The organism is Micromonospora humidisoli (assembly GCF_016900955.1).
GTDB lineage: Bacteria > Actinomycetota > Actinomycetes > Mycobacteriales > Micromonosporaceae > Micromonospora > Micromonospora wenchangensis.
Window position 1 is genome coordinate 228,763 of sequence record NZ_JAFEUO010000005.1, and the last position, 57,671, is coordinate 286,433.

A 57,671-nucleotide genomic window follows, 5' to 3' on the forward strand; every position below is an offset into this window, starting at 1 on the left:
TCCTGTCCGCGGTGGGCTCCGGCGCACCCGCCGACGAGATCCGCAGGGGTGTGCTCGCGGTGCCGGTCACCGACGACTCCGCGCTGACCGCGAGCGTCGCCCGGCTGGCCGCCGCCGGCATCGCGGTCACCGAACTCTCGCTGCACCTGCCCAGCCTCGACGAGGTCTTCTTCACCCTCACCGGCCGTACCGCGGCCGACGACGACACCACCCGTACGGAGGTCGCCGCATGAGCACCCTGACCGGCACCCCGCCGCGCACCGGGCCGACGCTGTCCACCGTCGTGGCGCACCCCCGGCCGCTGCGCCTGCTGCGGCACTCGCTGGCGTTGGCCAAACGCAGCCTGATCAAGACCTGGCGCACCCCGGAGGCGTTGATCGACGTCACCCTGCAACCGGTGCTGTTCCTGGTCATCTTCGTGTACGTCTTCGGCGGCGCGGTCGCCGGCTCCACCCACGACTACCTCCAGTACCTGCTGCCGGGCATCCTGGCGCAGACCATCGCCACCGGGTGCATCGCGATCGGCGTCAACCTCAACACCGACATCGCCAAGGGCATCTTCGACCGGTTCCGGTCGCTGCCCGTCCCCCGGTCCGCACCGCTGGTCGGCGCGGTGTTCGGCGACGTGGTGCGGTACGTGATCGTGACCGTCTCGACCCTGGGGATCGGCTACCTGCTCGGCTTCCGGGTCGAGTCCGGCCCGGTGCGGGCCCTCGCCGGGTGCCTGCTCGCGGTGCTGTTCGCGCTCTGCCTGAGCTGGCTGCCGGTCTACGTCGGGATGAAGGTCCGCACGCCGGGCGCGGTGCAGGGGGTGATGTTCGCGCTGATCATGCCGTTGAGCTTCGCGTCCAACGTGTTCGTCGACGCCGGCACCCTGCCCGGCTGGATGCAGGCGGTGGTGACGGTCAACCCGCTGACCCACCTGGTGACGGCGATGCGCGGACTGTTCCTCGGCACCCCGGTCGGCAACCACGTGTGGTGGACGCTGCTGTGGTGCGCCGGCTTCGTGGCGGTGTTCATGCCACTGGCGCTGCGCGCGTACCGTCGGCGGGTCTGATCCGGCCGAGCAGGTCGTCCATCAGCTCGTCGATGCGGGCGGCGGCCGCGGGGGCCGGCCGCGCCCGCCACCCGGCCAGCAACGGCTCCCGCCGCGCCTCGTCACCGAGGGCGGCGGTGAGCCGTTCCCCGATGCCCGACGGGAAGAACGCCGCCGAGTTGCTGCCCAGCCGGGTGCCGAGCGCGAACAGCTCCCGGGCGGTCCCGACGTCGTCGCGCCAGGCGGCGAGTTCGGCACCGCCCAACGCCCAGGTCCCGATCACCGGCAGGTCCCGCGACGACAGCGCCTCCGCGCCGGCGGTGGCCAGCAGCTCGGTGGCGCGCAGCTCGACGTCGCGCCGGGCGGCCGGCCACACCTCGGCGATCCGCAGGCGCAGCACCGCCACCGCGACCCGCAGCACCACCCGGGGCTGCGGCGGCGGGCCGGTCCAGCCGGCCAGCGAGCGGACCACCGCGTCGGCGTGGTCGAGCGCCTCGGCGTGCCGCCCGCGCTGCCAGGCGAGGCGGGCCAACCCCAGGCCCGCCTGCGCGGTCTCCACCTCCTCCCCCCGGCCGGGGGTCGCCGTCTCGACCAACCGCCGCTCGGCCGCCGGGTCACCGCGCAGCGCGAGCTGCACATCCAGCACCACCCGGGCGGCGCGGACGTCCTGGGTGGCGCCGATCAGTTCCATGTGGTGCACGCCGCGCGCCAGCCACTCGGTGGACCCGCCGTCGGTGGGGGTCAGGCCGTGCCCGACGACCTGCGCCGCCATCGCCATCCCCCAGTGGTCGCCGGCCGTCTCGAACCGGCGGTACGCCTGCTCGGCGTCGGCCACCGAGGCCGTCGGCAGACCCCCGCTGTCCCCGATCGCCGCGCGGGCGAACAGGCCGAAGCCCTGCACGTACGGGTCGGGATGCTCGATCAGGGTGGTGGTGCCCGGCAGCGCCTGCTCCGGGTCGAGCTGGTCGAACGCCGGCAGCACCGAGGCGAGCACCGCGTGCCGGGAGGAGACCTCCCGGGGCCGCTCGGCCAGCAGCCGGCGCAGCGCCCGGCGGGCGAGCACGGCGAGCCGCAGCGGGCCGGTGATGCCGGCGTTGACCACCACCAGCAGGCACATCCAGGCCAGCCGGTCGGCGTCGGGCAACGACCGGCCGCTGGCCCGGCCGGAGACGATCGCCGAGCCGCGTCGCCGCTCGGGGGCGTCGAGGTGCAGCAGGCCCCGGGACCAGCCGGAGACCTCCAGGTGCAGGCCCCGCACCGCCCACAGGTGGAACAGCGGGGTGGCGATGTCCACCACCGCCGGTTCGTCGTCGTGCCCGGCCGCCCACCGCAGGCCGGCGACGAGATTGTCCTGCTCGGCGGCGCACCGGTCGAACGCGTCGAGCTGGTCGGTACCGATGAACCGGTCGAGCAGCCCGACCGCCTGCCGCCGGGCCCAGCCGACCAGGCCGGCCATGGCCGGGGCACGGTCACCGGCGGCGTCGAGCCGGGCCTCGCCGTACTCGCGGACGGTCTCCAGCATCCGGTAGCGGGGTGGGCCGTCGCTCTCGACGAGGGTCAGCAGGGACTGTTCGACCAGCCGCGCCAGCCCACGCCGGACGTCGGGGAGGCCGGCGACGGCGGCGGCGAGGTCGGCGGTGAACGGGGCGGGAACCACCGCGACCCGCTGGAGCAGGTCCCGGTCGGCGGGGGCGAGCAGTTCCCGGCTCCAGTCGACCATCGCCCACAGGCTCGCGTGCCGCTCCGGCAGGCCGCGCAGCGCGGCGTCGAGCAGCGCGAACCGGTCGGTCAGCCCGGCGAGCACGTCGTCGATCGGCATGTGCCGCAGCCGGGCGGCGGCCAGTTCGAGGGCCAGCGGCAGGTTGTCCAGCCGGTGGCACAGCGCCAACGCCCGGTCGGTGTCCCAGGTGGGCACCGCACCCCCGGCGCGGGCCCGGGACTCGACAAGCGCCACCGCGTCGGCGTCGGGCAGCACGGTCAACCGGTGGACCCGCTCCCCGGCCAGGCCCAGCGGCGCCCGGCTGGTCGCCAGCACGGCCACCTCCGGTGGGCTCACCGCGAGCAGGTCCGCGACGACCGCCGCCACCGGGTCCAGCAGGTGTTCACAGTTGTCCAGCACCACCAGGCCGTCGAGATCCGGCGCCAGGGCACGCAGCCGCTCCTGCGGGGTGAGCACCCGGCGGTCGAGGCCCAGGGTGCCGCCGGCCGTCGTGGTGTCCGCCCCGCCAAGGGTCGCCAGGACGGCGGGCAGCACCTCCTCGGCGGCCCGCAGGCCGGCCAGTTCGATCACCCGGGCCGGTCGTCCGGTCGCCACCGCCCGGCGTACCACCTCGGCGGCGAGCCGGGTCTTGCCCGCGCCGCCGGTGGCCACGACGGTCACCAGGGCCGCCTCGGTGAGCGCCGCCTGCACCGCCTCGACGTCGTGCTCCCGGCCGACGAGCGCGGTCACCGACCGCCGCCATGCCGCCGGCAGGGCCGTCCGGGCCGGCGACGCCGGGGCGGCCGGGGGGCTCAGTTCACCCCGCAGCAACGCCAGGTGGACCTCGCTGATCACCGGCGACGGGTCGGTGCCGTAGCGGTCGGCCAGCTCGGTGCGCAACCGCGCGAGCACCTCCAGGGCCTCGGCGTCGCGCCTCTGGGCGGCGAGCATCCGGACCAGCAGGGCGGCCGACGGCTCGTCCGGCGGGATCCGCGCCACCAGCCGCCGCAGGTCGCCGTCGTCGTACGGGCCGGGGCCGGTCAGCGCCGCCTCGGCGCGTAACGCGACCACGTCGGCGAACAGCCGGCTGGTCTCCCCGGTGTCCCACTGCGGCACCTCGGGGAACAGCGCCCGGGCCGCCTCGGCGGCGTCCCGGGCGGCCGGGCCGGCACCGTCGCGCAGAGCGGCCCGGCCCCGCTCCAGCAACGACCGGGCCGCGACCGCGTCGACGGTGACCTGCTCGGCGGGCAATCGGTAGCCACCCGGCACGGCGAGCACCGGGAGCCCGAGCCGGCGGACCCGGGAGACCAGGGCCTGCACCGCGCCGGTCGCGTCGTCCGGCGGCGTGCCGTCCCACACCGCGTCCACCAGCAGCGGGGTGGAGACCGCCCGGCCCCGCGCGTCGACCAGCGTGCGGATCACGGCGGCGAGCCGTTCGCCCCGGATCGGCCGGCCGTCGACAGTGAGCGGGCCGAGGATGCTGATCTGCACGGGTCCAGCATCCCTCACCGGGATGCCGCTGCGTCGTCGTCCCCGGGCCAGCGGTGGGCCGACCGCGCCCGGACGACCCCGACCAGCACCGCCAGCAGCAGGCCGGCGACGATCACCCCGACCCCCAGCAGCAGTGACCGGGTCCCGCCGACGGCCGCCCGGGGACCGGCGGCGGGGGCCGCGCCCGGGGACACCGCCGTCGGGGACGCGCTGGACGCTGCCGGTGCCCGGTCGGATGCCGTCGGGGCGGGCGGGGACGACGCGGCCGGTGTGCGGGCCGCCGGGCGGGCGTAGCGCAGCACCGTCGGCCGGGTGCCGGGCGGCTGGCCGGCGGTCTCGGAGACGGTGAGCAGGAAGCGGCCGTCGCGGCTGTAGCTGACCGACTCGCCCTGCGGCTCGTCGGGCAGCGCCACGATCCGGGGCGTGCCGCCGGTCAGCGCGGCCACCACGTCGCCGTCGGTGACCTCGTACTCGAAGGCGTCGGCGTAGCTGCGCAGCACCACCGCACGGCCGTCCGGGGCTACGGCCCCGCCGGTGACCAGCCGGCGGCCGAAGAACGAGTACGGGTTCGGGGTGGTGGTGAGCGGCAACCGGACCTGCCCGGCCAGCGTCAACGGCACGGTCGCGCCGGCCCGCAGCGGCCCGGCCGGCAGGTAGACGCCGGCGCTGCCGCCCTGTTTGGTCACCACCACCGGGCGGCCGGCCCCGTCGAGCAGCAGCGCCTCCGCGTCGTGTGCCCCGTCGGGGTAGGTCAGGCGGTGCAGCACCGGTCGACGGGCTCCGGGCGGCAGTGTCCACAGCGCCACCGTCGACCGGGTCCGGTCGTTGTCGCCGATGTCGGCGACCCAGACCGTGCCGTCCGGGCCGACCGCCAGGTCCTCGGTGTCGCGGGGCCGCGACGGGTAGGCCACCGTCCGCACGACCGCGCACCGGGTGTCGAGGAAGAAGATGCGGCGGTGGGACGCCTCGTCGGCACCGTCGTTGACCATCACGAACCCGGAGTCGGTGGCCACCATGCCGGAGATCTCGGTCAGCCGCCCGTCGCGGATCCGGCACACCGTGGGCGGCGTCGCCGCGCGGGCCGGGCCGGGGACGGCCACCGTCGCCGTGCCGACCACGAGCAGCGCGGTGAGCAGCGCCGACCCACGGGTGGCCGTCCGCCACGCCATCGACCCTCCCCCGCCGTGGCCGGCGACGCCCGCCGCCGACGATCCGAACACAGGAGCTTGCCGGTCGTCGTACGCCGCGTCAACGCCGCCACCGGGCCGGGCACTGAGGTGTACGCCACCGCGCGGTGGCCCCGGACGGGCCGGTGCGGCCGGCGGCCGGTGACTAGCCTGGGTCGGTGCCTCCACGCCTGCCCCATCCGGACCCGGGCACCCCGGACACGGCGGGGCCGCTGCGGTACATCTGGTGGCTGGTCCGCTGCCAGCCGTGGCGGGTGCTGCGCGGCTCGCTGTTCGGCACGGCCTGGATGGTGGGGCTGTCGGTGCGGCCGTTCCTGGTCGCCCGCGCCGTCGACGACGGGCTGCGCACCGGCGACCTACGGGCGTTGCTCGGCTGGGTCGCCGCGATCGTGGCCGCCGGGGCGGTGTTGGCCTGGCTGGGCATCATGCGGCACCGGACGATGACGTTCATCCGCGAGGACGCCAGCGCCCGCTCGGCGGCCGTGCTGCTGCGGCAGCTCGCCCGGGTCGGCGCGGTTCTCCCCCGCCGGCTCGCCGCCGGTGACGTCGCCACCGTCGGCGGGTACGACATCGTGCGCACCTCGCAGGTGCTCACCCTGACCGGCCCGGGGGTGGGGGCGGTGCTGGCGTACGCGGTGGCGGCCGTGGTCCTCTGGTCGATCGACCCGGTGCTGGCGCTGGTGACGCTGCTCGGGGTGCCGGTGGTCGCGTTGGTCGTCGGCCCGCTGCTGCGCCGCCTGGAGCGGGCCGAGGCGGTCTACCGGCAGCAGCAGGGCGAGCTGACCACCCGGGCCGACGACATCGTCGCCGGCCTGCGGGTGCTCGCCGGGGTCGGCGGCCGGCACCTGTTCGCCCGCCGGTACGCCGCCCGGTCGCAACGGCTGCGGGCCGAGGGTTACCGGGTCGGCGCGGTGCTCAGCTGGGTCGACGCGCTGACCACGGTCATCCCGGGCGTGTTCCTCGCCGTGGTGGTGTGGTTGGCCGCCCGCACCGCCGTGGCGGGCGGGATCACCGTCGGGCAACTGGTGGCCGTCTACGGCTACGTGGCCGTGCTCATCGTGCCGGTCTGGTTCCTGCTGGAGGGCAGTTACCAGCTGATCCAGGGCCGGGTCGCGGCCCGGCGGATCGTCGACCTGCTCCGGCTCGACCCCGACCCGGTGGGCGGCCCGCCGACATGTCCCGCCCCGGCCGGCCCGGCCCCGCTGCATGACCCGGACAGCGGGCTGACCGTCCCGGTGGGCCGGCTGGTCGGCGTCGCCGCCGACGACCCGGCCGACGCGGTGGCCCTGGCCGACCGGCTGGGCCGGTACGTCACCGGCGCGGTCACCTGGGGCGGAGTTGCGCTGACGGCCGTCGACCTCGACGAGGTGCGCTCCCGCATCCTCGTCGCCGACCACGACGGATACCTCTTCGCCGGGACGCTGCGGCAGGTCCTCGTCGGCCCGCACGACACCGTCGACGACGCCCGGATCGACGCGGCGTTGCACGTGGCGTCGGCCCGCGACATCGTCGAGGGGCTGCCCGACGGCCTCGACGCCCCGGTCGGCGAACGGGCCCGTACCCTCTCCGGCGGTCAGCGGCAGCGGGTCCGGCTGGCCCGTGCCCTGCTCGCCGACCCGGAGGTGCTGATCCTGGTCGACCCGACGTCGGCGGTGGACGCGCACACCGAGGCCCGGGTGGCGCAGCGCCTGCGGCAGGCCCGTACGGGACGCACGACGGTGTTGCTGAGCACCTCACCGGTGCTGCTCGGGCACGCCGACACGGTCGTCCACCTGCGCGCCGGCCGGGTCACCGGCACCGGGACGCACGCCGCGCTGCTGGCCGCCGACCCGGACTACCGGCGGCTGGTCTCCCGCACCAGCGGCACCGACGACACGCCTGCGGGGCGGACCGGCCGATGACGAAGCTGCCGGTCGCGGGCCCGACGGTGGTCCGGCGGGCCGCCCGTGACATGCTCGCGGGCGACCGGTGGGCGGTCGTCGGGGTGCTGGCGTTGCACAGCGCCGCCGCCCTCGCCGGGCTGGCCGCGCCGTGGCTGATCGGGCGGATCGTCGACCAGGTCACGGCCGGAGCCGGGGCGGGCGCGGTGGACCGGTCGGCGCTGGCCATCGGCGGTTGCGTGCTGGCGCAGGGGCTGCTCGCCCGCTACGCCCAGTACGCCGGGCACCGGTTCGGTGAGCGGGCGGTCGCCCGGCTCCGCGAGGACTTCGTGACCCGGCTGCTGGGCCTGCCCGTCTCGGTGGTCGAGCACGCCGGCACCGGTGACCTGGCCACCCGCAGCTCGGTGGACGTGTCCACGGTGGGCACCATGCTGCGCGACGTGGTGCCGGTGGTGGTCATCGCGGGGACCCAGTTGACGCTGCTGTTCGGCGCGGTGTTCCTGCTGGACCCGCTGCTCGGCCTGGTCGCGCTCGCCGGGCTCCCGTCGATCGCGATGGTGGTGCGCTGGTACCTGCGCCGGGCCGCCCCGGCCTACCTGGCCGAGGGGGCGGCGACGGCGGAGCTGACCGAGGCGCTCACCACGACCGCCGAGGGCGCGCGGACCATCGAGGCGCTGCGGTTGGGCGGCGACCGGGTCGCCCACGGCACCGCCCGGATCGGCGCGGTGTGGACCACCCGGCGGGCCACCCTCGCCCTGCGGTCGGTGTTCTTCCCGGTGGTGGAGGGCAGCTATCCGATCCCGATCGCCGCCGTGCTGATCACCGGGGGTGTGCTGCTGTCGCGGGGGCGGGTCAGTCTGGGTGAGGTGGTCGCCGCCGCGCTCTACCTGCAACAGGCGGTCGACCCGCTGGACCGGCTGTTGCTGTGGGTGGAGCAGGCGCAGCGCGGCATCGCCTCGTACGCCCGGGTGCTCGGGGTGGGGCAGGTGCCGCCGGAACCCCGGGGCCGGGCGGCTCTGCCCACCGGGCGCGTGGTGCAGGTGCGCGGGGCGACGTTCCGGTACGCGGACGGCCCGCAGGTGCTGCACGGCATCGACCTGACGGTCGCGGCGGGGGAACGGCTGGCCGTGGTCGGCCCCTCCGGGGCGGGCAAGTCCACCCTGGCCCGGTTGCTCGCCGGCATCGACGTGCCCGCCCGGGGGATGGTGAGCCTCGGCGGGGTCGCGGTCACCGACCTCGACCCGGCCGAACGCCGCCGCCGGATCGCCCTGGTCACCCAGGAACACCACGTCTTCCTCGGTACGCTGCGGGACAACCTGGCGTTCGCCGCGCCGGGCGGCACCGACGCGCAGTTACGGGCGGCCCTGGCCGCGGTGGGGGCCGACTGGTACGCCGACCTGCCGGACGGTCTCGACACTCCGCTCGGGGCCGGGGTGCGCGACCTGGGCCCGGCCGAGGCCCAGCAGGTGGCGCTGGCCCGGCTCGTGCTGGCCGACCCGGACATCCTGATCCTCGACGAGGCGACCGCCGCGTTGGACCCGACGACCGCCAGGCGCACCGAACGGGCGCTCGGTGCGGTGCTGGCCGGCCGTACGGTGATCGCCATCGCGCACCGGCTCAACACCGCGCACGACGCCGACCGGGTTGCGGTGCTGGAGGACGGCCGGATCACCGAGATCGGCCGGCACGACGACCTGGTCGCCGCCGACGGCGTCTACGCCTCCCTCTGGCGTTCCTGGCACGGCCACTGACCGGCCACCACCAGTTCGAAAGTTTTCCCTGCCCATGTAGCCCATGGGCAGGGGTTCGACGCCCAGGACCACTTGAAGTTTCCGAAACATTTCCGTAAAGTCATCAAGGTCGATGTGGTGGACGGTGGCCCCCGTCGTCGGCAGGCAGGTCCGGGCGGCAACGCCCGTCCCCCGCCCGGACCCCTGCCGCCACCCGGTGGCCGCGCGCCGTAAAACCGTTGTCGCCCACCGGCGGAGGTCGCTACGGTGCCGGGATGCTCCCGCGACACCTGACGTTGACCCTGGACGCGCGGCACCCCACCCGACTGGCCCGGTTCTGGGCCGACCTGCTCGGCCAGGACACCGTCGCAGACGGCACCGACGGGGTACGCCTGCCCGGCACCGACACCCGACCCGACCTGCGGTTCGTGCCGGGCCAGCCGCACCGCACCGGACCCCACCGGATGCACCTGCACCTGACCAGCGACAGCCCCGACGACCAGCGGCTACAGGTCGCACGGGCGATCGCCCTCGGCGGCAGCCACCTCGACGTCGGGCAGCGCCCCGAGGAGACGCACGTCGTGCTGGCCGACCCCGAGGGCAACGAGTTCTGCGTCATCGGGCCGGGCAACACCTTCCTCGCCGGATGCGGCCGGCTCGGGGAGGTCGCCTGCGACGGCACCCGCGAGGTCGGCCTCTTCTGGAGCCGGGCGCTGGGCTGGCCGCTGGTGTGGGACCAGGACCAGGAGACCGCCGTCCAGGCACCGCACGGCGGCACGAAGGTCGCCTGGGGCGGGCCGCCCGTCGCCCCGCAGCGGGGCCGCAATCCGCAACGGTTCGACCTCGCCGCCGCCGGCACCGACCCCCGCACGGAGGTCGACCGGTTGGTCGCCCTCGGAGCCACCCGGCTCGACGCCACCGCCGACGGGGTCGTCCTGCTGGCCGACCCGGACGGCAACGCGTTCGGGGTGACCGTGGGCTGACCCCCACCCCTCGGGGCGGGTCCGCCCGCCTACCGGGGCGTGGCCGCCTCCCGCAGCCCGTCGTACAGGGCGCGCGCCACGGCGGCCGGGACGTAGCCGGCGCGGGCGCTGTCCACGTACACCACCCGGTAGCCGTCGGCGGTGTGCAGCGTGCCGCCGCCGTCGAGCAGCCGCCGCTGGTTCGCCGCGGACAGGTTCTGCCCCGGGTTGGCCACCAGCCACCGCCGCGCCGGATCGGCCCGGAACGCCTCACGCAGGCCCGGCAGCAGCGACAGGTAGCTATCGCCGCCCGGCGGCTCGGGCGCGGTCACCGGATAGATGGTGACCACGTTCTTGCCGGCCGCCGCCCGGACCAGCGGGGAGTTGGTGACCAGCCCGGCGTACGCCGCCCGGGACATCATCACCTTCAGCATCACCAGCGCGAACCCGGCCTGCCGGGTGCCCAGGTAGCTCTTGACCGTCTCGTTGTCGGGAATCAGCCGCCCGAACGGCTCCCGGGCGCCGGCCAGCGGCACCGTGTCCAGGGTCTCGTCGTTGCCGACCAGCGGGTCCAGCAGGTACCCCTCGCCGCCCGGGTCGGCCGGCAACGCCGCCCGCAGATCGGGGTGCCCGTTGGTCCCGGCCCAGGCGAGGAAGGCCACCAACTCGGTGCGCATCGCCACCCGCGCCCGGGCCACCGTCGCCTCGTCGGTGGTCGTGGTGTTCGTCGGGGTGAACCGGAAGGCGCTCGGGTAGCCGGCCAGCCGGTCGACCAGGACGTCGGCGGCCGGCAGACCACCCGTCGGCGACGAGCCGGGCGTGGGCGTCGACGGCCCGGCGGCCGACTGTCGGGGGTCGCCGGGCCCGGCACAGCCGACCAGCATTCCGCCCAGGGTGAGCCCCGCCAACCCCAGCAGCCGGCGGCGGCTCGGCCCGGTCACGACCCGTCCCCGAGCTGGCGGCGCAGCAGGGCGGCGTACGCGGCCTCGGCGATCAGCTGGCAGCGCCGGCGGGACACCCCGAGGGCGGATCCGGCGGTGAGGATCGCGTCGCGGACCGCCTCGGCCTGGGCCAGCACCTCCGGGGAGACCACCACGTCGGTACGGCGGGAGCGCGGTCGCCACCGTCGCCACAGGCGTCGCCAGCCCCGCTCGGCGGCGGGGGCCAGCACCTGGGTCAGCGCCGCCGCCAGCACCGGGTAGACCACCGTCACGAGCAGGCCGTCATCCAGCCCGACGCCGATCCGTCCACCGTGCCACCGCCCGCCCCGCCCCGGTGTCCCCAGCTCACCGGCGAGCCAGGCGGCGGTCACCTCGGGCAGCAGCGCCGACTCCTGCGGCGCGGCGGCCAGCACCACCTCCCGCGCGAGGTCGCTGAGCAGCATCGGCCCCGGCCGGGCCGTCAGATCCGTCATGGTGCACCGCCGATCGGTCGCAGGGTCGGTAGGTCGATGGTGGAGGGTCGCCGCCAGCGGGTCGGGTACCGGCGGGTCACGGTCAGGAATCGAGGGCGTGCACGACCAGACGGGCACCGACCACCGCCAGGTCGTCCAGGAGCAGTCGCTCCTTCGGCTCCAACTGGTCGCGGAACGGGATACCGAGGGCGATCTCGGCGGACAGCACGGTGCGCCCCACCGCGACGACGACCCGCGTCCCACCGGCGACGGCGGGCAACCCGCCCACCGTCGACGAGTCGGTGATCCTGACCCGCAGGCTGTCGTACGGCAGGTCGGCGCGGGGCATGGCCACCGTCCACCGGTGCGCGACGCCACCGTCGGCCAGCGCCGACGGGTACGACCAGCGGGGGCAGGCGGTGACGGCCTGCCGGGCCGCCGCGAGCACCCGGGCCGCCGCGTCGGCCGACGGGTACGACGTCAGCCGCAGCTGGAAGGTCGCGCCCAGCGGTGGCAACGTGGTGGCCGGCACCGCCAGCACGACCCTGCCCTCGGCCGACGCCGGCCGGGCCCGCTCGGCGCGGGCGTCGGCGGCGAACCGGTCGGCGCAGGCCGACGGCCGCACCCCCGCCGGGTCGGTCACCCCGAACGGGCTGAGCCCCGGCGCGGGAGTCCAGTCCGCCGGCAGGCTGCGTCGCGCCTCGGCCAGGGCGGCGTCGACCGCGGCCCGGTCCAGCGGCCGGCCCGGGTCCCGGGCTGCCGGTCGAGGACGTCCGTCGTCCGGCGCGGCGGGTTCCACCCGGGCCGACCGCAGCAGATCCCAGTCGCCGGCCCGCCCGGTCACCGGCGCGGTCCAACCCGCCGCCACCCCACCGGCCACCGCCACGGCCACCAGCGCCGCGAGCACCGGCGGCGGCCAGGACGCCCAGGGACCGTGGCGGCGCGCCGGCCGGCGGCGGCGGGCCCACGCCCGGCACCCGGTCCACAGCTCACGCAGGAGCAGCACCGGGGGCGACGTGACCACCAGCGCGGCGAGCAGCAGCCACGCCGGCCGTTCGAGGAAGGCGAGCAGGTGCGCCGGCGCCGGGCCGACGCCGGCGACGACGTCCCGGGCGAACTGGACGGACCCGGCGGCGACGGTGACCCCGACCCCGGCCGTCCAGGCCACGGCGATGCCCCGGACCCCCCGGGCGAGCAGCACCACCGACGCGACCCACCAGCCGGCCGACGCGCACAGCCACCAGCGGAGGAACAGCAGGAAGAAGGCGTCCCCACCGGCGGTCCGGCCGGCGACCAGCTCGGTCGCGGCGAGGCCGGCGACGACCGCCGTACCGCCGGTCAGCAGGATCAGCGCGATCAGCCGCCGGGGGCCGGCGGCGACCGGCGCGGGCGGCGCGCCCGGCGGGGAGGCCGCCGGGCGCGGTGGCCGGCGGGCACGGGTCGGCCGACGTACCAGCAGCAGGGCGGCCAGCGGCACCGCCGGTAGGGCCACCCGGGCGGCGAAACCGGGGGTGCTCCACAGGGCCCGGTCGATCGGCCCGCTGTGCCAGGCCCAGTGGCCGAACACCAGCAGGGTGGCGGTGGTCAGGACCGCCGTCAGCAGGGCCGCCACCGCGAGCACCGTGACCACCAGGGTCACCCTCCGGCGGATCCCCGACGGCACCCGCGCCACCGCCTCGGCGAACCCGACGGCCACCGTGCCGACCCCGACCAGCACCGGCAGCAGCGCGGCGAACGCACCGAGGTGGAAGCCGGCGAGGAACACCCCGTACACCGGGCTGGTCGCCCCGAAGCCGGGCAGGAGGTATCCGCCGGCCAGCCCGAGCCCGGAGCCGAGCATCCGGGACCACCGCCGACGTACCGACGCGGGGCGGCGGGACCACAGCGGCACCACGACCACGGCCCAGCACAGGGCCGCGACGGCCATCGCGACGTCACCGGCGTCGCCCGGCGCAACCGCGCCGACCCCGTGCGTCAGCGGCCGCAGCAGCGACTGGAAGCCGAACATCGCCACCAGGCCGGCCACCACCGCGACGGTGAAGCCGTCCTCCCAGCGCGGTTCCCGGTCGAGCGCCCGGACCCGCTGCGCGCCCGTCGGATGGCGGGCCAGCCAGCGGCCCGGCCACCACCACCGCGCCCGACGGGGCGGGTCGTCGTCACCACCGGCGGCGGCCAGGGCGTCGCGCAGGTCGGCGTGATCGACCGCGAACCGGTCGGCGGCGTGCTCACGGCGGCGCAGCACCGCCGCCCGCGACAGCAGCGTCCCGGCCGCGAACAGCGCGGTGACCGGCAGGGTCAGCACGTAGTACCGGGTCGCCGGCCCCGGATCGACCAGCACCGGCGTCACCACCAGCACCAGGACCGGCAGGATGAGCCCACCGGTCCACCGGGTCGCCGACGCCCACGCCACATCCCGGGCCCGCACGTGCGCCAACTCGTGCAGCAGCACCAGGTCGAGCAGGTCCGGGCGGCCGTACGCGTGGGCCACCGGCACCACCACCAGCGGCCGGCCGAACGGCACCGCCGTGGTGTACGCCTGCCGGACGCCGACCGGCGCGACGACGAGCCGGGGCCGACGCCGGTCGAGCCCGAGCGTGTCGCACCAGTGCTCGAAGCGTTCCCGCACCACCGCGACACCCCGTTCACCGGCCGGGCGACGGCGGACCCGACGCCACACGGCGTGGCGCGCGGACAGGCCGTCGAGCAGCACGGCCACCCCGGCGAGCCCGAGCACCCCCACCGCCCCGCCGAGCTGGGCCAACCCCCGGACCAGCTCGAAACCCGCGGCGCACCGGTCGTACCGCGCGCCCCGACCGAGTAACCGGGCGGCCTCCCCGCCGTCCGGCGGGAGGTCGTCGAGTGCCGCGCACGCCTGGACCTCGCCCCAGCGGCCCAGGTCGTGCACGACGAAGACGGCGTCGCCGGCCGCCACCCCCACCCCGGCCAGGCAGAGCAACATCAGCAGGTGCAGCCAGCGCAGCCGGGTGGGCCGGCGGCGACGCGGCAGGCCGGCCGGCGGCGGACCCGGCACCGCCGCGGCACCGGACGGGGTACCCGCCGGTGGGGCGGCATCGGCGCGGACGGCGGGTGGGGCGGCATCGGCCGGGGCTTGCGCATCGGTCGGGAGTGGACGGTGGTCGGTGCTGCCCATGCGTCACCCGCTTCCCGCTCGGCGGCGGCAGGGCGAGCGTAGGGTGCCGGTCACCGGAGGGCTGTCGGATCTCCGATCGTCGCCTGACGCACCACCCGAACCGGCGGGGTCGCGGCAGCCGGGTGTCGCCGTCGGGTGGTCGTACGGAGCGCGGCCGGCAGCCGGGCGGGGTCAGTCGGCGAAGGTCACCGTGGTCAGCTCGGCCAGGCCGGAGATGGTCAGGACGCTGGCCAGCAACGGGTTCGCCACCACCCGCAACCGGTCGACGTGGGCGAACAACGCGGCGAGCGCGGCGCTGTCGAGGTACTCCACCCCGGTCAGGTCCACGGTCAGCAGGTGCCCGTCGACCAGCGCGTCGGCGATCGCCGCCCGGAACCGGTCGGCGTTGCTCATGTCGATCTCACCGGCGACGGTCACCAGCGGGGCGCCGTCGGGCTGCCGGCCGGTGGCCAGGTCCAGGGGCGTGTTCATACGGGAATCCTCGTGTGCAGCTCGACGGTGGTGCCGGCGTCGGTGGTCCGGATGTGCACGTGCGACATCAACGCGCGCATCAGGTTGATGCCGCGTCCCCGGTCGTGGTCAATCTCGGGCACCTTCCACCGTCCGGAGTCGACCACCGTGACGAACAGGTCGGTGCCCGCGGCCACCGCGAGCAGCCGGATCAGCCCGGGACGGGCGTCGCGGTGACCATGCTCGACCGCGTTGGCGCAGGCCTCACCGGTGGCCACCAGCACATCCTGGGCCAGGTGCGGGTCGGCACCGGTGCGGCGCAACCACTGGCGCAGGGTGGAACGCACCGGGGCCATCTGCGACCGGTCGGCGGGGAACGACAGCTCCAACGGTGCCGGGTGACGGTAGAGCAGCAGGGCGATGTCGTCGTACCCGCCCTGCGGGGTCATCCGTTGCATCACCCGGTCGGCGAGCTGCTCCACCCCGGCGGTGTGGTCCTCCCGGACGGCGGAGGCGGCCAGCGCGATGCCGGTGTCGAGCGACTGGCGGCGGCGTTCCACCAGGCCGTCGGTGTAGAGCAGCAGCACGGCCCGGGGCGGCACGACGGCTGCCGCGTCGGGGCGGCCACCGCGCGACGGGATGCCCAGCGGGCTGCCCCGGCCGGCGGCCAGCAACTCGGTGTGGCCGTCGGGGTGGGTGAGGATCGCCGGTGGATGCCCGGCGCTGCTGTAGGTCAGCTTCCCGCTCTCCGGGTCGAGGATGCCGCAGAACACGGTGGTGCAGGCCGCACCGGGCAGCATCCGGGCGAACCGGTCCAGGGCGGTGAGCACCTGCGCCGGGCCGGACGCCTCCAGCAGCAGCGCCCGGCAGGCGCTGCGCAGTTGGCCCATCACGGCGGCGGCGGGCAGGCCCCGGCCGACGCAGTCGCCGACGACGATGCCGATCCGGCCGTCGGGCAGGTCCACCGCGTCGTACCAGTCGCCGCCGACCTCCAGGGGGCGGGTCGCCGGCTCGTAGCGGACGGCGAACCCGGCGGGCAGTTCGGCCGGGCCGAGGATGGAGCGTTGCAGGGCGACCGCCACCTCCCGTTGCTGGTCGGCGGCGTGGGCCCGGTGCAACGCCTGCCCGAGCGCCCCGCACAGCAGCAACAGGAGCATCTGGTCCTCGGTGCCGAAGCCGCGTGCCGGGTCGAGTTCGAGCCAGATCACCAGCGGACCCTGCGGCGAGTCGACAGTGGTGCCGACGCCTGCGGGCCGGGCCCCGGTGGCGGCGTCGATGGTGATCCGCAGAGGCGGCTGCGCCCGCAGCGCGGTGACCGTCTCGCGGACCGGGTCGGGCAGTTGCCCCCAGTCGGTGCCGGGGGTGGCGGTCACCGCCGGTGTGCCGTCGGGTGCCCAGAGGGTGGCGACCGTCCGGTGGGCCTGCCAGAGCTGCCGTAGCTCCTCGACGCCGGCGCGCAACGCCTCGCTGGTGCTGGCGGCCCGGGACAGCCGCTGGTTGAGGGTGCTCAGGGCGGTTTCCCGCTGCACCGCGTACCGTTCGGCGGTGACGTCGCGGATGGTGCCGACGACCATCCGCCGGCCCTGGTCGTCGGTGACCGCGTTGAAGGCGACCGCCGTCCAGAGGCGGTGCCCGTCGCGGTGCCGCAGCGGCACCACGAACGATCCGTGGGCGACGGTCATCGCCTGGGCGAACGCGTCGGCCACCAGCCGGTTGGCCGAGGCGTCGGCGACGTCGTCGGGCCACCACGGATAGCGGGGTCGGTAGGGCAGGCCCTCGGGGCCGTAGCCGAACAGCTCGGCGAAGGCGGTGTTCATCTCGACCAGCGCGCCGTCGGCGTCCAGGACGAAGAACCCCTCCTGCAACGAGTTGATCATCGCGGTCCGCCAGTTGGCGTGGTGGTTACGCAACCGGGCCAGGTCGACGTTGGCCCGGACCCGGGCCAGCAGTTCCTCGGCGGAGAACGGCTTGACCAGGTAGTCGTCGGCTCCGGCCTCCAACCCCTCGACGGCGGCCTCTCCGCCGGCGCGGGCCGACAGCAGCAGCACCGGCACCCCCATGGTGCGGGGTTCGGCGCGCAGCGCGGCGACCAGTTCGAGCCCGTCCAGGCCGGGCATCATCACGTCGCTGACGATCAGGTCGGGCGGTGCGGTGCGGGCCTGGGCCAACGCGGCGAGCCCGTCGCCGACGGCGGTGACGTCGTAGCGGGACCGCAGCAGCCGGTGCAGGTACTCGCGCATGTCGGCGTTGTCGTCGGCGATCAGCACCCGGGGTCGGTCCGCGCCCGGCAGGTCGACCGGCGACGGCTGCGGCGTCGGCCGGTCGTCGGTGCCGGCGGCCGGCAGCCAGCGCAGCGCCTCGGCGACGAACGGTTCGGCGCTGTCCGACGGCACCGGCGCGCCGACGCCGGTGACGACGTGTTCGGCGGGCAGGTGGGCGACACCGTACGGCAGCCGTACGGTGAAGGTGGTGCCGACGTCCGGGGTGCTGTCCACGGTGATCGTGCCGCCGTGCAGGCCGACCAGTTCCCGGACCAGGGCCAGGCCGATGCCGCTGCCCTCGTGGGACCGGGAGCGGGCCTGCGGCACCCGGTGGAAGCGCTCGAACAGCCGGGGGATCTCGTCGGCCGGCACCCCGATGCCGGTGTCGGCGACCTGCACCGTCGGGGTGCCGTCGCGGTCGGCCACGGTGACCCGGATGCCGCCGTGGAAGGTGAACTTGAGGGCATTGCTGAGCAGGTTGAGCACCACCTTCTCCCACATCGCCCGGTCGACGTGCACCGGCCCGGACAGCGACGGGCAGTCCACGTCGAGGGTGAGGCCGGCGCGTTCGACGGCCGCCCGGAACACGCTGGCCAGCTCGGCGGTGAACCGGGACAGGTCGACGGGCTCGTAGCTGGCCTGCATCCGGCCGGCCTCGATGCGGGAGAAGTCGAGCAGCGCGGTGACCAGCTTGCCCAGCCGCAACGCGTTGCGGTGCATGACGTCCAGTTCGTCGCGGACCTGCGCGTCCCCGTCGCCCAGCCGGGCCCGCAGCTCCTGCAACGGGCCGCTGATCAGCGTCAGCGGGGTGCGGAACTCGTGGCTGATGTTGGAGAAGAACGCCGTCTTGGCCCGGTCCAGCTCGACGAGTTCCTCGGCCCGCTGCTGCTGCACCTCGTAGGCGACCGCGCCGTTGATCAGGGCGGCGCTCTGCTGGGCCACCAGGTCGAAGAAGGTGCGGTAGCCGTCGTCGAGCGCCCGGCCGGCGCTGGCGGCCAGCACGACGACGCCGATGTCCTCGGCGCCGGTCTCGCCGTGCAGCGGCAGCACCATCGCCTCGGTCGGTGCGGTCTGCCAGCCGCCGGCCGGCAGTTCGCCGGCCCGGTCGAGCAGGTCGGTGACGTGCGCCGGGCGACCGTCGGTGAGCACCTGCGCCACCGGCCACACCGCAGCGGTGGCCCCGCCCGCCCGGTCGACCTCGCCGGCGCGGGTGCTGGCGGTCAGCCGTAGCCCGCCGTCGCGCCCCCGCAGGTAGACCGCCGCGTACGGCACGTCGGCCCCGGCCCGGCCGAGCGACCCGGCGACCAGCTCGCACGCCTCATCGACGGTGCGGGCGGTGCCGGCCTGGGCCCCGAGGTCCTGCAACGCGGCGAGCCGCCGCTGGCCGATGACCCGTTCGGTGGTGTCGCTGACGGCGGTGAACACGCCGCGCACCACACCGTCGTCGTCGTGCAGCGGGCTGTAGGAGTACGTCCAGTAGGTCTCCTCCCAATAGCCGTGCCGGTTCATCGGCAGCAGCAGGTCCTCCGACCAGGTCGCCTCGCCGGTCTGCACCACGCCGTGCAGCATCGGCCCGATGATGTGCCAGATCTCGCCCCACACCTGGTCGCCGGGCTTGCCGAGGGCGGGGTGTTTGCTGCCGAGCAGCGGGCCGTAGGCGTCGTTGTAGAGGAAGCGCAACTCCGGGCCCCACCAGACGATCATGGGGAACCGGGAGGTCAGGCAGATCCGGGTGGCGGTGCGCAGGCTCGCCGGCCAGTCGTCGACCGCGCCCAGCGAGGTGGCGGGCCAGTCGAAGGCGCGCATCCGGGCCGCCATCTCGCTGGCACCGGTGAACACGGAACGCCCCGCCTCAGCCTCGGCCATCGCCGCCCCGCCCTCCCGCACGTCTCGCGCAGGGACGACCGCGTGTCCGCGGTTCGTCGCCGGCCACCGGCAGAGTCTCCTGCCGTTGCGGCACAGCATGCCGTATGCGTCGCCGCAGCAGAAATCGGACGGGACGCGAAGGTCCGGCGTCTCCCGGTCCGACCCACCGCACCGGACAAGTCGGTTTCGGGAAAGTTTCGGTTTGTCGACGGCCCACTGTCACTCGGGCCGGCACCAGGGTAGGTGCTCCCCGACCGGCCGGCTCCGGGCGGTCGCATCGCCGCGACGACCAGGGCGTCACCCGACCTCCGAAACTTTCGGGCTATGCTGCCGACGGGCGTACGACTGCGGAGGAGATGGGCATGGCGGAGGACCGGGCGACGCTGTCGGAGATCGCGACCGCCGCGGGGGTGTCCGTGCCCACCGTCTCGAAGGTGCTCAACGGTCGACCCGACGTCGCCCCGGCGACCCGACGTCGGATCCAGGACCTGCTCGACCGGCGGTCGTACACCGCCCGCCGGGCGCCCGCGGTGCCCGGCGCGGCCGGCCTCATCGACCTGGTCTTCCGGGATCTCGGCAGCCCCTGGGCGATGCAGATCCTCGACGGTGTCGAGGATCTGGCCTACCGGGCGGGCGTCGGCGTGGTCGTCTCCGCCGTGCACGGGCGCAGCCGCAGCCGCCCCGACCGGCGGTGGATCGAGCAGCTCTCCAAGCGCCGCTGCGACGGGGTGCTGCTCGTGCTCTCCGACCTGTCCCCCAGCCAGCAGGGCCAGCTCGAAGAACTGGGCATCCCGGTGGTCATCATCGACCCGGCCGGCCAGCCCGGCGCGGGCATTCCGTCGGTGGGGGCGACGAACTGGTCCGGCGGGGTGGCCGCCGCCGAACACCTGCTCGACCTGGGTCACCACCGGATCGCGGTGATCGGCGGCCCGCCGACGGTGCCGTGCAGCCGGGCCCGGGTCGACGGGTACCGGGCCGCGATGAACGCGGCCAACCGCAAGATCCCCGCCGGGTACGTCAGGCACGGCGACTTCACCTCCCCGTCGGGCTACCGGGAGATGAACGCCCTGCTGGACCTCGCCCAGCCGCCCACCGCCGTGTTCGCCTGCGCCGACGAGATGGCGCTGGGGGCCTACGAGGCACTCTACGAGCGCGGCGCGCGGGTCCCCGACGACATCAGCATCGTCGGCTTCGACGACCTCGACTCGGCCCGCTGGGCGGCCCCGCCGCTGACCACCGTGCGTCAGCCGCTGGCCGAGATGGCCGGCATGGCGACCCGGATGCTGCTCTCCCTGGTCGCCGGGGAGGGGCTGGACAGCCACCGGATCGAGCTGGCCACCCCGCTGATCGTGCGGCACAGCACCCGCCGGCTGGCCTGACCGGCGGCCCCCCTCCCCGCCGCCCGGCACCTCCCCCGCCGACGCGGGAGCGGGGGCCGTGCGGGAGCGGGGTCAACGGGGCAGGGAGCGGGCCAGTCGGAAACCGACGTCGTCGATCCGCAACGTCGGGTGGCTGCGGCGGCGTACCGAGGCCCGGCAGCTCCAGTGCTCGTCGAACCAGCCGCCCCCGCGCAACACCCGGTAGCCGCCGTACACCTCGGCGTCGTAGACGTCCCAGCACCACTCCCAGACGTTGCCGAGCGTGTCGTACAAGCCCCACGGGTTGGGCGCGCGGTCGCCCACCGGGTGCGACCGCTCACCGGAGTTGCCCCGGTACCAGGCGATCTCGTCGAGCGGGCCGTAGCGCGGCCCGGTGGTGCCGGCCCGGCAGGCGTACTCCCACTCGGCCTCGGTCGGCAGCCGGTAGCCGTCGGCGGTGGAGTCCCAGTCGGCTCCCTCGCCGTCGTCGTGCAGCCGGTAGGCGGGCGTCAGCCCCTCCCGAAGGGAGAGCGCGACGCAGAACCGCACGGCGTCCGCCCAGGACACCCCCTCCACGGGCAGCCGGTCGCCCGCGACGGTGCCCGGCCGTTCCCCGGTCACCCGGGCGTACCAGCCCTGGGTGACCGGGACGACGCCGACCCGGTACGCCGGCACCTCGACCGACCAGCGGCGCTCGGTGCGGCGGTCGGACAGGGTCACCTGCCCCGCCGCGACGGTCACCATCGCGGTCAGCGCGTCGTCGTCCACGGCAGCCGAGCCTACCGAGGACCCGGCCGGGCCGGCCGGCTCGGGCCGCTGCCCCACCGAAGACCGGCACCGGGTGTCAGGCGCGGTCCACCGAAGACCGGCACCGGGTGTCAGGCGCGGTCCACCGACGGCCGTTGCCGGGTGACGGCGTCGGTCAGCCGACGGCCGCCGCCGCGGCGCGACCGGCGGTGCGGCCGGAGAAGAGGCAGCCGCCGAGGAAGGTGCCCTCCAGGGCGCTGTAGCCGTGCATGCCCCCGCCCCCGAAGCCGGCGACCTCGCCGGCCGCGTACACCCCGGCCAGTGGTTCGCCGTCGGGGCGCAGCACCCGGGCCGACAGGTCGGTGTGCAGGCCGCCGAGGCTCTTACGGGTCAACACGTGCAGTTGCACCGCGATCAGTGGTCCGGCCGCCGGGTCGAGCAGCCGGTGCGGGGTGGCGACCCGGATCAGCCGGTCACCCCGGTAGCGGCGGGCCCCCCGGATCGCGGCGAGCTGGGCGTCCTTGCCGAACGGGTGGGCGATCTCCCGGTCCCGGGCCTCGACCAGTGCGGTCAGCGCGGTGGTGTCGAGCTGCGGCCCGCCGGTCTCGGCGGCCAGCTTGTTCATCCCGGCCACCAGCTCGGGCAGGGTGTCGGCGACGACGAAGTCGGCCCCGTGCCGCTTGAACGCCTCGACCGGGCCGGGTGCCCCTGGTCGGACCCGTTGCAGCACCTGCCGGACGCTGCGGTCGGTGAGGTCGGGGTTCTGCTCGGAGCCCGACAGCGCGAACTCCTTCTCGATGATCTTCTGGGTGAGCAGGAACCAGCTGTAGTCGTGCCCGGTGGCACGCAGGTGCCGCAGGGTGGCCAGGGTGTCGAAGCCGGGGAACAGCGGCGCCGGCAGCCGCGCCCCGGTGGCGTCGAGCCAGAGCGAGGACGGGCCGGGCAGGATGCGGATGCCGTGCTGGGGCCAGATCGGGTCCCAGTTGCGCAGCCCCTCGGTGTAGTGCCACATCCGGTCCGGGTTGATCACCTGCCCGCCGGCGATCTCGGTGATGGCGAGCATCCGGCCGTCGACGTGGGCGGGGACGCCGGTGACCATCCGGGTGGGCGGGGTGCCGAGCCGGGCCGGCCAGGCCCGCCGGACGAGGTCGTGGTTGCCGCCGATGCCGCCGGAGGTGATGATCACGGCCTGGGCGTCGTGCTGGAAGTCGCCGACGACCTCCCGGGAGCTGCTGCGTCCCCGGGGCGCGTCGTCGGGGGCGAGCAGCGCGCCGCGTACCCCGGTGACGGCGCCCCCGGTGGTGACGAGCTCGTCGACCCGGTGCCGGAACAGCAGCGTCACCCGGCCCTGTTCGACGGCCTGCCGGACCCGCCTGGCGAACGGCTCGACGACGCCGGGGCCGGTGCCCCAGGTGACGTGGAACCGGGGCACCGAGTTGCCGTGCCCGTGGGCCGCTCCCCCGCCCCGCTCGGCCCAGCTCACCACCGGGAAGACCCGGTGCCCCATCGACCGCAGCCAGGCCCGCTTCTCCCCGGCGGCGAAGTGCACGTACGCCTGCGCCCACTGGCGCGGCCAGTGGTCCTCGGGCCGGTCGAAGGCGGCGCTGCCGGTCCAGTCCTGCCAGGCCAGCTCGACCGAGTCGCGGATGCCCATCCGCCGCTGCTCGGGCGAGTCGACGAAGAACAGCCCGCCGAACGACCAGAACGCCTGCCCGCCGAGGTTGTGCTCCGACTCCTGGTCCACCAGCAGCACCCGGCGGCCCGCGTCGGCGGCCTCGGCGGCGGCGACCAGGCCGGCCAGGCCGGCGCCGATCACGATGACATCCGTCTCCATGCGCCGACCCTAGGTAGCGCGGTGCCAAAATGATCCGTGCCGGGGCGCAGTATTCACCGCCGGAATTATCACCCCGATGACAAAGGATGGCCGATCGTGTCGGACGCCCTGCTCGACATCGAGCCCGGTCTCGCCGGTCTCGCGCCGTCGGTCGGCGACCACCTGCGGGGGTTGCGCGGGCCGCTGCACGAGCGGATCCTCGGCACCGTCCGGGCCGCGATGGCCGCCCAGGGCCGGTCGCTGACCGGTGGGCAGGGGCAGGGCCTGGCGCTGGGCGTGCAGACCGCCGTCGACACCTTCGTCGACGCGGTCGCCGACCCGGCCCGGGAGCTGACCGGGACCCGGGAGGTGTTCCATGCCCTGGGCCGCACCGAGTACCGCGAGGGGCACCGGGTGGACGCGCTGCGGACCGTGCTCACCCTCGGGGCCCGCGACATCTGGGCCTTCCTGGTGGAACACGCCACCGCGCCGGGCGGACCCGGCAGGCAGGCCACCGCGCCGGCCGGCCCGGCGCCGGCCGACCTGTACGTGATCGCCGGGGCGCTGTTCGGCTACGTCGACGCGCTGGCCGGGGCCGCCGCCGAGGGGTTCCTCGCCGAGCAGCGCGACACCGCCCAGGACTGGGCCACCACCCGACGCCGGCTGGTCACCCTCCTCGTGCAGCCCGACCCGCCGACCGGGGCGGTGCTGCACGCCGCCGCCGACGCGGCCCGCTGGCCGTTGCCGGCGACCGTGGCCGTGTTCAGCGTCGACGGCACCGACGCCGAGCACGTGGCCCGGGGCATCGGCGCGGGCGCGCTGGCCGCCGTCGTCGGCGACGCCATCCGGGTGGTGCTGCCCGACCCCGGTACGCCGGGACGCCTGGACCGGGCCCGGCAGGCGCTGGTCGGGCGGCGGGCCGCGCTCGGGCCGACGGTACGGCGGCAGCGGGCGCGGCTGTCGTACCGGCTTTCCCGCCGGGCACTGACCCTGCACCAGCACGGCGCGCTCGGCCCGGACCCGGTGGTGTCCTGCGACGACCATCTGCTCACCCTGCTCACCGCGTGGGAACCCGGCCTGGCCGGGCACCTCGCCGGCACGGTGCTGGCCCCGCTGGCCGGGTTGCGGCCGACCACCCGCCGGGCGCTGGCCGAGACGCTGCGCGGCTGGCTGCGCCGGCAGGGGCAGGTGGTGGCGGTCGCCGCGGACCTGCACACCCACCCGCAGACGGTCCGCTACCGGATGCGGCAGCTGCGCGGCCTGTTCGGCCCGGCCCTCGACGACCCGGACGCCCGTCTCCTGCTGACCCTCGCCCTGCACCTGCACCCGACGGGTGAGCCGGATCGTTCCGGTGACGGTTGAACCATGTGATCACGAAATACGAACTACTGTGCGTGCGTACCACCCGTTCCGCCGTCCTGCTGGGGTTCCTCCTCGCGCTGCTGTCCGTACCGCTGACCCCGGCGACCCCGGCCGCCGCGCACGCCGCGCTGGTCGCGACGAGCCCGGTCCGCGACGCGGTGATCGGCACCCCGCCCGGGGAGGTGGTGCTGGTCTTCAGCGAGTCGGTCTCCCCGGTCGTCGGCCGGGTGCAGGTGCTCGGCCCGGACGGGCGGCGGGTCACCGCCGGCGAGCCGGTCGCGGACGGTGCCACGCTGCGCATCCCGGTGCGGGTGTCGAACCGGCCGCTCGGCACCTACCTGGTCAGCTACCGGGTGATCTCGGCCGACAGCCACCCGGTCGCCGGCAGCTTCGCCTACTCGGCCGGCGCGCCGTCGGCGACGCCGCCGGAGCCGGTGAGCGTGGACGAGCGACCCTCCGGCGGGTGGACCCCCGCCGCCCGCTACGTCGGTTACCTGGGTCTGGTGCTGGCGGTCGGCCCCACGCTGCTGGGCGCGGCACGCTGGCCCCGTCGCCGCCGCCGAGCGGTGACCACCACCGGGTACGTCGGCCTGGCGCTGGTGGCCGTGGGCACCGCCGGGACGTGGGTGGCGCAGGCCGCCGACATGGTCGGGGTGCCGGTCGGCGGCCTGACGCGCGGCGACCTGACGGCGGTCGCGGGCAGCGACGTCGGCCCGGTGCTCGGCGCGCGGCTGGCGCTGGCCGGGATCGCCGCCGGGCTGCTGTCGGCGGTGGCCGGCGGGCGGGCCGGGCGTGGCCGGCGGACCGCGCTGGCGGTGGTGGGTCTGGCCGGGCTGGTGACCTGGCCGCTGGCCGGGCATCCGGTGGCCTCGCCGCTGCCGCCGGTGAGCATCCTCGCCGACCTGGTGCACCTGGCCGGGATGAGCGTGTGGCTGGGCGGGCTGGTCACCCTGGCGGTGTTCGTGCTGCCCGGCACCCACCGGCGGGTGCTGGGCCGCATCCTGCCGGCCTGGTCGCGGTGGGCGACCGTCGCGGTGGGGTGGCTGGTCGCCTCCGGCGTCGGGCAGGCCGCGATCGAACTCGGCCGGCCCGGCGCGCTGGTCGGCACCACGTACGGTCGACTGCTCTGCGCCAAGGCGGCGCTGCTGGCCGCCGTGCTCGGCGTCGCGGCCTGGCAGCGGCGGATGGTGCGCGACGGCCGGGCCGCCGACCGGCCGGGCCGGGTGGCGCGGGCCGCCGGGGTGGAACTCGCCGCCACGGCGGTGGTGCTGGCGCTGACCGCCGTGCTGGTGCAGACCCCGCCCGGCCGGACCGCCGACACGCAGGCCGCCCGCGCCACCCGCGAGGGCGTCGCGCAGACTCTCACCAGCGCCGGCTACACCCTCCAGTTCGACATCTACCCGGTCCGGGTGGGGGTGCCGAACTCGCTGCACGCCTACGTCTACACCCCGCAGGGGCAGCCGCTGCCGGTGGCCCAGTGGACGGTCAGCCTCGCCCTGCCGGCCGCCGGGATCGAACCGATGACGGTGCCGGTGGAGAGCCCGGAGCCGCACCACGGCAGCGCCGAGATCAGCCTGCCGGCGCGCGGGGACTGGACGATCCGGTTCACCGTCCGCACCAGCGACATCGACCAGGCCACCGTCACCGCCACCGTCCCGGTCGGCTGACCCGCGGCCGACCCGACAGGGTACGGGGTGACTGGTCCACCGGCCCTTACGGGTCGCCGGGCCGATCGGCTAGCCTGCATCGGCCCGGGTGTCCCCGGGCGGAGGGAGGACACCATGACCACACCGACATCCCGACACGTCGCGCAGGAGCGGGACGCCACCGATCCGCTGGCCGGCCTGCGGGACCGGTTCGTGGTGGACGACCTGCTCTACCTCGACGGCAACTCGCTGGGCCGGCTGCCGGCCGCCACCGGCGACCACCTGGCCGACCTGGTCCGCGACGGCTGGGGCACCGAACTGGTCCGCAGCTGGCCGACCTGGATCGAGTGGCCGCGCCGCATCGGTGACCGGATCGCCGCCCACGCGCTGGGCGCCCGCGACGGCGAGGTGATCGTCTCCGACTCGACCTCGGTCAACCTCTACAAGCTGGCCGCCGCCGCGCTGGACGCCCGGCCCGGCCGGGGCACGATCCTGGCCGACGCCGAGGAGTTCCCCACCGACCGTTACCTGCTGGAGGGGTTGGCCGCCCAGCGGGGGCTCGCCCTGCGGCTGCTCCCCTCCGACCTGGACGAGGGGCTGGACCAGGCCACCCTGACCGAGGCGCTCACCGAGGACGTGGCGCTGGTGGTGCTCTCGGCGGTGTCGTACCGCTGCGGGGCGCTGCTGGACGTCGCGGCGGTGACCGAGGCGGCCCGTCGGGTCGGCGCGCTGGTGCTGTGGGACCTGTCGCACGCGGTCGGCTCGGTGCCGCTGGACCTGACCGCCGCCGGGGCCGACCTCGCGGTCGGCTGCACCTACAAGTACCTCAACGGCGGCCCCGGCGCACCAGCCTTCCTCTACGTGCGGCGGGAGTTGCAGGAGTCGCTGCGCCAGCCGATCTGGGGCTGGTTCGGCCAGCGCGACCAGTTCCGGATGGGTGCCGGCTACGATCCCGCGCCCGGCCCGGAGCGGTTCCTGGTGGGCACCCCGCCGGTGCTCGGGATGGCCGCCCTCGACCCGGCCCTGGACGTGCTGGCCGACGCCGGGATGGACCGGGTCCGGGAGAAGTCGCTGCGGCTCGGCGAGCTGATCATCGAGTTGGCCGACGTCTGGCTCGTCCCGCACGGTTTCCGGCTCGCCTCCCCGCGCGACCCGGACCGGCGCGGCGGGCACGTGTCGCTGTACCACCCGGAGGCGTTGCGGATCTCCCGGGCCCTGGTCGACGCCGGGGTGGTCGGCGACTACCGGGTGCCGGACCGGCTGCGGCTCGGCCCGGCGGCGCTCTACACCCGCCACGTCGACGTGTGGGACGCGATGGACCGGCTGCGGGACATCGCCGAGCGGCGGGCCTGGACCGGGGTGCCGGCGGAGCCGTCCCGGGTCACCTGAGCCGATCCGGGCAGATCCCGGATTCTCCCCGCCTCGCCGTCGACTTCGTACCAGCATGTCGGGTGGAGGCGGGGGGTGCCGTGGACGTCCTGGTCCTGATCGTGGTGCTGGCCACCACCGTGCTGGTCGGCACCACCATCGGCGGCCGGTACCGGGTCGCCCCGCCGGTGCTGCTGATCACCATGGGTGGCCTGCTGGCGCTGCTGCCCCCGCTGTCGGACGTGGTGCTCGAACCCGAGGTGGTGCTGCTGCTCTTCCTGCCGGCCGTGCTCTACCGGGAGAGCCTGGTGATCAGCCTGCGGGAGATCCGGGCGAACCTGCTGGTGATCGCCTCGCTGGCAGTGGCGCTGGTGGTGGTGACCATGGTGGCGGTGGCGCTGGTCGCCAAAGGGCTCGGGATGACCCCGCAGGCGGCCTGGGTGCTGGGCGCGGTGCTCGCCCCCACCGACGCGGCGGCGGTGGCCGGCCTCGCGAAGCGGATGCCCCGCCGGATCCTGACCACACTGCGGGCGGAGAGCCTGGTCAACGACGGCACCGCGCTGGTGCTGTTCTCGGTGACGGTCGGGTTGATCGTCGGTGGCACCGCGCCGGGGGTGTTCGGCTTCCTGGGCCGGTTCGTCGGCTCGGCCGGCGGCGGGATCGTCGCCGGGCTGGTCGTCGGCCTGGTGGTGGTGCTGATCCGACGCCGGTTGGACGACCCGCTGCGGGAGGGCGCGCTGAGCGTGCTCACCCCGTTCGCCGCGTTTCTGCTGGCCGAGGTGGTGCACGCGAGCGGGGTGCTCGCCGTCGTGGTGGCCGGGCTGCTGCTGTCGTACTTCAGCCCGAGGATCATCCGGGCCCGGTCCCGGGTGTTGGCGTACGCCTTCTGGGACCTGTCCACCTTCCTGATCAACGGCGCGCTCTTCGTGCTGCTGGGCATGCAGATCCCCCGGGCGGTGAACCACGTGACCAGCACCTCGCTGGTGCGGTCGGTGGCGATCGCCGCCTCGGTCACGCTGATGGTGGTGGTGGTCCGGCTGGTGTGGTTACAACTGTTCTCCTACGGTCTGCCGGTGGTGGGTCGGGGTGCCGGGGTGAGCCGGCGGGTCCGGGTGGCGGCCGGCTGGGCGGGGTTCCGGGGGGCGGTGTCGCTGGCCGCCGCCCTCGCGGTGCCGGTCACCACGGCCACCACGCACCAGCCGGTGCCGGAGCGGGATCTGATCATCTTCTGCACCGCCGTGGCGATCGTGTCGATCATGCTGGTGCAGGGCATCACCCTGCCGGCGGTGGCCCGCTGGGCCGGCCTGCGCGGCGACGAGGCGCGCGGGGACGAGGTCCGGCACGCCCGCCGCCGGGCCACCGAGGTGGCGTTGGCGGCGCTGCCGGACGTCGCCGCCAACCTCGACGTCGACGGGGCGGCGGTGGACCGGTTACGCACCGACTACCAGCGCCACCTGGACCTGGTGACGGAGTCCGGTGGCGGACGGGAGGCCGACCGGGCCCAGGAGTTGGACACCCGGCTGCGGCTGGGGGTGCTGGAACACAAGCGCCGCGAGGTGACCCGGCTGCGCGACAACAACGAGATCGACGACAGCGTGCTGCGCGAGGTGCAGGCGGCGCTGGACATCGAGGAGATCCGCCTGCTCGGCCCGCAGACCGAGGACTGAGCGTTCCTGCGGTGGTGCGCACGCCACGTCGGACGAGCACGTCACCAGGACGATCAGCCTCGTTGAGCAGGCGGAAGCTGCTGTCTGCGCATTGTCCGCACGTAGCTGGCGAACTTCCCAGACCTCGACCGCAAAGGAGGATCGGGTGGACAGCGTGCAGGACGAACCGGCCCCGAGTCGGGGTGAGCAGATCCAGGCCGCGGAACACGAGGCTGCGCGGCAACGGCTTCTCGCGCAGGCCGAGGCCGAACGGATACCGGCGGAGGAGACGACCCGGGCGCTGCCGGACCGGCGGTGGCGTCATGGACAGTAGCGAGCCGTTGCCGGTGGGCAGGCGGGAGGCGTACTGATGGGGGCGGCGCAACCTGTCACAGCGGGTGTTCGCCGACCGGTCGGGCACGTCGAAGAGCCGGGCGGACAAGGTGGAGCGGGTGTCGGAACCCTGGACCGGGTGTCCACCGTCCAGGACATCGCCGCCGTGCCGCGGATCGACCCGGCGGCACTGCTCGGCCGGGTCGGCTTGCATTGACAGTCGCGCGTGGGCGGGGTTACGGTGCGCCAGGAAAGCGCTTTCACGCACCGTCGCCCGCCTCCACCCCGTCCCCGGAGGTTCATCCGCCATGCGCAGAAACCGCCGCCCGCTCGTCGTCGCCGCCACGGCGCTCGCCGCCGCGCTGCTCGCCCTCACCCCGCTCGGCGGCGCGCAGGTCGCCCATGCCGCCACCCTGTTCAGCGACGACTTCACCGACGGCGACCTCGCCGGCTGGTCGAGGTCCGGCGGCACCTGGTCGGTGGCCGCCGACGACAGCCCGGCGTTACAGCAGGCCAGTGCCGACACCGGCGACGCACGGCTGTTCGCCGGCAGCGCGTCGTGGGCCGACCAGGCCGTGCAGGCCCGGGTGAAGCCGCTGACCCTGCCCGGCAACGGCATGGTCGCGCTGCTGGCCCGCGCCAGCGGCGCGACCAGCTACTACCGGCTGGCCCTGCACGCCGGCGACCAGGTCCGGCTGGAGGCGGTACGCAGCGGCCGGGTCACCCCGCTGGGCGCGGTGTCCCACCCGGTGACGGTCGGCGGCTGGCACACGCTGCGGATCGAGGTCGCCGGGACGGTGGTCCGCGGCTGGGTCGACGGTGTCCCGGTCGGCTCCGGCACCGCAACCCTGACCGCGGCCGGCCGGATCGGCGTGCAGACCGGCAGCGCCACCGCCCGCTTCGACGACGTGCTGGTGACCCGGGGCGAACCCGCGCCGACCAGTGCGCCACCGAGCCCCACCGCCACCCCGTCGGACACCCCGCCGCCCACCGGCCCGACGCCCACGCCCACCGGGCCGGCCGAGGGATCCTCGGTGGTCGCCCCGGACGGCAGCGGGGACTTCACCAGCGTGCAGGCGGCGGTGGACGCGGTGCCGGTGGGCAACGCGAGCCGGTACACCATCACCATCCGGCCGGGCACCTACCGGGAGACGGTGACGGTCCCGGCCGGCAAGCCGTACGTGTCGTTCGTCGGGTCGACCGGGAACGGCCGGGACGTGGTGATCGTCTACGACAACGCCTCGGGCACCCCGAAGCCGGGCGGTGGCACGTACGGCACGTCGGGCAGCGCCTCGGTGACCATCGACGGCAACGACTTCACCGCCAGGCACCTGACCTTCGCCAACGACTTCGACGAGGCGGCGCACGACTACAGCGCCGAGCAGGCGGTGGCCGTACTGACCCGGGCGGACCGGCTGGTCTTCGACGACGTGCGGTTCCTGGGCAACCAGGACACGCTCTACCACAACAGCGCCTCCGTCGACGCTGTCGGCCGGGCGTACTTCCGGGACTGCTACGTCGAGGGCGACGTCGACTTCATCTTCGGCCGGGGCACCGGGGTCTTCGACGGTTGCGAGATCCGGTCGCTCGACCGGGGCTCCACCAGCAACAACGGGTACGTCACGGCGGCCTCCACGATGATCGCCAACCCGTACGGTCTGCTCTTCACCGGTTGCACCCTGACCACCGACGCGGCGGCGGCGCAGAGCGTGCACCTCGGCCGGCCGTGGCACCCGAGCGGGGACGTCAACGCGATCGGGCAGGTGGTGTTCCGCGACAGCGTGCTCGGCGCACACGTGAAGGACTCCCCCTGGATCGACATGTCCGGTTTCTCGTGGCGCGACGCCCGGTTCGCCGAATACCGCAACAGCGGTCCGGGGTCGACGGTCACCGCCGACCGGCCACAGTTGACCGACGAGCAGGCCCCGACCCACACCCCGCAGCGCTACCTGGCCGGCACCGACGGCTGGAACCCGATCCCCTGACGACGGTCCCGCCCCGGCGGCCCGACCCGACGGCCGGCGACGCCGCCCGCCCGGCCCGGCCCAGGCGGGCGGCACGCCCACGCGCAGGCATTTACATTAAACAAAGTTAACTGATAGCCTCCCGGCCATCGACGAGGAGGTATATGTCATGCGACTTCGACCCGGGACGACAGCCTGGCTGGCCGGTGCGGTGCTGCTCGCCGCCGCACTGCCCGCCGCGAACGGTTTCGCCGCGCCGACCACCGCCACGGGTGCCGCCAGCGCCCTGGCGGCCTGTTCCGCACCGGCCTGGGCCGAGGGCGTCAGCTACCCCGTCGGCACCCGGGTCAGCTACCTCGGCCGGCTCTACGAGTCGCTGGTGACCCACACCCCGCCGGCCGGCGCCGGCTGGAACCCGGCAGCCGTGCCGGCCCTCTGGCGGGACCTCGGCGTCTGCACCGGCACCCCCTCCCCCACCCTGACGCCGAGCCCCACCGCCACGCCCACCCGGCCCCCGACCCCGACACCCACCCCGACCCGCACCCCGACCCCGACACCCACCCCCGGCACGACGACACCGCCGCCGGACGGCACGGGCTGCGCGCTGAAGGCCCGGCCGACAGGCAAGGTGCTCCAGGGCTACTGGGAGAACTGGGACGGCGCGGCCAACGGCGTCCACCCGCCGCTGGGCTGGATACCGATCACCGACGCCCGGATCACCGGGCACGGCTACAACGTGGTCACCGCCGCCTTCCCGGTGATCCGCTCCGACGGCACGGTGCTCTGGGAGGACGGCATGGACGCCACCGTCAAGGTGCCCACCCCGACCGAGATGTGCCAGGCCAAGGCCGCCGGGCTGACCCTGCTGCTGTCGATCGGCGGCGCCACCGCCGGCATCGACCTCGGCTCGGCGGCCGTCGCGGACCGGTTCGTCGCCACCGTCGTGCCGATCCTCAAGCGCTACCACTTCGACGGCATCGACATCGACATCGAAACCGGGCTCACCGGCAGCGGCGACATCACCCGCCCGTCCACCTCACAGGCGAACCTGATCCGCATCATCGACGGCGTGCTGGCCCAGATGCCTGCCGGCTTCGGCCTGACCATGGCCCCGGAGACCGCGTACGTGACAGGCGGCAGCGTCACCTACGGCTCCATCTGGGGCGCGTACCTGCCGGTCATCAAACGGTACGTCGACAACGGCCGGCTCTGGTGGCTCAACATGCAGTACTACAACGGCAGCATGTACGGCTGCGCCGGTGACTCGTACCCGGCCGGGACGGTGGCGGGCTTCACCGCCCAGACCGACTGCCTCAACGCCGGCCTGGTCGTCCAGGGCACCACCATCCGGGTTCCGTACGACAGGCAGGTGCCCGGCCTGCCCGCGCAGCCCGGCGCCGGCGGCGGCTACCTCGCGCCGACGTCGGTGGCGCAGGCGTGGAACACCTACCGGGGCGGCCTCAAGGGGCTGATGACCTGGTCGGTGAACTGGGACGGGTCCAAGGGCTGGACGTTCGGCGACAACGTCCGCACCCTCCAGGGGCGCTGAACCCACGGGTCGGGGCCCCGCCCACAGCGGCGGCCCCGACCGGACGGCGACCCGCCCGCAGCTAGGCGGTGGCGTCGTCGAGGACCAGCCGGGCCCGACGGGACAGCGCCTTGACGCACAGCACCTGCGGCAGGGCGGTGGTGCCCCGCAGGCGTTTGGCCTCGTCCGAGCCCACGCCGTACTCCAGCACCGACGTGCCGGCGTCGGCGAAGCCGTAGCGCATCGGCAGGTGGTAACCGACCAACGAGTACATGGGCAGGCCCTGGCAACGCTCGTAGTCGAACCCGGCATGGAAGCCGTACAGCCGTCCCTGGTGGTGGATCCACATGCTCATCGCCACCGGGGGACCGGCGTCCCGGGCCGCGGTGAACACCAGCGCCTCGGTGTGCCTGGCGATCGCGTCGAACCACGCCTGGAACTGCTCGTAGCTGGAGCACTGCCCGTACTTCTGTTCGAGCAGGTGGGCCAGCCGGGCGGCGTGATCCACGGTGGTTGCGTCGAGCGGCTCGACCGCAGTCCGCACGCCGGCCCGTTCGACGGCCGCGAACTCCCTGCGCAGCCTGTTCCGCTTCCGCGACGGCAGCGACGCGACGAACTCGTCGTAGTCGCCGTGACCGCATTCGAAGATGTGCCGGGCCGGGGCGGCGAACTCGACGAAGCCCGCTTCCCGCAGCGTACGCCGCAGCCCGGTGTCGGCCGCGTCGACGAACGGGAAGAACACCGCCGCACTGCCCCAGTCATCGGCCAGGTCGACCACGGCGTCGACCAGTTCCTGCCGGGCGCGGTCGGTCCGCCCGGCAGGGGCGTGCGGCGGGGTGAGTATCGACGAGTTGAACCAGGTGCCGCACATGAGGGACGGCTGGAGCGCCCCGGCGAGCACCTCGGCAGGGTGCCCCAGCACCGGCGAGTCCGCCGGGAACATCTTGTCCAGCCGGACGGTCTCGTCGTCGACGTCCAGGCCGAACTGCTGGACCGTCACGCCGGCCAGGACCGTCTCGCCCTCGGCCCGGACCAGGCAGCCGTTCGCCCTGGGCACCCAGGGGCCGACGGCCTCCCGCTCGACGGCGAGCCAGGCGGGGGCGTTGAACAGGTCGGCGGGCCCACACAGTTCGGCCCACGCCGTCATGGCGGCCGCCTCGTCCAACCGCAGCAGCCGGACCCCGGTCACGCCGCCGCCTCCATCGCGCTCACCCGCACGGCGCAGACGAACCATGCGTCGGCCGCAGGCGGGCGCGGGTTCACAGGACCGCAGCAGGGCGGCCGGGTGACCGACGGCGTCGTGGCAGCCGGCGACGGCCCGCCCCACGTGGCGGTGACCGGCTGCGGCGCACCGCCGGGGAGCACGCGGTCCGCCGATGGTGCGGGATAAGTCGACACCCTTGCGTTCACACTGGTGTCACAATCGCCATGCCAGCTCCTGACAGTCCGCACGCCTCATCCTGATTCCGCTGGCCCGATCCCCATTCCGCCTGGTCCGGCGGATCGCGGACAAGCCGGCACCGAGCGCGCAGTTTAACAAGACCATGGTCGATAGACGCCACCCCCTATCGCGGGGCCGGCGATGGTATCGTCCCCTTCGGACAGTCATTAGGGCAACCGGCGTTCGGGAGCCCCCCGAACATGCGGTTGGTGTACATTCACGGCAGTGACTGGCCATGACTTCGGTCCTCGGGAGCACAACTCCCAGGCCGCACTTCATGAAGGTGGTTCGTGACTGTGAATGCCGTGGCGTCCGCGATGTCGCCTGCCCACGAAGCTTCTCACTGGCTATTGGATAAACTCACCAACGGAGGGCGACTGTCATTCCGGCTGGCCTGTTCACGGCTGACCTTGTGGGAATCGATTCTCGTGCAGCAGGTCCTCGGTCGCCCCGACGTCGAGGTCGTGCACGAGCGGCCGACCATCGGCCCGTCGGTGCGGGTCACCACGGCGGTGCTGTCCGGGCTCGCCTTCTGGCCCGCCGAGGAGGAGCCGCCCGAGCACGCCGAGACGCTGGGCTGGTTGCGGCTGCCCCCCGAGGTGCTGGAGATGGCGGCCGAGGAGACCCGGGTGCGGCAGGCCCGGGAGGACGCCGAACTCCTCGCCGTCGATGCCGTCCTGCGTGACTGGGTCGCCACCGGAGAACTCGACCGTCGACTGGTCGAGCTGGCCGACCGGGTGGAACGGGTCGAGACGGTGTACGTGCTCGTCGGGCGGGAGGTCTTCTCCAAGTCCGACGCGGGCTCCAACACGTTGACCCGCGACGCGCTGCTGGAAAAACTGCGCAACCGGCCGCCCGAGCAGTGGCGCAGCGCCGACCGGCTGTTCGTGGTCGCCGCGCACTGCCTGTTCACCAGTGGCCGGTCGGTCCGGTTCGAGGAGTTCAACGCCCGGCAGCTCTCGGCGACCGCGCTACGCGACTACCTCACCGACCGCTATGCCACCTACTGCACGGCAACGGGTCACGAGCCGTCCGACCTGCACCGGCTGTCCCTGACGGAGCTCGCCGAACGGGTGCGGGCCCTGATGGTGGAGGTCGACCACTCACCGTGGATGCGCTACCGCCGCATCAACGGGCTGACCTTCGTCAAGAACGAGTACCTGGCGGACATCCCGTTGCCGCGCGATCCGGCGACGGTGCCCGAGCTGGTGGCGGAGCACGGCCGGGTCAACCTCGCGGTGTCCCTGTCCGGCGACGTCCGCGCCGACCTCCGGGCGATGACCATGGCCGCAGCGGCCCTGGACGCGGCGAGTGCCGGGCCGGACGCCGACGACGGCGGCGCGATCGGGGAACTGCTGGGCGCGATCGTCCTGTCCGCGGTCACGGCGACCGACTCGGACTACGGAATGAGCAGCGCCGTGCGCGATCTGGCCCGCCTGCGCGGTGCCCGGCCGGGTGCCCCGGACGGCACGCTGGCGTTGAAGAAAGCCAACTTCTTCTGCTGCTGCCTGCCACATCCCACCCGAATGCGTCCGCTCGCCACCGAGGAAGAGACGGTGCCCATCCTGTGGCGTGCCGCGCAACGGATGATGTACAACCGTTGGCACTTCGCGCCCGGCGAGTTCGACCGTGCGGTGATACCGCAGCAACGCCACTACTTCTTTCCGCCGCAGGTGCCCGACATCGCCGAGCACGCGGAACACCACCACGGCGGGCATGTGGCCTCCCGGGTCCGGTTCTCGATTCGGGCCCCCGGCGCGCAGGTGTGGCGACCGCCGTTCGAGATATTCGGGCACGGATACCGTGGTTGTTACGACATCAGACTGGTGCGTATGGAAGGGCCGGCGTACACGATGTCGGAACTGCGGACGGCCGTCGAGCACTGCTCACTCGTCGACGTGCTGTGGCGCACCCTGGCCGACGGCGTGGAGCGCGACGCGTTCCCGGTACGACCGGTCGGCGGGTTCGACAAGACGTGGTACGAGTCGCGCGGCTGGCAGCGGATGCGCCCGTACCTGCTCGCCGCCGGTCTGCTGACCGGACCATCCCCGCGATGACGGCCGACCCCGTGCTGACGCCGGCACCACCGATGACCTACCGGCAGGTGCTCACCACCCGCAACGTGCCTCAGCTCCTGCTGTCGGCCTCGTTGTCCCGGCTGGCGTCCGAGATGCTGTTGTTCGTCGTCGTGCTCTACGTGCTCGCGCAGTTCCGTTCCCCGGTCCTGGCCGGGTTGAGCGGGTTCTTCCTGACCCTGCCCGGCTTCCTGGTCAGCCCGATGGCCGGCGCGCTGCTCGACCGGGTGGGCGCCGCCCGCGCGGTCATCCTGGACAACCTCGTCAGCGCCCTCCTCATCGGCCTGATCGCGTTGGCCTCCGTGGGTGACTGGCTCACCCCCGCCGTGCTGCTGACCCTGCTGGGTCTGTACTCGCTGACCAGCCCGCTCAGCGCGGGCGGGATCCGGACGCTGTTCCCCCGGTTCGTGCCCGACGACGCCTACGACAAGGCCAACGCGCTGGACCTCAGCACCTACTCGGTCATCGAGGTCGTCGGTCCGCTGGTCGGTGGTGCCGTGATCGCGCTGATCGGCCCCGACCCGGCGCTGGTCCTGGTGGTCGCGATGTACGTGCTGGCCGCGCTGAGCCTGCTGCTGCTCCGGGGGTCAGCGGCCGAGCCGCCCCGGCCGGAACGCCGGCACCTGCTGCGCGAGGCGTGGGAAGGCATCACCTACCTCGTCCGCAACCCCACCCTGCGCGGGCTCGCCCTGTCCTACTCCTGCTACCAGGTCACCTTCGGGGTCCTCGTCGTGGCGGTGCCGGTCTCGGTGGCCCAGCGGGTCGACGGCGCAGGACCCACCGAGCAGTACGCCGGCGCGCTCTGGAGCCTGGTGGGTCTGTGTGGTGCGGTCGGTGCGCTGACCGCGGGCAAACTGCTGCGGGCCGGTCGGGAACGGCTGCTGCTGATCGTCACCACGGTGCTCTCCGCCTTCGCGGTCTACCCGCTGGGCGCCATCGCGATGCTCGCCACCCTGGCGGTCGGGCTGGCGCTGTTCGGTCTGCTGGAGGGCGCCCTCAACGTGAGCGTGCTGTCGCTGCGGCAACGGCGGACCGATCCCGCGCGGCTGGGCCGGGTCATGACGGTCTCCATCAGCATCAACCTGATCGGGTTCCCGGTCGGCACCGCGCTCGGCGGCGTTCTGGTCGAGCGTTCCGGGGCGCTCGCGTACGCGGTCGCGGCGGGCTTCGCGCTCCTCGCGGCGCTGTGGGGTGCCCTGGTCATCCCCCGGGAGGCGGCCGGGCGGGAGGCATGGTGAAGCCGGTCCCGCTCGCCGCGTCCCGGCGGGGCGAGGGACCGCTGCTGGTCTGCCACCCGGGCGGCCCCGGAATGCATCCGGACTACCTCGACGCGGTCTACACGCTCGCCGACCGCCACGAGGTCGCGCTGCTGCATCCGCGCGGCACCGGCAGCAGCCCCCGGCCGACGCGCCCGGACGCCTACTCGGTGGACGAGTACGTCGCCGACGCCGTCGCGTGGATCGAGGCGTGCGGCGACGCACCGGTGCATCTGCTCGGCCACTCCCACGGGGGCGTGGTGGCGACCCGGGTCGCCGCCGCGCGTCCCGACCTGGTCCGCACGCTCGTCCTGCTCGGCACCCCCGCCTACGGCGGCGACCGCGCCGAGGCCGAAGCGGAGGCGCTACAGGCCGCGCGGGCGGCGGAACCGGAGTGCGCAGCGGCCCGGCAGGCACTGGCCGAGCAGGGCGACGGGTACCCACCGGAACGCGACCTCGGCCGGTTCATCGCCGCCATCATCCCGCTGTGGGTGGCCCCGATGACCGCGCACGCCAGGCGGTGGCAGGCCCGGGTCGCCGAGCAGCCGGTCAACCTGCACGCCATGCGCTACTTCGAGGAACACGTCTTCCCCGACCTCGACGCGGTCACCGCCGACCTGGCCCGGGTCGACTGCCCCGTGCTGGCCCTCGCCGGGGACCTCGACGGTTGGGCCGGTCCTGCGCATCTGGCCCGGCTCGCCGGGTGCGGCCCGAACGTGCGGACGGGGATTCTCGACCGCTGTGGACACATGTGCCACGTCGACCGCATCGACCACATCACCGACCTGGTCACCACGTTTCTGATCGAACACGAGAAAGGCCCAGCATGACAACCGCGCTGTGGAGCGAGGACGATTCCGCGTCGTTCATCCGCTTCGCCGAACACTTCGTCCCCGACCGTGCCGAGCAGATGGCCGTCATCAGTGCGATGGTGGGTCCGCTCGGTGACGGTGTGGCGCTGGACCTGTGCAGTGGGCCCGGCGCGCTCAGCCGTCGGCTCCTGGTCGACCACCCCGCGTGCCGCGTGGTGGGTCTCGACGCCAGCGACGCGATGCTCAGCGAAGCGTCCCGGGAACTGGCCGGGTTCGGCGACAGGTTCGGCGTCGAGCGATTCGAGCTGGGCGCCCCCGACTGGCGACGGCGCGACGTCGCGCCCGCGGCGGTGGTGTCGTCGTTGGCCGTCCACCACCTCACCGGGAAGGAGAAGCAGCAGCTCTACCGGGACGTGTACGACATGCTCGCCCCCGGCGGCTCGCTCGTGATCGCCGACCTCGTCGAACCGGTCGGCCCCCGCTCCCGGGAACTGGCCCGCCGGATGTGGGACGAGTGGGTGCGGGACAACGCCGACCGCACCGGCCTGGGCGACGAGCCCTACCGGGCGTTCCACGCTCTCGAGTGGAGCTGCTTCGAGTACCCGGACGAGCTGGACAAGCCGTCCCCGCTGCCCGACCATCTCCGCTGGCTCGATGACGTGGGCTTCACCGACGTGGACGTCTACTGGATGAAGGCGGGCCACGCCATATACGGCGGCACCAAGCAGCGGAGCGGGCGTGATGGCTGAGACCCGGTCGTATCCACTGTGCCTGTTCGCCAACCTGGTCAACGAACTCATGGTGCGGGTGCCCGACGAACGGCACGCCCGTGCCCTGATCGCCGTGTCACCGCGGAAGATCTGGCTCACCCGACCCGGTGACGTCGTGGTCCTCCCCGTGGAGCCACCCCGGCAGTTCTGGGAGTACGCCCACGAGACGCTCGGCCTACAGCCCGGTGACGTGGAGCTGCTGGTCGCCGACTCGACCCCGCTGCGTCCCCTGGCCCACCGGCTGCGCGACCTCGACCTGGTGGAGTCGCTACGTGGGCTGCTGGCCACGCGGCCGGGCGTGCGTGGCCTGCCGTTCGCACTCGACCGCCCGACGTTGGAGCTCTTCGCCGAACTCGGTCTCGACGTGGACGGTTACGCCGACGGCGTGCCGGACGCGGCGGTGGAGACCGCCTACCGGCTCAACACCAAGTCCGGGTTCCACGACCTGGCCGAGCGGTTGCACATTCCCACCGTGCCGGGGGTGTTCTGCGCCGACCGGACGGAGCTGCGCGCGGCGCTCGACCGCCTCCTCGGTGCCGGCAAGGGCGCCGTGGTCAAGCTCGACCGCAGCTCCAACGGCTTCGGGCTGCTGTTCGTCCATCCCCACCAGCGCCCCGAGCTGGACGACCTGCTCGACGCGCAGCTCCGGTCGCTGGCCGGGCAACCGGAGGGGTGGCTGGTGGAGGAGCTGCTGCAGGTGGACGAGGTGCTCACCGTCGAGATGTGGTCGGCCCAGGACGGCCCGGTGGTGGTGCACACCGGGCAGATGAACACGCCGAACGGCAGCTTCAGCGGGCAGCTCACCCCGCCGTCCCGGTGGACCGGTCACCTCGACGAGCTGTCTGCGCACGGCCTGACCTGGGGCGCCCGACTGCACGCCGCGGGTTACCGTGGCCCGTTCGACCTCGACGCGATCACCTCGGCCGGCCGGCTGTTCGTCACCGAGACGAACGTACGTCGCACCGGCACCACCTACCTGGAGTTCCTGGTGCGCCGGCTCGTCCCGGACGACCAGCAGGTGGTGTGGCTCGCCGACTCACGCGTCGGCTCGCGGGAACTGAGCTTCGCCCAGGCGGTCAAGGCCCTCCAGTCGGCGGGCATCGCCTTCACCGACGGCACCGGCGTGGTGCTGACCGCCGACACCCGGGCGCTGGACCGCAAGTGGCGGTTCCTGATCGTCGGCGCCGACCACGACCACGTCGGCCGGATCGAGAAGCAACTCAACAACATCCTCGAGTTGAGCTGACCGTGCTGCACGGAGGCATACAGCCGCATGCGAGCACGACGCACCACGTCGGTCTACGCTCGACGGTGGAGATTCCGGCGGGGACGGTGGTGTGGTTCCCCTGCGTCAACTGTCCGACCTGGACGCCGGCGCAGCGCACGCTGCTCCCCGCCGACGTCGACCGGCGGCTGGACACCTGGGGGCACCTGCTCGGGGACGGTTCGCTGCTGGTGCCGTGCGCGGGCGCGGCCATGATGAACCACTCCTGCGCGGCGAACGTCCTCGACTTCGGTCTGGACTTCGGGATAGCGGTCGCCGACATTCCCGTGGACACCGAGGTCACCTGTGACTATTCGACCTTCTTCGCCGACGAGGGCTGGTCGATGCGCTGCGACTGCGGCACGCCCGACTGCCGGGAAGTCGTCGCGGTCGCCGACTACACACGCACGGACCTGCGCCGACGATGGACCGAGCAGATCGACGAGGCGCTGCGGTCGGCGTCCACCGTGCCGCAGCCTCTCGGCCCGCTGCTGGAGACGTGGAGCGAGACCTGGCGTCGTGTCCTGGCCGGGGTGACCTCGCTCGGCCAGGCGTCATCGGGCCACTCGATCGTACGGCCGGGATTCCTGGCGATGCGCTCGTAACCGCAGCGGCTGACCCTGCGGCCGGTGGACCGGCAGGACGCGCGGGAAGTCCGACGGTCGGGTCCGCCGCACGACGCGGCGGCCGGCCCCACGAGGGGACCGGCCGCCGCCGGGGCGTCACCGCCAGGTGTCGTTGGTGCTCCACGAGCCGCCCGACCCGACGGTGGCGCTGCGGTTGCCACCGGACTCCCAGGTCACCGTGCCGTCAGGGTTCTTCTTGAGGTACTTGTACTCGAACGTGGTGTTCGCCGGCAGGGCGACCGTGGCCCGCCACGACGGGTACGCAGCCGAGGAGAGCGCCACCGCGTTGGCCGGGTTCCACGAGCCCAGCGCCGCGACGCTGCCCACCACGAAGACATTCTGTCCGTACGAGGTGGTGGCGGTGACGGTGAACGACGCCCCCTGGGTGCCGGCCGGGTCACCCCGGAAGGTGTCGGTGACCGACGCGGTGCCGCTGCCCGGTGTGGTCAACGTCCGGTTGCTCCCCGACTCCCAGGTCACCACGCCGGCCGTGGTCTGCTTGAGGAACTTGAACTCCACCGCCGTGGCCGCCGGCAGGTTGACCACCGCCCGGTACGTCCCCCCGCCCAGCGCGGTCAGCTTGACCGCGGCGGCCGGAGCCCACGAACCCAGCGCCGGCACACTGCCGACGACGTAGGCGTCCTGACCACCGGCGAGGGACGCGGTGACGGTGAAGGTGGTGGCGACCGTGCCGGCCGGCGCGGTCGGCGTCGGCGTGGCGCTGGCCGTGGGTGTCGGGGTGGCGGTGGGCGTGGTCGCCGGGCCGCCCTTCGCGTTGACGTGCAGCGCCACCGCGCCGTTGGCGGGGATCTGCACGGTGGCCCGGCCGCCGTTGACGGTCACCGTGGTGCCGGTGCAGCCGGACGTGCCGCGCGCCCCGGAGATCACGTCGCAGTACGACCCGTCGGCCAGGCCGGTGGTGAAGGTGGCGGTGCTGGCGGACCCGGAGTCGTTGATCCCGATCCAGGCCCGGTCGCCCCGGTGGAAGCCGATGACGTTGCTGTTGACCACGGTGAAGTCGGAGACGGTCTTGACCGACTTCGCGGTGTTCGCCCAGCCGACCATGCCCTTGATCCCGGTGGACCGGGTCAGGCAGTTCCAGCTGTTGCCGCAGACGGTGTCGGTGACGTACCCGTTGCCGTCGGCGGGCGGCGACTGGTTACGGTTGGACCAGGTGAAGCTGTCGTAGACCGACGGCTTGCCGTGCGGGTAGGCCAACGCGAAGTAGTTGGCCAGGACGTAGTCGCTGCCGTCGCGGTAGGACAGCACCACCCCGTCGCGCTCCAGGTCGTGGTTGGTGACCATGGCGAACACGTTGGCGCTGGGCGCGTCGAGGTTCCAGCTCCCGACGTTGGCCAGGTTGGCGATCGAGCCCTGGAACGCCGACTTCAGGCCCTTGGCGTACCCGAAGTCGAGCACGTCGCCGTTGCCGATGAAGGCGCGGGCCTTGAGGGCGTCGTTGCTGGCCCCGTCGAAGATCTCCTGGGCGACGTACGGACGCTTGTTCTCGGCGGTGGTGTTGCGCACCTTGCCGAGGATGGCGGCGAAGTCGTCCTTCTTGACGTGCTTGACCGCGTCCACCCGGAACCCGTCGACGCCGAGGCCGACCAGGTCGTTGAGGAACCCGGCGATCTTGGTGCGGACGCTGTCCTTCTCGGTGTAGAGGTCGGTCAGGGACAGCAGCTCGCAGCTGGTCACCTGGGCCTCGTTGTTCCAGTCGTTGATCGCACCGGAGGTCGGGCAGTTGTCACCTGGGCGGTGGAAGTCGCCGGAGCCGTAGGGCACGGCCGGGAAGCTGTAGCCGGGGCCGGAGAAGTCGGTGCCGGCGTACCCGACGACCGACTCGGGGTTGTTGGCGCCGGCCATGTGGTTGACCACCGCGTCGACGTACACCCGTACGCCGGCGTTGTGGCAGGTGGTGACCATGTCGGCGAATTGCTGCCGGGTGCCGAACCGGCTCTCCAGCCGGTAGGAGACCGGCTGGTACACCTCGTACCACGGGTGGACGCCGTCGGCGCTGCTCGGCAGGCTGACCGACTCCTGCGGCGGGGCGACCTGGACCGCGCCGTAGCCGGCCGGGCCGAGGTGGTCGGTGCACGCGGCGGCGACGGAGCGCCAGTTCCATTCCCAGAGGTTGGCGGTGACCTCGCTGTCGTTGAGGGCCGTGGCGGCGGTCGCGGGGGCGGTGGCCGGCAGCGCGCTCAACGCGGCGAGGGAGGAGGCGGTGACAGCGAGGGCGAGGAGGCCCCGTCGCAGACGGGTTCCCCGGGGGACGCGGGGTGTGGACATCAGGAGTGGACCTGCTTCCGGGGGTCGAAGAGGCACTGGTGGGTGTGGACGGCCGTCCGGTGGAGAAGACGATGCGGCATCGATGAAAGGTTTTGCAAGACCTTGCGGCAAAGTTTTCGACATCTGCCGGCAATGATCCGCAAGACCTTGCACCCTTTGGCGCGGCCGGCTCACCCTGCGTCGCCATCACCCCCGTGTCGGGGAGGTCAGCCCGGGGTCGCGACGGGAACCCGGCGTCCTGCGTACCCGCCCGGACGACACGGACCGGGCGGTCTCCTGACCGGCCCGGCCGTGCGCGTCGGTATCGACGCGCACGGCCGGGCCGGCGGATCACCGCCGGTCAGCGTCCCGGCGGCCGGGTGCTCACATCGGGTTCCAGCCGTCGCTGCCGGCAAGGTAGCGCTGCGGCGTGTAGGTGGCCGCCTGCGCGTCGGTGAGCTGCGGACGGTTGCCGTTCGTGCCGGCGCCGGGCCCGGTGTTGCGGTACTCGCGGAACCGCGCGTTCTGCCACACGTTGCCGGACATGTCGATCCAGGGCTGGGCGGTCTTCAGGGTCGCACTCAGCGTCGACTCCCGGTAGAGGACCTGGGCGTCCGGCCCCCACGGGCGACCGAGCTGGGTGGTGTTGTTGGTCGCCCCGGTGATCGTCGACCGGTAGATCAGCATCCCGTACGTCTTGCTGGCCGCCGTCCGGGCGGCGGTGATCGGCCCGCCGGTCGACCGCTTCTCGTAGATCGAGCTGGCGTCGATGACGATCGTGCCGCCGCCGAAGATGAAGTCGACGGTGCCCTCCACGTAGGAGCCCACCACGTACGCCCGGGTCTTGTCGTTGACCAGGAAGGTGTCCTGGTCGCCGAGGAGCCGCACGTTGCGCAGCACCGCCCGGTCGGCGTTCAGGTGCAGCGCCACCGCCTGCTGGTCGACCCCCGAGGTGTTCTCCACGAAGTCGTTGGCGATGGTCAGGTTCTCGGCGACGAAGTTCGCCCCGTCGACGAACATGCTCGCGCTGTTGAAGGTGCCGTAGGTGGTGCCGTCCGGCTTACGGGTGCCGGCCGAGTTGTTGTAGACGAGCACGACGTTCGACGGCGACGAGCCGAGCCCCCGCAGGGTGACGTTGGTCTTGTTCGACGCCACCCGGACGACCTCGCGGTAGGTGCCGGGCTTGATGGTGATGGTGGTGCGGCTGGAACTGTTCGCCGGCACCGCGTCGATGGCGGCCTGGACCGTGCGGTACCTGCCGGTGCCGTCCGAGGCGACAGTCGGCGTCCCGCTGGTCGGTGGCGGCGTCGTCGGCGGCGGAGGCGTGGTGGGTGGCGGCGTCGTCGGTGGCGGGGTGGTGGGTGGCGGGGTGGTCGGCGGTGGCGGGGTCGTCGGCGCGGCGGTGGTGGGGGTGGTCGTTCCGGTGCAGGCCGTGCCGTTGAGCGTGAAGCCGGCCGGGTCGGGGTTGCTGCCGGTCCAGGTGCCGTTGAACCCGACGTCCACGACGCCGCCGGTGGCGATGGCGGCGTTGTAGTCGAGGTTGGTGGCGACCACGGTGCCGCTTGCCGGGCTGGCGGTGAAGCCCCACGCGCTGGTGATGGTCTGCCCGGCCGGGAAGGTCCAGCCGAGCCGCCAGCCGCTGACGGGGTCGCCCAGGTTCCTGATCGAGATGGCGGCGGTGAAGCCGCCGTCCCACTGGGCGCCGACCTGGTAGGTGACCTGACAGCCGGCGGCGGCCTGCGCCGAGACGGCGGTGACGACACCGGCGACGAGGGTGGTGGTGACGGCGGTGGCGACAATCGACGCCGCCCGCCGGGTGCGATTTCTCACGAGCGAACTCCCAGGGGTATCCGACACGGACAGCCGTGGGAGCGCTTTCCTGAGCCTCGCACACCCGACTTCCGCTGTAAAGCGTCACCGGCCGGGCACCCCCGGTAGGCGCGGGTCGGACCGGCCAACCTGCGGCTGATCATCCTGTCGGTCGGGCCTGTTACGGTCGCGCCGCTGTCACACCAGTCGAGCCGGAGGTAGGCGTGATCCGTTCGCACATGTCGTCGTTCGCCGGAATGCCGGTGGTTGCCTTCACACCGGGGATGACCCTGCCCGACGACCCGTCGGCCGTCGCCTGGCGGCTGGAGGTCGAGGACTTCGAGGCCGAGCCGGAGGAGTTCGCCGGCCTGGTCACGGCGCTGCGGGCCGAGGTGCCCGGTGAGGCGGTCCGCGCCCTGGTCATCGGCGAGTGGGGTTCGGCGTACGAGCGGGCCCTCCCGGTCGACCTGCTGGCCGACGCCGCGAAGGACTGGACCGCCCTGCGCGCGGTGTTCCTGGCCGACCTGGTCAGCGAGCAGTGCGAGATCTCCTGGCTGACCCACGGCGACCTCACCCCGCTGCTGGCCGCCTACCCGGAGCTGGAGACCCTGTGGGTACGCGGGGCCAACGAGCTGACCCTGCAACCGGTGCGCCACACCGGCCTGCGGGAGCTGGGCTTCCAGACCGGCGGCCTGCCCGGTGCGGTGACCCGGGCGGTGGGTGACTGCGACCTGCCCGCCCTGCGTCGGCTCGACCTGTGGCTCGGCCGGCAGGACTACGGCGGCGACACCGGCGTCGACGACCTGGCCGTCATCCTGTCCGGCGACCGGCTGCCCGCGCTGCGGCACCTGGCGGTCTGCAACGCCGAGTTCGCCGACCACGTCGCGAAGGCGGTGGCCACCGCCCCGGTGGTGGCCCGGCTGGAGGTGCTCGACCTGTCGATGGGGGTGCTCACCGACCCGGGTGCCGAGGCGCTGCTGGCCGGGCAGTCGCTGACCCACCTGCGTCGCCTCGACCTGCACCACCACTTCCTCTCCCCCGAGGTGGCACAGCGGCTGACCGACGCGCTGCCCGGCGTCCAGGTCGACCTGGACGACCCGCAGACCCCCGACGAGTACCACGGCACGGTCTACCGGTTCACCGCGGTCGGGGAGTGAGCGACGATGACGTTCGGTTCCCACGCGCAGACGTTCGCCGGGCTGCCGGTGGTCGAGTTCCCCGCCGACGGTCCACCGCCCGCCGTGGACGGTCCGGTCTGCTGGCGGATCGCCGACTGGCACTTCGACGGCGACACCCGGCAGGACATCCTGTCGGAGCAGTTCCGGGACCGGTTCGACAGGTTCGTCGAGCAGGTCGGTGACCGGGTCGAGGCGCTCGTCGTCGGGGCCTGGGGATACGCGGCGTTCCACCACGCCCCGATCGCCCAGCTCTGCGCGGCTGCTCCTCGGCTGCCCCGGCTGCGGGCCCTGTTCCTCGGCGACATGGTCGTCGAGGAGTGCGAGGTCTCCTGGATGCGGGTCGGCGACGTCAGCCCGTTGCTGACGGCCTACCCGCAGCTTGAGGTGCTGCGGGTACGCGGCGGCGAGGACTTCAGCTTCTCCCCGGTGCGGCACGGGCGGCTGCGGACGCTGTCCGTGCAGAGCGGCGGGCTGTCCCGGGAGTTCGTCGCCGCGGTGCTCGCCTCGGAGCTGCCCGCGCTGCACCACCTGGACCTGTGGCTGGGTACCGACGACTACGGCGGCGACACCACCGTGGCCGACCTGGAGCCGTTGCTGGCCGGCAAGCTCTTCCCGGCGCTGCGCCGGCTCGGGCTGCGCAACTCCGTGATCACCGACGAGTTGGCCGCCGCGCTCGCCACCGCCGCCGTGGTGCCCCGGTTGGAGCGGCTCGACCTGTCGCTGGGCACCCTGTCCGACGACGGGCTGGCCACGCTGCTCGCCGGGCAGCCGCTGACCCACCTGGCCGCCCTCGACCTGCACCACCACTACCTGTCGGAGGAGGCCGCCGACCGGGTGGTCGCCGCGTTGCCCGGCGTCGAGGTCGACGTCTCCGATCCACAGGAACCGGACGAGGACGACGGGGAGACCTACCGCTACACGGCGGTGTCGGAGTGACATGCGACTGACCGTGGTGGGCAACCCCGACAACCGGCGGGTCGCGCTGTTCCGGCGGGCCGTACGCGAGGCGGGGTTGCCCGACCCGGCGGTGCTGCCCTGGGCGCGGGTGCTCACCGGGGCGACCCCGCCGGACGCCGACGCCCTGGTCCGGGTCGACTCCCCCGGCGAGGACGCCGAGGTGGACCGGCTGCTGCGCGGCGCGGCCACCCCCGCCCGGCACGGGGAGCTGATCGGCCTGGCCGACACGTACGCCGGGCTGGTGGCCGGGATGGGCCGGGTGGCCGCCGGGGGCGCGACGCTGCTCAACCACCCCGACGACGTGGCGGCGCTGTGCGACAAGCGCCGCTGCCACGCGTTGCTGTCGGCCGCCGGGGTGCCGGTGCCGGCGGCGCTCCCGCCGGTCGGCGGCTATCCGCAGTTGCGGGCGGCGATGACGGCGGCCGGCTGGCACCGGGTGTTCGTCAAGCCGGCGCACGGCTCGTCGGCGGCCGGCGTGATCGCCCTCGCGGTCGGGCCGCGCCGGGTGCAGGCCGTCACCCCGATCGAGGTCACCCCGGACGGGCTGTTCAACTCGCTGCGGCTGCGCCGCTACGACGACGAGGCGACCGTCGCGGCCCTGGTCGACCGGCTCGCCCCGGAGGGCCTGCACGTGGAGCGGTGGCTGCCCAAGGCCGGGTTGGCCGACCGGGTGGTCGACCTGCGGGTGGTGGTGGTCGCCGGCCGGGCCACCCACGCCGTGGTCCGGGCCGCCCGGGGACCGCTGACCAACCTGCACCTGGGCAACGCCCGTGGCGACCTGGACGCGCTGCGGGCGGCGGCCGGCCCGACGGCCTGGGCGGCGGCGATGCGGACCTGCGAACAGGCGGCGGCCTGCTTTCCCCGGTCGCTGCACGTCGGGGTCGACCTGATGTTCCTGGTGGGCTGGCAGCGGCACGCGGTGGCCGAGGTCAACGCGTTCGGCGACCTGCTGCCCGGGGTGCTGGCCGACGGCCGGGACACCTACGCCGAGCAGGTGCACGCGCTGACCAGCGGCCGGTGGGACAGGTGGCGGGAGGAGGTCGGATGCGCACGCTGATCGGCAGTCACGACATCTGCCTGGTCACCCTCGACACGCTGCGCTTCGACGTGGCCGACGAGTTGGCCGGGGCCGGTCGGACACCCCGGCTGGCCCGGGTGCTGCCGGGCGGGCGGTGGGAGCGGCGGCACTCCCCCGCCAGCTTCACCTACGCCGCGCACCACGCCTTCTTCGCCGGTTTCCTGCCCAACCCGGTCGGACCGGGCCGGCACGAGCGGCTCTATGCGGCGGCGTTCCCGGGCAGCGAGACCGCCGGGGACGACACCTGGGTCTTCGACGCCCCCGACCTGCCGACCGCGCTGGCCGGGGCCGGCTACCACACGCTCTGCCTGGGCGGGGTGGGCTTCTTCAACCGGCGCAGCCCGCTCGGGTCGGTGCTGCCGGACCTGTTCGCCGAGGCGCACTGGGAACCGGAGTTCGGGGTCACCTCCCCCACCTGCCTGGACGCTCAGCTCGACCGGCTGGCCGAGGTGCTGCCCGGCCAGCCCGCCGACCGGCCGGTGTTCACCTTCCTCAACGTCGCCGCCCTGCACCAACCCAACCGGCACCACCTGCCCGGCGCGGCGCACGACAGCCGGGACAGCCACGCCGCCGCCCTGGAGTACGTCGACTCCCGGGTCGACCGGCTGTTCGCCCTGCTCACCGGGCGGGGACGGCCGGTGTTCACGATCATCTGCTCCGACCACGGCACGGCGTACGGCGAGGACGGGCACACCGGCCACCGGATTGGCCACGACGTGGTCTGGACCGTCCCGTACGCCCACTTCACTCTGCGACCGGGGGAATGGTGACCAGCACCGACACGGGCCTCGACGGCTCGCCGTACCAGCAGTACCTCTACGCGTACCCGCACAAGACCTCCTACCGGGCGCTGCGGCCCCGGCCGCTGCTCGCCGACGTGTGGCGGGCTGAGGCCCGCGACGCGCTCTTCCTCTACGTGCACCTGCCGTTCTGCGAGATGCGCTGCGGCTTCTGCAACCTGTTCACCCGGGCCAACGCCCCGCAGGAGCAGGTGACGGCCTACCTGCGGCAACTGCGCCGACAGGCCGGGCGGGTCGCCGACGCGCTCGGCGACGACGCCGGGTACGCCCGGGTGGCCTTCGGCGGGGGCACCCCCACCTACCTGACCGCCGACGAGCTGACCGAGCTGTTCGACATCGTCACCGGCACCTCCGGGGCGCGGCTGCCGGGCGTACCGCTGTCGGTGGAGACGTCGCCGGCCACCGCGACGCCGGACCGGCTCACGGTGCTGGCGGCGCACGGGGTGCAGCGGGTGAGCATCGGCGTGCAGAGCTTCCTCGACGTCGAGGCACGGGCCGCCGGCCGGCCGCAGCGCCGCGCGGAGGTCGAGACGGCGCTCGGTGCGATCCGGGCCGCGGCGGTCCCGGTGCTCAACATCGACCTGATCTACGGCATCGACGGGCAGACGGCGGCGACCTGGCAGGAGAGCCTGGACGCGGCGCTGGCCTGGCGGCCGGAGGAGCTGTACCTGTACCCGCTCTACGTGCGGCCGTTGACCGGGCTGGGTCGGCGGGCACACGGCCGGGCCGACTGGGACGCCCACCGGCTGGCCCTCTACGAGCAGGCGGTGGAGATCCTCGGCGCGGCCGGCTACCGGCAGGAGTCGATGCGGCAGTTCCGCCGTGTCGACGTGCCCGCCCCGGACGGGCCGGACTACTGCTGCCAGGACGACGGCATGGTCGGGCTCGGCTGCGGGGCGCGCTCCTACACCACCGCGCTGCACTACTCGTTCGATTACGCGGTCGCGGTGTCGCAGGTCCGGGCGGTGCTGGACGACTACCTGGGCCGGCCGGCGGACGACTTCCGGTACGCCGAGTTCGGGTTCGCCCTCGACGGCGCCGAGCAGCGCCGCCGGTGGCTGCTCAAGTCGCTGCTGCGCGCCGAGGGGGTCGACGCGACGGCCTACGCCGCCCGGTTCGGCCGGCCGCCGGGCGAGGACTTCCCCGAGCTGGGACGCCTGGCCGACCGGGGCTGGGCGGACGCCGACGGGCTGCGGCTCACCCCGGCCGGGCTGGCCCGCTCCGACGCGATCGGCCCGTGGCTGACCTCCGCCCGGGTCCGGCAGGCGATGACCGGGTACGTGCCCCGGTGACCGGCCGGCCGCTGCTGCCGCCACACGCCGGCACGTCCCGCACGGCGCTGCCGCTGCACCCCGTCACGCCCCGGGCGGCGCAGCCGGGCTGTTCGGGTGCCGGGGGTGCCGACGTCGGGGTGGAGCTGGCGGTGCTCTACCGGGGGCCGTTGGCGAGCTGCAACTACGACTGTCCGTACTGCCCGTTCGCCAAGCGGATCGACCCGCCGGAGCTGCTGCGCGCCGACCGGGCGGCGCTGGACCGGTTCACCGGCTGGGTGGCGGCCACCACCGACCGGCGGCTGTCGGTGCTGTTCACCCCGTGGGGCGAGGGGCTGACCCGCAGCTGGTACCGCGACGCCATGGTGACGCTGTCGCACCTGCCGCACGTCGACCGGGTGGTCATCCAGACCAACCTGGCCGCCCGGGTGGACTGGCTGGCCGACGCCGACCTGGCGACGGCGGCGCTGTGGACGACGTACCACCCGGGGCAGGTCACCCGGGGGCGGTTCCTCGCCCGCTGCGCCCGGCTGTCCGAGCTGGGCGTGCGCTACTCGGTGGGGGTGGTCGGCCTGCCCGAGCACCTGGCCGAGGCGCGGGCACTGCGCGCCGCCCTGCCCGGCGAGGTGTACCTGTGGGTCAATGCCGCCGACGGGCACCACTACACCGCCGGGCAGGAGGCGACCTGGACGGCGCTGGACCCGCTGTTCGGCTGGAGCGTCCGTCCGCACCCGTCGCTCGACCGGCCCTGCCACGCCGGGGAGACAGCGATCTCCGTAGCGGGCGACGGCACCGTGCGCCGCTGCCACTTCCGGCCCACGCCGATCGGCAACCTCTACGACGGGTCGTGGCGGGCCGCACTGAAACCCCGGGCGTGCGACGCCGCGCTCTGCGACTGCCACATCGGGTACGTCCACCTCAAGCCGCTCGGGTTGCGCGACGTGTTCGCCGGTGGGCTGCTGGAGCGCATTCCGGCGGCCTGGCCGGCACCGGGCCCCGAACGCTGAGTGGCCCGGCCGGTCAGCGGGTGCGTTCGGCGCGGCGCAGCAGCCCGGCGGCGAGCAGCCCACCGGCCAGGACCGCCACCGCCCCGGCGGTCTGCCCGGTGACCAGCGCCGATGAGAAGGCGTCGGTGACCCGACCGCGTTCGGTATCGCCTGCGGCGGCCAGCGCGGCCGGGTACGACCCGGCGCCGGCCACCGCGACCGGCGCGAGCGCGGCGAACCGGGCGTTGAGCACCGCGCCGAGTACGGCGATGCCGAGGCTGCCGCCCACCTCGGCCATGGTGCCGTCGATCCCGGCGCCGACGCCGGCCTTGGCCGGGGGGATGGAACTCATCACCGCCTCCACGATGGCCGGGTTGGCCAGGGCGCAACCGAAGCCCATCACCAGCAACCCGGTCAGCAGCACGGCGTAGCCGTCGGTGCGGACGTGGGTGACCAGGGTGAGGCCGGCGGAGAGCAGCACCATGCCCAGCGCGATGGCCCCGGGCACCCCGAGCCGGCGGATCAGGCGGGTGGCGACCCCGCCGAGGTTGAGCAGCACGATGGACAGTGCGAACGGCACCATCCGTAGCCCCGCCTCCCAGGCCGGGTAGCCGCGGACGAACTGGAGGTCCTGGGTGAGCAGGAACAGCGCGCCGGTGGACCCGAAGGTGATCAGGACGACGCCGGTGACCGCGCCGACGAACCGCCGGTCGGTGAAGAAGTGCATGTCCAGCATGGGAGCGGCGATCCGCCGTTCCCACCAGACGAACGCGGCCAGCAGCAGCACGCCGACACCGGCCGCGCCGAGCACCGGCGGTGCGGTCCAGCCGCGCTCGGGGCCGTCGATGATGGCCCAGACCACGCCGGTGAGGCCGGCGGTGGACAGCAGCACCCCGCCGATGTCGGGCCGGCCGCCGACCGGGTCGCGGGATTCCGGCACCAACGCCAGGCCGGCCACCAGGCAGACCAGCACGATGGGCACGTTGACCAGGAAGATCGCCCCCCAGGGCAGGTGGGCGAGGATGATCCCGCCGATCGGCGGGCCGGCGGCGTAGCCGAGAGCGCTGGTGGCCGCCCAGATGCCGATCGCCCGGGAGCGTTCGGCCCCGTCGAAGACCTGCATGGCGACGGCGAGGGTGGCGGTGACCAGCAGCGCCCCGCCGACCCCCATGCCGGCGCGGGCGGCGATCAGCTGGTCACCGGAGCGGGCCAGCCCGGCGGCCAGCGAGCCGACGCCGAACAGCACCAGGCCGGCGACGAGCATCCGGCGGCGGCCGTAGCGGTCGGCGGCGCTGCCCGCGGTGAGCAGCAGCCCGCACTGCACCAGCGCGTACGCGTTGATCATCCACTGGATGTCGGTGGTGCTGGCGTCCAGTTCGGTGGTGAGCACCGGCACCGCCACGGTGAGCACGGTGTTGTCCAGCACCACGGTCAGCTGGGCGAGGCAGAGCACCGCCAGGATCAGCCAGCGCGACCGCAGCGGCGTCGCCGGGCCGGGGGGCGCGGCGGGCAGCGCGGTGGTCATCGGGGCGGGGCGTATCGGGCGAGCGGATTGGTCAGGGTGCCGGCGAACTGGAGCGCCGCCGACGGGTCGGCGAGGTCGACCATCTGCTGGTTGTTGCGCAGTTGCAGCCGGTTGAGGCAGGACAGGGTGAACTCCGGGGCGAACAGGTCGTGCCGGCGCAGCCGGTCGGCCAGGTGCGGCACCCGGGCGGCGTAGTCGCTCGCGCAGTCGGCGACGGTACGCCAGAAGTCGTCCTCGTCGAGCACCCCGGCCCCGGCCAGCACGGCGTTGAGGTGGCGGAAGAAGCAGTCGAAGACGTCGGTGAAGATGGTCAGCAGCTGCTCGTCGTCGGGGATGGCGGCGCGGACCCGGCGCACCAGCGGTGGCAGGTCGGCGTCGGGGTCCATCACCACGATCTCCTCGGCGATGTCCTTGAAGATGACCCGCTCCACCACGCCGTCGTGCAGCACCAGGATGACGTTCTCGCCGTGCGGCATGAAGGCCAGCCGGTGCGCGTAGAAGCTGTGCAGCAGCGGCACCAGGTAGGCGTCGAGGTAGCGGCGCAGCCACTGCCGTGCGGGCAGGCCGGACTCGGTGATCAGGGCGGCGGCCAGCGACCGTCCCTCGCGGTCGGTGTGCAGCAGGGCGGCCATGGTGGACAGTCGCCGGCCGGGGGCCAGGCCGGGCACCGGGCTCTCCCGCCACAGTGCCGCCAGCATCTTGCGGTACGGCGAGTAGCGGTCGGTGGCCGCCTCGTACTGCGGGTGGCGGTAGCCGACGGCGGCCCGCTCGCGCAGGATGGTCAGCCCGGTTCCGGCGAGCACCGGGTCGCCGGTGACCAGGTCGAGAAGCCAGTCGTTGATCGCCGGGGTGGCCTCCATGTAGGCCGCCGACAGGCCGCGCATGAAGCCCATGTTCAGCACGGACAGCGCGGTCTTGACGTAGTGCCGGCGCGGCTCGGTGACGTTGAAGAAGGTCCGGATGGACTGCTGCGGCAGGTACTCGTCGGGGGCCTCGCCGAGGCAGACCAGCCGTCGGCGGGCGACCTCACCGGCGAAGGTGACGGCGAGGCGGTTCCACCACTGCCACGGGTGCACCGGGATGAGCAGGTAGTCGTCGGGGTCGACGCCGGCGTCGGTCAGGGTGGCGGTGAACCGGGCCAGGGTGTCCGGGCCGAGTTCGGTGTGCAGCAGGGTGGCGTAGTCGAGGTCGGCGGCGCTGCTGAAGGTGGCGTGGTCGCGGTGCGCGGCGACCCAGACCAGCCGCACCGGCCGGCCGGCCTCCGGGGCGTACACGTGGTATTCGCCGATACCGAAGCCGATCCGGCCGTTGTTGGCCACGAAGCACGGATGGCCCTCGGTCATCCCGGTCTCGATGGCCTGGAAGTCGGCGCGGGCCAGCTCGCCGGCGTCCACCGCCGGCCGGGTCAGCTTGAACGCCGTGCCGGCCAGAGTGGAGGTGATCTCCTCCAGGTAGACGGGGAGCACCTGGTCGCTGAGGCCGAGCGCGCCGCGTAGTTCGAGGCAGAGGTCGACGGCGTCGAGCGGCAGGTCCTCGTCGCCGCGCCGCCGGGTGATGCCCTCCGGGTCGATCTGCCAGTGGTCGAGGGTGAACCGGCGGGCGGTGAAGCGGTACTCGACCGTACCGTCGTCGGTACGGACGGCCCACCGGTCGTCCCCGGTGGCGGCGGGCTCGATCAGGCGTTCGTGGGCGAATTCGGCAAGCGCCTTGGCGACGAGCAGCCGGTTGGCCTGGGCCCAGGTGGCGGGGATCAGGTGGGCCACGGATGCGGCGGGGTTCACGCGGGCACGTCTCCTCGGGTGGCGGCCAGGAACTGGTCGCGGGTGCAGACGCTGAGCAGGGCGTCCTTCTCCGGTTTGCGGATCGGTCCGACGACGGTGAAGCCGACGGCGGCGTTGAGGGCGTGCACGGCGGTGTTGCGCACGTCGGGTTCGACGACCACCCGTCGGGTGGCCGGGTCGGCGAACAGCCAGTCCAGCACGGTGGTGATGACGGCCCGGGTGAAGCCGTGCACCGGCCGGTCGGTGGGGGCGCAGAGGAAGTGCATGCCCACGTCGCCGTCAACCGGCGGGTAGAGGCCGACCAGTTCGACCCGGGCCGGGTCGTAGCGTTCGGCCAGGAACGTCGGTTCCCCTCGCCAGCAGCCGAGGTACGCGTCGTGGTGCGGGTGGTCGGCGATCGCCCGGTACTCCCGGGCGACCCGGTCGACGTCGGCGTCCTGCATCAGCCAGAACGCCGACTTCGGGTGGGTGACCCAACGGTGCAGCAGCCCGGCGTCGCCCTCCGGGTCGAGGGTGCGCAGGGTGAACTCGCCGAGGGCCGGGTCGTGCCGGCGGTGCACGACGGTGGTCACCGGGTGCCGCCCGCCGGGACGCCGAACTCCTGGAAGGCGATCCGCTGCTCGATCGGGTAGTGCTCGCGTCCGGTCAGCTCCCGGATGATCCAGGAGTTGCGGTACGGGCCCATGCCCAGGTCGGGTGAGGTGATGCTGTGGGTGTGGGTGCCGGCGTTCTGCAGGAACACCTCCCGGCCGGTGTGGTCGATGCTGTAGTTGCGGGCCACGTCGAAGCGGCCGTGGGCGTCGAAGCGCAGCCGGTCGCGGATCGGGTCGAGGAACTGCGGCACCCGGTAGTGGTAGCCGGTGGCCAGCACCAGCCCCTCGGTGTCGAGGGTGAGGTCCCGTTCCTGTTCGATCTGGCGCAGCCCGAGGGTGTAGCGGCCGGTGGCCCCGTCGTAGCGGACGCTGGTGAGTTCGGTGTTGGTCAGCAGCCGGGTCGGCACCGGCCCGTGCACCCGGTGGGCGTAGAGCAGGTCGAAGATGTCGTTGATCAGGTCGGCGTTGATCCCCTTGAACAGGCTCTTCTGGGTGCCCTCCAGCCGGTAACGGGTCACCTCGGGCAGGGCGTGGAAGTAGTCCACGTAGTCCGGCGAGGTCATCTCCAGGGTGAGCTTGGTGTATTCGAGGGGGAAGAAGCGCGGCGACCGGGTGACCCAGTTGAGCTGGTAGCCGCAGGTGCCGAGGTCGGTGAGCAGGTCGTGGTAGATCTCGGCGGCGCTCTGGCCGCTGCCGACGACGGTGATGCTGCGCTTGGCCCGCAGCGCCGCCCGGTGCTCCCGGTAGCGGGAGTTGTGGATGACGTCGCCGCCGAGGTCCCGGCAGGCGTCCGGGACGTACGGCGGGGTGCCGGTGCCCAGCACCAGGTGCCGGGCCCGGTGGGTGACCGGTTCGCCGTTCACCACGGCGTGCACCACGTACCGCTCGTCGGCGGGGTCGTACTCGACGGAGGTGACCCGGTGGCCGAAGCGCACCGAGGACAGCTTCGCCGCCGCCCAGCGGCAGTACTCGTTGTACTCGTGGCGCAGCGGGAAGAAGCTCTCCCGGATGTAGAACGGGTAGAGCCGGCCGACCTCCTTGAGGTGGTTCAGGAAGGAGTACGGCGAGGTCGGGTCGGCCAGGGTGACCAGGTCGGCGATGAACGGCGTCTGCAACCGGGTGGCGTCCAGCAGCATGCCGGGGTGCCAGTCGAACTCGTCGCGGGCTTCGAGGAACAGGCCGTCGAGGTCGTCGAGCGGCGCGGTCAGGCAGGCCAGCCCGAGGTTGTACGGGCCCAGCCCGACGGCGATGAAGTCGTGGGTCGACACAGGGGTTTTCTCCAGGGCGGGGTGGTCAGCCGACGGGGCTGGGCAGCTAGGCGGTGGCGCGGGTGCGGGCGTACCAGCCGGCGTGTTCGGCGATCAGGTCGCACACGTGGGCGATGTCGTCCAGGGTGGTCTCGGGGTTGAGCAGGGTGAGTTTGAGGTGGTGGGCGCCGTCGACCTTGGTGCCGGCGACCAGCGCCGCGCCGGAGGCGGCCAGCGCCTCCCGGGCGTACAGGTTGGCGTCGTCGACGACGTCGCGGCCGGCACCGGGGGGCAGGTAGCGGAACACCACCGTGCTCAACTGTGAGCGGGTGACCACCTCGAAGCGGGGGTCGTCGGCGAGCAGCCGCCAGGCGGCGGCGGCAAGGTCGACCACCTCGTCGAAGAGGCTGCCGATGGCGTCGGGGCCCATGATGCGCAGGGTGAGCCAGAGCTTGAGGGCGTCGAACCGGCGGGTGGTCTGCAGGCTCTTGTCGACCTGGTTGGGGATGCGCCGCTCGACCATCCGGGCCGGGTTGAGGTAGTCGGCGTGCCAGGTGGCGTGGCGCAGTACCCGCCGGTCGCGGACGACCAGGGCGCTGGAGCTGACCGGCTGGAAGAACGACTTGTGGTAGTCGACGGTGACCGAGTCGGCCCGTTCGATGCCGGTCAGCAGGTGCCGCCGGGTGGGCGAGACCAGCAGACCGCAGCCGTACGCGGCGTCGACGTGCAGCCAGACCCCGGCGGCGGTGCAGATCTCGGCGATCCGGTCCAGCGGGTCGATGGTGCCGAAGTCGGTGGTGCCGGCGGTGGCGACCACGGCGAGCACGGTCTGGCCGTCGCGGCGGCACCGGTCGAGGGTCTCGGCCAGTTCGTCGGTACGCATCCGCCGGCCGGCGTCGGTGGCGATGGTGAGCACCGCGTCGGCGGCGAGGCCGAGCAGCTTGGCGGCCTTCTGGACGCTGAAGTGCCCGGCGGTGGAGGTGATGATCCGCAGCCGGGACAGCACCTCGGGCCGGCTGGGCCGATCAGGGCCGCCGCCGACGATCCGGGCGTACGCCTCCTC

The 57,671-nt window shown here is 74.0% G+C and carries 42 protein-coding genes (2 of these 42 only partly in view); 25 read left to right on the plus strand and 17 right to left on the minus strand.

The annotated features are described in order from the left end of the window. Nucleotides 1-233, plus strand: partial view of an ATP-binding cassette domain-containing protein gene (locus JQN84_RS19770; RefSeq protein WP_204959862.1) — the 3' end only. It extends 745 nt beyond the left edge of the window; the window shows 233 of its 978 coding nt (coding positions 746-978); its start codon lies beyond the left edge, outside the window; the stop codon is at nucleotides 231-233. Further along, nucleotides 230-1,057, plus strand: coding sequence for an ABC transporter permease (locus JQN84_RS19775; protein WP_204959863.1), 828 nt, complete (start codon nucleotides 230-232; stop codon nucleotides 1,055-1,057). Before JQN84_RS19770 ends, JQN84_RS19775 begins: the two co-directional genes overlap by 4 nt. On the opposite strand, the gene JQN84_RS19780 is transcribed toward JQN84_RS19775, so the two are convergent. Together JQN84_RS19780 and JQN84_RS19785 are read right to left on the minus strand one after the other, a co-directional pair. Then, nucleotides 1,017-4,226: an ATP-binding protein gene (locus JQN84_RS19780; protein ID WP_204959864.1), complete on the minus strand. Its 3,210-nt coding sequence runs from the start codon at nucleotides 4,224-4,226 to the stop codon at nucleotides 1,017-1,019. The genes JQN84_RS19775 and JQN84_RS19780 overlap by 41 nt on opposite strands. A 14-nt stretch (nucleotides 4,227-4,240) precedes the next feature. Beyond that, nucleotides 4,241-5,395, minus strand: a complete 1,155-nt coding sequence (locus tag JQN84_RS19785; protein WP_204959865.1) for an NHL repeat-containing protein — start codon at nucleotides 5,393-5,395, stop codon at nucleotides 4,241-4,243. A gap of 272 nt (nucleotides 5,396-5,667) precedes the next feature. On the opposite strand from JQN84_RS19785, the gene JQN84_RS19790 reads away from it, so the two are divergent. From JQN84_RS19790 to JQN84_RS19800, 3 genes are all read left to right on the plus strand, one after another. After that, on the plus strand, nucleotides 5,668-7,314 hold the full coding sequence (locus tag JQN84_RS19790; RefSeq protein WP_204960324.1) for an ABC transporter ATP-binding protein: 1,647 nt from the start codon (nucleotides 5,668-5,670) through the stop codon (nucleotides 7,312-7,314). After that, nucleotides 7,311-9,044: an ABC transporter ATP-binding protein gene (locus tag JQN84_RS19795; RefSeq protein WP_204959866.1), complete on the plus strand. Its 1,734-nt coding sequence runs from the start codon at nucleotides 7,311-7,313 to the stop codon at nucleotides 9,042-9,044. The genes JQN84_RS19790 and JQN84_RS19795 overlap by 4 nt, the downstream gene beginning before the upstream one ends. Nucleotides 9,045-9,298: 254 nt before the next feature. Continuing rightward, the gene (locus JQN84_RS19800) at nucleotides 9,299-10,006 is read left to right on the plus strand and encodes a VOC family protein (protein WP_204959867.1); all 708 of its coding nucleotides are present in this window, start codon (nucleotides 9,299-9,301) and stop codon (nucleotides 10,004-10,006) included. Nucleotides 10,007-10,035: 29 nt separating this feature from the next. On the opposite strand, the gene JQN84_RS19805 is transcribed toward JQN84_RS19800, so the two are convergent. From JQN84_RS19805 to JQN84_RS19825, 5 genes are all read right to left on the minus strand, one after another. Beyond that, complete coding sequence (locus JQN84_RS19805) at nucleotides 10,036-10,926, minus strand: hypothetical protein (protein WP_204959868.1); 891 nt, start codon at nucleotides 10,924-10,926, stop codon at nucleotides 10,036-10,038. Beyond that, nucleotides 10,923-11,399 (minus strand): hypothetical protein, encoded by a 477-nt coding sequence (locus JQN84_RS19810; protein WP_204959869.1) that lies wholly within the window; start codon nucleotides 11,397-11,399, stop codon nucleotides 10,923-10,925. The genes JQN84_RS19805 and JQN84_RS19810 overlap by 4 nt, the downstream gene beginning before the upstream one ends. Nucleotides 11,400-11,481: 82 nt before the next feature. After that, nucleotides 11,482-14,409: a M48 family metalloprotease gene (locus JQN84_RS19815; protein ID WP_204959870.1), complete on the minus strand. Its 2,928-nt coding sequence runs from the start codon at nucleotides 14,407-14,409 to the stop codon at nucleotides 11,482-11,484. A 291-nt stretch (nucleotides 14,410-14,700) separates the two neighbouring features. Then, nucleotides 14,701-15,000, minus strand: coding sequence for an STAS domain-containing protein (locus tag JQN84_RS19820; protein WP_204959871.1), 300 nt, complete (start codon nucleotides 14,998-15,000; stop codon nucleotides 14,701-14,703). Then, the gene (locus JQN84_RS19825) at nucleotides 14,997-19,106 is read right to left on the minus strand and encodes a SpoIIE family protein phosphatase (RefSeq protein WP_204959872.1); all 4,110 of its coding nucleotides are present in this window, start codon (nucleotides 19,104-19,106) and stop codon (nucleotides 14,997-14,999) included. Before JQN84_RS19825 ends, JQN84_RS19820 begins: the two co-directional genes overlap by 4 nt. A 362-nt stretch (nucleotides 19,107-19,468) precedes the next feature. On the opposite strand from JQN84_RS19825, the gene JQN84_RS19830 reads away from it, so the two are divergent. Continuing rightward, on the plus strand, nucleotides 19,469-20,485 hold the full coding sequence (locus JQN84_RS19830) for a LacI family DNA-binding transcriptional regulator (RefSeq protein ID WP_204959873.1): 1,017 nt from the start codon (nucleotides 19,469-19,471) through the stop codon (nucleotides 20,483-20,485). Between the two features lie 72 nt (nucleotides 20,486-20,557). On the opposite strand, the gene JQN84_RS19835 is transcribed toward JQN84_RS19830, so the two are convergent. Both JQN84_RS19835 and JQN84_RS19840 read right to left on the minus strand, forming a co-directional pair. Beyond that, entirely contained in the window at nucleotides 20,558-21,208 is a 651-nt protein-coding gene (locus JQN84_RS19835; RefSeq protein ID WP_204960325.1) for a formylglycine-generating enzyme family protein, read from the minus strand. Nucleotides 21,209-21,386: 178 nt separating this feature from the next. Next, nucleotides 21,387-23,045 (minus strand): FAD-binding dehydrogenase, encoded by a 1,659-nt coding sequence (locus tag JQN84_RS19840; protein ID WP_204959874.1) that lies wholly within the window; start codon nucleotides 23,043-23,045, stop codon nucleotides 21,387-21,389. Between the two features lie 96 nt (nucleotides 23,046-23,141). Between JQN84_RS19840 and JQN84_RS32095 the strand changes: the two genes are divergently transcribed. The 7 genes from JQN84_RS32095 (at nucleotide 23,142) to JQN84_RS19875 (ending at nucleotide 32,892) form a co-directional block, all read left to right on the plus strand. Beyond that, a complete protein-coding gene (locus tag JQN84_RS32095; RefSeq protein WP_204959875.1) occupies nucleotides 23,142-24,386 on the plus strand; it encodes a PucR family transcriptional regulator in 1,245 nt (414 codons plus the stop codon). A gap of 32 nt (nucleotides 24,387-24,418) precedes the next feature. Further along, a complete protein-coding gene (locus JQN84_RS19850) occupies nucleotides 24,419-26,053 on the plus strand; it encodes a copper resistance CopC/CopD family protein (protein WP_307821343.1) in 1,635 nt (544 codons plus the stop codon). Nucleotides 26,054-26,167: 114 nt separating this feature from the next. Further along, the gene (gene kynU, locus JQN84_RS19855) at nucleotides 26,168-27,421 is read left to right on the plus strand and encodes a kynureninase (protein ID WP_204959878.1); all 1,254 of its coding nucleotides are present in this window, start codon (nucleotides 26,168-26,170) and stop codon (nucleotides 27,419-27,421) included. Nucleotides 27,422-27,501: 80 nt separating this feature from the next. After that, a complete protein-coding gene (locus JQN84_RS19860) occupies nucleotides 27,502-29,067 on the plus strand; it encodes a Na+/H+ antiporter (protein WP_204959880.1) in 1,566 nt (521 codons plus the stop codon). A gap of 145 nt (nucleotides 29,068-29,212) precedes the next feature. After that, nucleotides 29,213-29,380: a hypothetical protein gene (locus JQN84_RS19865; RefSeq protein ID WP_204960353.1), complete on the plus strand. Its 168-nt coding sequence runs from the start codon at nucleotides 29,213-29,215 to the stop codon at nucleotides 29,378-29,380. A 307-nt stretch (nucleotides 29,381-29,687) separates the two neighbouring features. Beyond that, entirely contained in the window at nucleotides 29,688-31,364 is a 1,677-nt protein-coding gene (locus tag JQN84_RS31505) for a pectinesterase family protein (RefSeq protein WP_239485760.1), read from the plus strand. Between the two features lie 148 nt (nucleotides 31,365-31,512). Beyond that, entirely contained in the window at nucleotides 31,513-32,892 is a 1,380-nt protein-coding gene (locus JQN84_RS19875; RefSeq protein ID WP_204959882.1) for a carbohydrate-binding protein, read from the plus strand. Nucleotides 32,893-32,953: 61 nt separating this feature from the next. On the opposite strand, the gene JQN84_RS19880 is transcribed toward JQN84_RS19875, so the two are convergent. Beyond that, entirely contained in the window at nucleotides 32,954-34,060 is a 1,107-nt protein-coding gene (locus tag JQN84_RS19880) for a GNAT family N-acetyltransferase (protein WP_204959884.1), read from the minus strand. Nucleotides 34,061-34,740: 680 nt separating this feature from the next. Between JQN84_RS19880 and JQN84_RS19885 the strand changes: the two genes are divergently transcribed. Genes JQN84_RS19885 through JQN84_RS19910 form a run of 6 tightly spaced genes read left to right on the plus strand, consistent with a single transcriptional unit; the run spans nucleotide 34,741 to nucleotide 41,094 of the window. After that, complete coding sequence (locus JQN84_RS19885; protein WP_204959886.1) at nucleotides 34,741-36,369, plus strand: hypothetical protein; 1,629 nt, start codon at nucleotides 34,741-34,743, stop codon at nucleotides 36,367-36,369. Continuing rightward, nucleotides 36,366-37,625 carry an MFS transporter gene (locus tag JQN84_RS19890; protein WP_204959888.1) on the plus strand — a complete coding sequence of 420 codons (1,260 nt, stop codon included), beginning with the start codon at nucleotides 36,366-36,368 and terminating at the stop codon, nucleotides 37,623-37,625. Before JQN84_RS19885 ends, JQN84_RS19890 begins: the two co-directional genes overlap by 4 nt. Next, on the plus strand, nucleotides 37,619-38,473 hold the full coding sequence (locus JQN84_RS19895) for an alpha/beta fold hydrolase (RefSeq protein WP_204959890.1): 855 nt from the start codon (nucleotides 37,619-37,621) through the stop codon (nucleotides 38,471-38,473). Before JQN84_RS19890 ends, JQN84_RS19895 begins: the two co-directional genes overlap by 7 nt. After that, nucleotides 38,470-39,204, plus strand: coding sequence for a class I SAM-dependent methyltransferase (locus JQN84_RS19900; protein WP_204959892.1), 735 nt, complete (start codon nucleotides 38,470-38,472; stop codon nucleotides 39,202-39,204). Before JQN84_RS19895 ends, JQN84_RS19900 begins: the two co-directional genes overlap by 4 nt. Continuing rightward, entirely contained in the window at nucleotides 39,197-40,471 is a 1,275-nt protein-coding gene (locus JQN84_RS19905; protein ID WP_204959894.1) for a preATP grasp domain-containing protein, read from the plus strand. Before JQN84_RS19900 ends, JQN84_RS19905 begins: the two co-directional genes overlap by 8 nt. A gap of 2 nt (nucleotides 40,472-40,473) precedes the next feature. Beyond that, entirely contained in the window at nucleotides 40,474-41,094 is a 621-nt protein-coding gene (locus tag JQN84_RS19910; protein ID WP_372446002.1) for an SET domain-containing protein, read from the plus strand. Between the two features lie 117 nt (nucleotides 41,095-41,211). Here the strand turns inward: JQN84_RS19910 and JQN84_RS19915 are convergent, their stop codons facing one another. Together JQN84_RS19915 and JQN84_RS19920 are read right to left on the minus strand one after the other, a co-directional pair. Further along, a complete protein-coding gene (locus JQN84_RS19915; protein WP_204959899.1) occupies nucleotides 41,212-43,404 on the minus strand; it encodes a carbohydrate-binding module family 20 domain-containing protein in 2,193 nt (730 codons plus the stop codon). A gap of 363 nt (nucleotides 43,405-43,767) precedes the next feature. Then, a complete protein-coding gene (locus JQN84_RS19920; RefSeq protein WP_204959901.1) occupies nucleotides 43,768-45,213 on the minus strand; it encodes a pectinesterase family protein in 1,446 nt (481 codons plus the stop codon). 203 nt (nucleotides 45,214-45,416) lie between these two features. Here JQN84_RS19920 and JQN84_RS19925 point away from each other — a divergent pair, with 203 nt between their 5' ends. From JQN84_RS19925 to JQN84_RS19950, 6 genes are read left to right on the plus strand one after another with little or no spacing between them, the layout of a single operon-like run. Continuing rightward, on the plus strand, nucleotides 45,417-46,349 hold the full coding sequence (locus JQN84_RS19925; RefSeq protein ID WP_204959903.1) for an STM4015 family protein: 933 nt from the start codon (nucleotides 45,417-45,419) through the stop codon (nucleotides 46,347-46,349). Nucleotides 46,350-46,355: 6 nt separating this feature from the next. Next, nucleotides 46,356-47,306 (plus strand): STM4015 family protein, encoded by a 951-nt coding sequence (locus tag JQN84_RS19930; RefSeq protein WP_204959905.1) that lies wholly within the window; start codon nucleotides 46,356-46,358, stop codon nucleotides 47,304-47,306. A gap of 1 nt (nucleotide 47,307) precedes the next feature. Next, nucleotides 47,308-48,384, plus strand: a complete 1,077-nt coding sequence (locus JQN84_RS19935; RefSeq protein ID WP_204959907.1) for an STM4014 family protein — start codon at nucleotides 47,308-47,310, stop codon at nucleotides 48,382-48,384. Further along, on the plus strand, nucleotides 48,372-49,175 hold the full coding sequence (locus JQN84_RS19940; RefSeq protein WP_204959909.1) for an STM4013/SEN3800 family hydrolase: 804 nt from the start codon (nucleotides 48,372-48,374) through the stop codon (nucleotides 49,173-49,175). The genes JQN84_RS19935 and JQN84_RS19940 overlap by 13 nt, the downstream gene beginning before the upstream one ends. Next, nucleotides 49,172-50,497, plus strand: coding sequence for an STM4012 family radical SAM protein (locus tag JQN84_RS19945; RefSeq protein WP_281897734.1), 1,326 nt, complete (start codon nucleotides 49,172-49,174; stop codon nucleotides 50,495-50,497). The genes JQN84_RS19940 and JQN84_RS19945 overlap by 4 nt, the downstream gene beginning before the upstream one ends. Then, complete coding sequence (locus tag JQN84_RS19950) at nucleotides 50,494-51,483, plus strand: STM4011 family radical SAM protein (RefSeq protein WP_307821345.1); 990 nt, start codon at nucleotides 50,494-50,496, stop codon at nucleotides 51,481-51,483. Before JQN84_RS19945 ends, JQN84_RS19950 begins: the two co-directional genes overlap by 4 nt. A 13-nt stretch (nucleotides 51,484-51,496) precedes the next feature. Here the strand turns inward: JQN84_RS19950 and JQN84_RS19955 are convergent, their stop codons facing one another. The 5 genes in view from JQN84_RS19955 to JQN84_RS19975 are tightly spaced (at most 46 nt apart) and all read right to left on the minus strand, a layout consistent with a single transcriptional unit that may run on beyond the window. After that, on the minus strand, nucleotides 51,497-52,987 hold the full coding sequence (locus JQN84_RS19955) for an MFS transporter (RefSeq protein ID WP_204959913.1): 1,491 nt from the start codon (nucleotides 52,985-52,987) through the stop codon (nucleotides 51,497-51,499). Continuing rightward, nucleotides 52,984-54,768: an IucA/IucC family protein gene (locus tag JQN84_RS19960; RefSeq protein ID WP_204959915.1), complete on the minus strand. Its 1,785-nt coding sequence runs from the start codon at nucleotides 54,766-54,768 to the stop codon at nucleotides 52,984-52,986. Before JQN84_RS19960 ends, JQN84_RS19955 begins: the two co-directional genes overlap by 4 nt. Further along, nucleotides 54,765-55,340 (minus strand): GNAT family N-acetyltransferase, encoded by a 576-nt coding sequence (locus tag JQN84_RS19965; protein ID WP_204959917.1) that lies wholly within the window; start codon nucleotides 55,338-55,340, stop codon nucleotides 54,765-54,767. Before JQN84_RS19965 ends, JQN84_RS19960 begins: the two co-directional genes overlap by 4 nt. Further along, nucleotides 55,337-56,629: a lysine N(6)-hydroxylase/L-ornithine N(5)-oxygenase family protein gene (locus tag JQN84_RS19970; RefSeq protein WP_204959920.1), complete on the minus strand. Its 1,293-nt coding sequence runs from the start codon at nucleotides 56,627-56,629 to the stop codon at nucleotides 55,337-55,339. The genes JQN84_RS19965 and JQN84_RS19970 overlap by 4 nt, the downstream gene beginning before the upstream one ends. Before the next feature lie 46 nt (nucleotides 56,630-56,675). After that, nucleotides 56,676-57,671: the 3' portion of a pyridoxal phosphate-dependent decarboxylase family protein gene (locus JQN84_RS19975; protein ID WP_204959921.1), read on the minus strand. The gene runs 534 nt beyond the window's last position; 996 of the gene's 1,530 nt are visible here — the last part of the coding sequence; its start codon lies beyond the right edge, outside the window — the gene reads right to left on this strand; it ends in the stop codon at nucleotides 56,676-56,678.

Excerpts from the sequence above, each read along its gene's own strand:
- JQN84_RS19955 (WP_204959913.1), bottom strand. The coding sequence starts at position 52,987 with ATGACCACCGCGCTGCCCGCCGCGCCCCCCGGCCCGGCGACGCCGCTG.
- JQN84_RS19890 (WP_204959888.1), top strand. The coding sequence starts at position 36,366 with ATGACGGCCGACCCCGTGCTGACGCCGGCACCACCGATGACCTACCGG.
- JQN84_RS19820 (WP_204959871.1), bottom strand. The coding sequence starts at position 15,000 with ATGAACACGCCCCTGGACCTGGCCACCGGCCGGCAGCCCGACGGCGCC.
- JQN84_RS19930 (WP_204959905.1), top strand. The coding sequence starts at position 46,356 with ATGACGTTCGGTTCCCACGCGCAGACGTTCGCCGGGCTGCCGGTGGTC.
- JQN84_RS19840 (WP_204959874.1), bottom strand. The coding sequence starts at position 23,045 with ATGGAGACGGATGTCATCGTGATCGGCGCCGGCCTGGCCGGCCTGGTC.
- JQN84_RS19915 (WP_204959899.1), bottom strand. The coding sequence starts at position 43,404 with ATGTCCACACCCCGCGTCCCCCGGGGAACCCGTCTGCGACGGGGCCTC.
- JQN84_RS19895 (WP_204959890.1), top strand. The coding sequence starts at position 37,619 with ATGGTGAAGCCGGTCCCGCTCGCCGCGTCCCGGCGGGGCGAGGGACCG.
- JQN84_RS19935 (WP_204959907.1), top strand. The coding sequence starts at position 47,308 with ATGCGACTGACCGTGGTGGGCAACCCCGACAACCGGCGGGTCGCGCTG.
- JQN84_RS19775 (WP_204959863.1), top strand. The coding sequence starts at position 230 with ATGAGCACCCTGACCGGCACCCCGCCGCGCACCGGGCCGACGCTGTCC.
- kynU (WP_204959878.1), top strand. The coding sequence starts at position 26,168 with ATGACCACACCGACATCCCGACACGTCGCGCAGGAGCGGGACGCCACC.
- JQN84_RS19825 (WP_204959872.1), bottom strand. The coding sequence starts at position 19,106 with ATGGCCGAGGCTGAGGCGGGGCGTTCCGTGTTCACCGGTGCCAGCGAG.
- JQN84_RS19835 (WP_204960325.1), bottom strand. The coding sequence starts at position 21,208 with ATGGTGACCGTCGCGGCGGGGCAGGTGACCCTGTCCGACCGCCGCACC.
- JQN84_RS19875 (WP_204959882.1), top strand. The coding sequence starts at position 31,513 with ATGCGACTTCGACCCGGGACGACAGCCTGGCTGGCCGGTGCGGTGCTG.
- JQN84_RS19905 (WP_204959894.1), top strand. The coding sequence starts at position 39,197 with ATGGCTGAGACCCGGTCGTATCCACTGTGCCTGTTCGCCAACCTGGTC.
- JQN84_RS31505 (WP_239485760.1), top strand. The coding sequence starts at position 29,688 with ATGCGCAGAAACCGCCGCCCGCTCGTCGTCGCCGCCACGGCGCTCGCC.
- JQN84_RS19800 (WP_204959867.1), top strand. The coding sequence starts at position 9,299 with ATGCTCCCGCGACACCTGACGTTGACCCTGGACGCGCGGCACCCCACC.
- JQN84_RS19940 (WP_204959909.1), top strand. The coding sequence starts at position 48,372 with ATGCGCACGCTGATCGGCAGTCACGACATCTGCCTGGTCACCCTCGAC.
- JQN84_RS19785 (WP_204959865.1), bottom strand. The coding sequence starts at position 5,395 with ATGGCGTGGCGGACGGCCACCCGTGGGTCGGCGCTGCTCACCGCGCTG.
- JQN84_RS19810 (WP_204959869.1), bottom strand. The coding sequence starts at position 11,399 with ATGACGGATCTGACGGCCCGGCCGGGGCCGATGCTGCTCAGCGACCTC.
- JQN84_RS19900 (WP_204959892.1), top strand. The coding sequence starts at position 38,470 with ATGACAACCGCGCTGTGGAGCGAGGACGATTCCGCGTCGTTCATCCGC.
- JQN84_RS19795 (WP_204959866.1), top strand. The coding sequence starts at position 7,311 with ATGACGAAGCTGCCGGTCGCGGGCCCGACGGTGGTCCGGCGGGCCGCC.
- JQN84_RS19830 (WP_204959873.1), top strand. The coding sequence starts at position 19,469 with ATGGCGGAGGACCGGGCGACGCTGTCGGAGATCGCGACCGCCGCGGGG.